The 57,671-nt window shown below is 50.2% G+C and carries 41 protein-coding genes and 1 pseudogene (1 of these 42 cut by a window edge); 24 read left to right on the top strand and 18 right to left on the bottom strand.

Translation table 11 applies throughout. The features are described 5' to 3' along the window. Both HMPREF6485_RS02535 and HMPREF6485_RS02530 read left to right on the top strand, forming a co-directional pair. Nucleotides 1–1,756, top strand: the 3' portion of a protein-coding gene (locus HMPREF6485_RS02535) for a TonB-dependent receptor (RefSeq protein WP_004344443.1). Its footprint begins 317 nt before the window's first position; 1,756 of the gene's 2,073 nt are visible here — the last part of the coding sequence; its start codon lies beyond the left edge, outside the window; its stop codon occupies nt 1,754–1,756. Nucleotides 1,757–2,086: 330 nt separating this feature from the next. Then, nucleotides 2,087–4,597: a zinc-dependent metalloprotease gene (locus HMPREF6485_RS02530; protein WP_004344442.1), complete on the top strand. Its 2,511-nt coding sequence runs from the start codon at nt 2,087–2,089 to the stop codon at nt 4,595–4,597. Between the two features lie 242 nt (nt 4,598–4,839). On the opposite strand, the gene HMPREF6485_RS02525 is transcribed toward HMPREF6485_RS02530, so the two are convergent. Continuing rightward, a complete protein-coding gene (locus tag HMPREF6485_RS02525) occupies nt 4,840–5,217 on the bottom strand; it encodes a hypothetical protein (protein ID WP_004344441.1) in 378 nt (125 codons plus the stop codon). 342 nt (nt 5,218–5,559) lie between these two features. On the opposite strand from HMPREF6485_RS02525, the gene HMPREF6485_RS02520 reads away from it, so the two are divergent. From HMPREF6485_RS02520 to HMPREF6485_RS02505, 4 genes are all read left to right on the top strand, one after another. After that, nucleotides 5,560–8,337 carry a TonB-dependent receptor gene (locus tag HMPREF6485_RS02520; protein WP_004344440.1) on the top strand — a complete coding sequence of 926 codons (2,778 nt, stop codon included), beginning with the start codon at nt 5,560–5,562 and terminating at the stop codon, nt 8,335–8,337. Nucleotides 8,338–8,361: 24 nt separating this feature from the next. After that, a complete protein-coding gene (locus HMPREF6485_RS02515; protein WP_044126219.1) occupies nt 8,362–9,600 on the top strand; it encodes a DUF4876 domain-containing protein in 1,239 nt (412 codons plus the stop codon). Beyond that, complete coding sequence (locus HMPREF6485_RS02510; protein ID WP_004344438.1) at nt 9,590–11,146, top strand: DUF6850 family outer membrane beta-barrel protein; 1,557 nt, start codon at nt 9,590–9,592, stop codon at nt 11,144–11,146. The genes HMPREF6485_RS02515 and HMPREF6485_RS02510 overlap by 11 nt, the downstream gene beginning before the upstream one ends. Before the next feature lie 66 nt (nt 11,147–11,212). Then, complete coding sequence (locus tag HMPREF6485_RS02505) at nt 11,213–12,658, top strand: PepSY domain-containing protein (RefSeq protein WP_004344437.1); 1,446 nt, start codon at nt 11,213–11,215, stop codon at nt 12,656–12,658. A 16-nt stretch (nt 12,659–12,674) separates the two neighbouring features. On the opposite strand, the gene HMPREF6485_RS02500 is transcribed toward HMPREF6485_RS02505, so the two are convergent. Then, nucleotides 12,675–13,604 carry a carbohydrate kinase family protein gene (locus HMPREF6485_RS02500; protein WP_004344436.1) on the bottom strand — a complete coding sequence of 310 codons (930 nt, stop codon included), beginning with the start codon at nt 13,602–13,604 and terminating at the stop codon, nt 12,675–12,677. A 164-nt stretch (nt 13,605–13,768) separates the two neighbouring features. Here HMPREF6485_RS02500 and HMPREF6485_RS02495 point away from each other — a divergent pair, with 164 nt between their 5' ends. Then, on the top strand, nt 13,769–14,998 hold the full coding sequence (locus HMPREF6485_RS02495; protein WP_004344435.1) for a M16 family metallopeptidase: 1,230 nt from the start codon (nt 13,769–13,771) through the stop codon (nt 14,996–14,998). Between the two features lie 147 nt (nt 14,999–15,145). Here HMPREF6485_RS02495 and HMPREF6485_RS02490 read toward each other — a convergent pair whose 3' ends face one another. From HMPREF6485_RS02490 to HMPREF6485_RS02430, 12 genes are all read right to left on the bottom strand, one after another. After that, nucleotides 15,146–17,611, bottom strand: a complete 2,466-nt coding sequence (locus HMPREF6485_RS02490; RefSeq protein ID WP_004344434.1) for a glycoside hydrolase family 9 protein — start codon at nt 17,609–17,611, stop codon at nt 15,146–15,148. Nucleotides 17,612–18,425: 814 nt separating this feature from the next. Further along, nucleotides 18,426–20,357, bottom strand: coding sequence for a RagB/SusD family nutrient uptake outer membrane protein (locus tag HMPREF6485_RS02485; protein WP_004344431.1), 1,932 nt, complete (start codon nt 20,355–20,357; stop codon nt 18,426–18,428). 25 nt (nt 20,358–20,382) lie between these two features. After that, nucleotides 20,383–23,508, bottom strand: coding sequence for a SusC/RagA family TonB-linked outer membrane protein (locus HMPREF6485_RS02480; RefSeq protein ID WP_044125752.1), 3,126 nt, complete (start codon nt 23,506–23,508; stop codon nt 20,383–20,385). A 392-nt stretch (nt 23,509–23,900) separates the two neighbouring features. After that, on the bottom strand, nt 23,901–24,776 hold the full coding sequence (gene ccsA / locus HMPREF6485_RS02475; protein ID WP_004344425.1) for a cytochrome c biogenesis protein CcsA: 876 nt from the start codon (nt 24,774–24,776) through the stop codon (nt 23,901–23,903). Then, entirely contained in the window at nt 24,773–25,744 is a 972-nt protein-coding gene (locus HMPREF6485_RS02470; protein ID WP_004341367.1) for a cytochrome c biogenesis protein ResB, read from the bottom strand. Before HMPREF6485_RS02470 ends, ccsA begins: the two co-directional genes overlap by 4 nt. A 202-nt stretch (nt 25,745–25,946) precedes the next feature. After that, nucleotides 25,947–27,443 (bottom strand): ammonia-forming cytochrome c nitrite reductase, encoded by a 1,497-nt coding sequence (gene nrfA, locus HMPREF6485_RS02465; protein WP_004344424.1) that lies wholly within the window; start codon nt 27,441–27,443, stop codon nt 25,947–25,949. Between the two features lie 123 nt (nt 27,444–27,566). Further along, nucleotides 27,567–28,169, bottom strand: coding sequence for a cytochrome c nitrite reductase small subunit (gene nrfH / locus HMPREF6485_RS02460; protein ID WP_004341360.1), 603 nt, complete (start codon nt 28,167–28,169; stop codon nt 27,567–27,569). A gap of 232 nt (nt 28,170–28,401) precedes the next feature. Continuing rightward, nucleotides 28,402–29,055, bottom strand: a complete 654-nt coding sequence (locus HMPREF6485_RS02455) for a WbqC family protein (protein ID WP_004344423.1) — start codon at nt 29,053–29,055, stop codon at nt 28,402–28,404. After that, nucleotides 29,049–29,462, bottom strand: coding sequence for a S26 family signal peptidase (locus tag HMPREF6485_RS02450; protein ID WP_004344422.1), 414 nt, complete (start codon nt 29,460–29,462; stop codon nt 29,049–29,051). The genes HMPREF6485_RS02455 and HMPREF6485_RS02450 overlap by 7 nt, the downstream gene beginning before the upstream one ends. Nucleotides 29,463–29,505: 43 nt before the next feature. Next, entirely contained in the window at nt 29,506–30,957 is a 1,452-nt protein-coding gene (lepB, locus tag HMPREF6485_RS02445) for a signal peptidase I (RefSeq protein WP_004344420.1), read from the bottom strand. Between the two features lie 6 nt (nt 30,958–30,963). After that, nucleotides 30,964–31,722: a 4-hydroxy-tetrahydrodipicolinate reductase gene (dapB, locus tag HMPREF6485_RS02440; protein WP_004341348.1), complete on the bottom strand. Its 759-nt coding sequence runs from the start codon at nt 31,720–31,722 to the stop codon at nt 30,964–30,966. Between the two features lie 635 nt (nt 31,723–32,357). Further along, on the bottom strand, nt 32,358–32,894 hold the full coding sequence (locus HMPREF6485_RS02430; RefSeq protein ID WP_004344417.1) for an LOG family protein: 537 nt from the start codon (nt 32,892–32,894) through the stop codon (nt 32,358–32,360). A 569-nt stretch (nt 32,895–33,463) separates the two neighbouring features. On the opposite strand from HMPREF6485_RS02430, the gene HMPREF6485_RS02425 reads away from it, so the two are divergent. Beyond that, complete coding sequence (locus HMPREF6485_RS02425) at nt 33,464–35,305, top strand: DEAD/DEAH box helicase (RefSeq protein ID WP_004341343.1); 1,842 nt, start codon at nt 33,464–33,466, stop codon at nt 35,303–35,305. Nucleotides 35,306–35,433: 128 nt separating this feature from the next. Here HMPREF6485_RS02425 and HMPREF6485_RS02420 read toward each other — a convergent pair whose 3' ends face one another. The 3 genes from HMPREF6485_RS02420 to HMPREF6485_RS02410 form a co-directional block, all read right to left on the bottom strand. Further along, a complete protein-coding gene (locus HMPREF6485_RS02420) occupies nt 35,434–37,560 on the bottom strand; it encodes a S46 family peptidase (protein WP_004344415.1) in 2,127 nt (708 codons plus the stop codon). Between the two features lie 28 nt (nt 37,561–37,588). Beyond that, nucleotides 37,589–39,082 carry an oligosaccharide flippase family protein gene (locus tag HMPREF6485_RS02415; RefSeq protein ID WP_004344414.1) on the bottom strand — a complete coding sequence of 498 codons (1,494 nt, stop codon included), beginning with the start codon at nt 39,080–39,082 and terminating at the stop codon, nt 37,589–37,591. 194 nt (nt 39,083–39,276) lie between these two features. Then, on the bottom strand, nt 39,277–40,512 hold the full coding sequence (locus HMPREF6485_RS02410; protein ID WP_044125749.1) for a nucleoside recognition domain-containing protein: 1,236 nt from the start codon (nt 40,510–40,512) through the stop codon (nt 39,277–39,279). Between the two features lie 464 nt (nt 40,513–40,976). On the opposite strand from HMPREF6485_RS02410, the gene HMPREF6485_RS02405 reads away from it, so the two are divergent. The 8 genes from HMPREF6485_RS02405 to HMPREF6485_RS02375 all read left to right on the top strand — a co-directional run bounded on the left by HMPREF6485_RS02405 (nt 40,977) and on the right by HMPREF6485_RS02375 (nt 49,762). Beyond that, nucleotides 40,977–42,098, top strand: a complete 1,122-nt coding sequence (locus HMPREF6485_RS02405; RefSeq protein ID WP_004344412.1) for a hypothetical protein — start codon at nt 40,977–40,979, stop codon at nt 42,096–42,098. 255 nt (nt 42,099–42,353) lie between these two features. Beyond that, nucleotides 42,354–42,536: a hypothetical protein gene (locus HMPREF6485_RS14315; protein WP_004344411.1), complete on the top strand. Its 183-nt coding sequence runs from the start codon at nt 42,354–42,356 to the stop codon at nt 42,534–42,536. A 22-nt stretch (nt 42,537–42,558) separates the two neighbouring features. After that, complete coding sequence (locus HMPREF6485_RS14310; RefSeq protein ID WP_004344410.1) at nt 42,559–43,848, top strand: hypothetical protein; 1,290 nt, start codon at nt 42,559–42,561, stop codon at nt 43,846–43,848. Between the two features lie 154 nt (nt 43,849–44,002). Then, entirely contained in the window at nt 44,003–45,250 is a 1,248-nt protein-coding gene (locus HMPREF6485_RS02395; RefSeq protein WP_004344409.1) for an ATP-binding protein, read from the top strand. Between the two features lie 48 nt (nt 45,251–45,298). Beyond that, nucleotides 45,299–46,228, top strand: coding sequence for an AbiTii domain-containing protein (locus HMPREF6485_RS02390; RefSeq protein ID WP_004344408.1), 930 nt, complete (start codon nt 45,299–45,301; stop codon nt 46,226–46,228). Between the two features lie 44 nt (nt 46,229–46,272). Further along, nucleotides 46,273–48,477 (top strand): CHAT domain-containing protein, encoded by a 2,205-nt coding sequence (locus HMPREF6485_RS02385; protein ID WP_004344407.1) that lies wholly within the window; start codon nt 46,273–46,275, stop codon nt 48,475–48,477. Between the two features lie 2 nt (nt 48,478–48,479). Next, nucleotides 48,480–49,334 (top strand): hypothetical protein, encoded by an 855-nt coding sequence (locus tag HMPREF6485_RS02380; protein WP_004344406.1) that lies wholly within the window; start codon nt 48,480–48,482, stop codon nt 49,332–49,334. A gap of 65 nt (nt 49,335–49,399) precedes the next feature. Further along, complete coding sequence (locus HMPREF6485_RS02375; RefSeq protein ID WP_248622202.1) at nt 49,400–49,762, top strand: hypothetical protein; 363 nt, start codon at nt 49,400–49,402, stop codon at nt 49,760–49,762. A 410-nt stretch (nt 49,763–50,172) separates the two neighbouring features. Here HMPREF6485_RS02375 and HMPREF6485_RS02370 read toward each other — a convergent pair whose 3' ends face one another. After that, on the bottom strand, nt 50,173–50,565 hold the full coding sequence (locus HMPREF6485_RS02370; RefSeq protein WP_044125743.1) for a hypothetical protein: 393 nt from the start codon (nt 50,563–50,565) through the stop codon (nt 50,173–50,175). 297 nt (nt 50,566–50,862) lie between these two features. Between HMPREF6485_RS02370 and HMPREF6485_RS14305 the strand changes: the two genes are divergently transcribed. From HMPREF6485_RS14305 to HMPREF6485_RS14090, 8 genes and pseudogenes are all read left to right on the top strand, one after another. Then, nucleotides 50,863–51,078: a helix-turn-helix domain-containing protein gene (locus HMPREF6485_RS14305; protein WP_004344402.1), complete on the top strand. Its 216-nt coding sequence runs from the start codon at nt 50,863–50,865 to the stop codon at nt 51,076–51,078. A 16-nt stretch (nt 51,079–51,094) separates the two neighbouring features. Continuing rightward, nucleotides 51,095–52,156, top strand: coding sequence for a RelA/SpoT domain-containing protein (locus tag HMPREF6485_RS02360; protein WP_004344401.1), 1,062 nt, complete (start codon nt 51,095–51,097; stop codon nt 52,154–52,156). A gap of 2 nt (nt 52,157–52,158) precedes the next feature. Next, nucleotides 52,159–53,229 carry an HNH endonuclease domain-containing protein gene (locus HMPREF6485_RS02355; protein WP_044126216.1) on the top strand — a complete coding sequence of 357 codons (1,071 nt, stop codon included), beginning with the start codon at nt 52,159–52,161 and terminating at the stop codon, nt 53,227–53,229. Nucleotides 53,230–53,234: 5 nt separating this feature from the next. Continuing rightward, entirely contained in the window at nt 53,235–54,131 is an 897-nt protein-coding gene (locus tag HMPREF6485_RS02350; protein WP_004344399.1) for an HIT family protein, read from the top strand. 197 nt (nt 54,132–54,328) lie between these two features. Then, on the top strand, nt 54,329–54,850 hold the full coding sequence (locus HMPREF6485_RS02345) for a helix-turn-helix domain-containing protein (RefSeq protein WP_004344398.1): 522 nt from the start codon (nt 54,329–54,331) through the stop codon (nt 54,848–54,850). Between the two features lie 67 nt (nt 54,851–54,917). Next, nucleotides 54,918–56,726 (top strand): FRG domain-containing protein, encoded by a 1,809-nt coding sequence (locus tag HMPREF6485_RS02340; RefSeq protein WP_004344397.1) that lies wholly within the window; start codon nt 54,918–54,920, stop codon nt 56,724–56,726. Further along, the gene (locus tag HMPREF6485_RS02335) at nt 56,723–57,403 is read left to right on the top strand and encodes an FRG domain-containing protein (RefSeq protein ID WP_044125741.1); all 681 of its coding nucleotides are present in this window, start codon (nt 56,723–56,725) and stop codon (nt 57,401–57,403) included. The genes HMPREF6485_RS02340 and HMPREF6485_RS02335 overlap by 4 nt, the downstream gene beginning before the upstream one ends. Before the next feature lie 5 nt (nt 57,404–57,408). Further along, nucleotides 57,409–57,671, top strand: a pseudogene (locus HMPREF6485_RS14090) (hypothetical protein); the annotation flags it as partial.

The following is a 57,671-nucleotide window of genomic DNA, read 5'->3' as shown; positions in this document are numbered from 1 at the left end:
AAACGATTTGTTGAAGTATGCCGTGGGCGTCGATGTGCGCCAGCGAGGGCCGATAGGCGCGCAGACCGACGTAAGCGTACGCGGAGGCAACCATGAACAAATCACCGTGCTGCTCAACGGCATCAACCTTTGTGATCCGCAGACAGGCCACAACGCTTTCGATTATCCTGTAGACATCAGCGACATCGAACGCATCGAAGTTCTGGAAGGGCCTGCCGCGCGTGTATATGGAACTTCATCTCTCCTCGGAGCTATCAACATTGTCACCAAAACACCACAGCGCACGGGCTTGAATGCCCATGTCGAGGGCGGCAGCTTCGGCTATCTTTCGGTCGGGGCAGGCAGCAGCTATGTCTGCGGCCCGTGGAGCAGCAGGCTCTCGGGCAGCTATACCCGCAGCGACGGCTACACGCGCAACAAGGCCGGCCGGCTGAACACCGACTACAGCGGCGGCAAGGCCTTCTATGAAGGCCGCTACGCCGACGAGGCCGTCGCCCTGCGCTGGCATGCCGGGCTCTCGGTGAAAGACTTCGGGTCGAGCACATTCTACGGTCCCAAGTGGGACGACCAGTTCGAACACACCTTCAAGACCTACACGGCCTTGCAGGCAGAGACCCGGAAAGGGGCCGTCCACTTCCGCCCCGCCATCTACTGGAACCACAACTACGACCGCTTCGAACTCTTCCGCGACCGGCCCGACAAGTATCCCTTCAACTATCACCGCACCGATGTCTTCGGCGTGAACCTCAACGCCTACTTCGACTGGGCTCTCGGGCGCACAGCCTTCGGGGCCGAACTGCGCAACGAAGACCTCGTGAGCACCAATCTCGGCGAAACGCTCCCCACACCGCGGCACATCAGCGGCACCGACCTGTATTACAAGAAGGGTGTCAACCGCACCAATGTGCAGTTTGTCGCCGAGCACAACATTCTGCTCCGGCGCTTCACCCTCTCGGCCGGCATCGTGGCCGTGAAGAACAGTTGGGCGGCGATGAACATGCGCGTCTATCCCGGCATCGATGCGAGCTATCTTCTCGGAGGCGGTTGGAAGGTCTATGCCTCCTACAACTCGTCGCTCCGTATGCCTTCGGTCACGGAGTTGTATTACAGCAAGGGCGGTCACAAGGCCGACCCCAACCTCAAGCCCGAAGAACTTTCGGCCGTGGAAGGCGGATTGAAATACAACGCCGGGCGGGGCATCAGCGGCAGTGCGAGCGTGTTTCACAACCACCACAAGAATCTCATCGACTGGATCAGTGACGGCACCACCGATGCCGACGGCAGTCTGCTGTGGAAGTCGGTCAACTTCGGAGCCATCAACGCCACGGGCTTCGAGGCCGCTCTCCGTCTTGATTTCGACAGACTGTTGCCGGCCCAGCGGGTGCTGAAGAGTCTCGGCATGAGCTATTGCTACATCAACCAGAGCGAGGAGGAACATGCCGGCATCCGCAGTCTCTACGCGCTGGAATACCTCAAAAACAAGTTTGTGGCCGATGCGCGCTTCCATTTGTGGAGCCATTTAGACCTCGCTGCCAACTATCGTTTTCAGCATCGCATGGGCAGTTACACCGACCTTTCCGGAGCTGTCCACCGCTACGGATCCTACGGCGTGCTTGATGCCAAGCTCACTTGGACGCAAGCTGCATGGACAGCCTACGTGGAGGGCAACAACCTGTTCCACCGCAACTATGTAGATGTGGGCAATGTGCCACAGCCCGGTACGTGGATTGTGGCAGGACTCGCTGTGAAGTTGTGAGGGAATAATTAGGAGTTAAAGGGAGATGTTTTAGGAGTTAAAGGGAGTTAAGGAGTTAAAGGGAGTTAAGACAACAGCCTTATTCCTTGAGTCTGTTGATGGATAAGAGGAAGCAGCCTCCTGATTTCCCTTTGACTCCTCCTTTCTCCTTTTCACTGTTGTCTTAACTCCCTTTGACTCCTTAACTCCCTTTAACTCCTAAAACATCTCCCTTTAACTCCTAAAACATCTCCCTTTAACTCCTAATTATTCCCATTAATAAATCAGTTTCCTGCACAGATTACATCCTTTTTTCCTATCTTTGCATTTTTAATCAGCGAATACAACACAATGATAATCAACAGAAAACTGACCGCCGGCATCTTGATGCTGGCATTGAGTGCAAGCACGGCCGGGGCTGTCGGCTATCTTCCACAAGACAACGACACCACACGGCAGGAGCAAAAAGACCACCCGCACGGCCCCAAAGACAAAAAAGGCAGCCTGAAAGACGAGAAGAAAAAGAAATTGCCGGCCTACGAAGAGCTCATCAAGAAGGGCGGTTCGGTGCAGAAAGGTCTGTTCACCGTGCGCCACATCGAGGACAAATGGTATTTTGAAGTGCCCGATACGTTGCTCGACCGTATGATGCTGGCCGTGACGCGCTTCAATTCCGTGCCCCAAGACTTCGGTAAGTTTGCCGGCGAAGAGGTCAACGAGGAAGCACTCTACTGGGAACTGCGCGATGAGAAAACCCTGCTGCTGCGTGCATACGTGCTCACACAGACAGCCTCCGACAAAGACCGGATAGCCCAAACACTGAAAGCTTCGACCACCGACCCCATTGTGGCCGCATTCAAGGTGATAGGCCGCAATAAGAAGAAAGATGCCCGGCTCATCGAAGTGACACCCCTCTTCATCAAAGACAACAATGTGACGAGCATTGGTTCCTCGCAACAGAAAAACCTCAAACTTGGCGGACTGCAGGCCGACCGCACCTTCATCGACACGATGAAGGTCTATCCTCTCAATATCGAGATAGCCACTACCCGCACCTACGCCACCTCCACATCTAAGACCCGTGCGTCGATGACGGGGCAGGTGACGCTGGGGCTGAACACCTCCATCGTGCTTCTGCCCAAGGAGCCCATGCGAAAACGCCTTTGGGACGAGCGCATAGGCTACTTCACCAACCGCTTTACGCTCTTCAGCGACGACCAGCATAAGACCGACCGCGAGCAGTTTGTCTCCCGCTACCGTCTTGTGCCTAAAGACCTCAAGAGGTATCGGCGCGGTGAACTTGTGGAGCCGGTGAAGCCCATCGTCTACTACATCGACCCTGCCACACCGCGAAAATGGGTGAAATACCTCATGGCCGGCATCAACGACTGGAACGTGGCTTTCGAGGCTGCGGGGTTCAAAAATGCCATCATTGCCAAGGAGTGGCCCGACGACCCCGACATGAGTGTGGACGACGCGCGCTACTGTGTGCTGCGCTATCTGCCATCCGAGACCGAAAATGCCTACGGCCCGCGTGTCGTGGATCCGCGTAGCGGTGAAATCATCGAGAGCCACATCTGCTGGTATCATAATGTGATGAACCTGCTCACCAAGTGGTATATGACCCAGTGCGGGCCTCTCGACAAGCGCGCCCGCACCATGAAGTTCGATGACGAACTCATGGGACAGCTCATCCGCTTCGTCTCTTCCCACGAGGTGGGACACACGCTCGGCTTGCGCCACAACATGGGGGCCAGCCACGCCACGCCCGTGGAGAAGTTGCGTGACAAGGCTTGGGTGGAAGCCCACGGCCACACGGCCTCTATCATGGACTATGCCCGGTTCAACTATGTGGCCCAGCCCGAAGATGGTATCGGCGAACGGGGCCTTTTCCCCCGCATCGGCGACTACGACAAGTGGGCCATCAAGTGGGGCTACCAATACCGTCCGGAGTTCAAGGACGAGTTTGAGGAGAAGGAGCAGCTCATGACCGAAACCACCAAGGTGCTTGCCGCCAATCCCCGCCTGTGGTTTGGAGGCGAGGGCAGGAATGAAGACCCGCGCGCCCAGACTGAAGACTTGGGAGACGACAATGTGAAGGCAAGCGACTATGGCATCAAAAACCTGAAGCGTGTGGTGGCCGGTCTGCCCAAGTGGACACGCCAGACCAACGACCGCCACGATGACCTTCAGGAGATGTGGAAGAGTGCAAAAGGCCAGTTCAACCGCTACAACAACCACGTGATGAAGAATATTGGTGGCCGCTACCTCAACAACATGCCCGGGCGCAAGCCCTACGAGGTGGCACCGGCCTCTCGTCAGCGTGAGGCCGTGGCCTATTTCGGTCGTCAGCTGTTCGACGCTCCACTCTGGCTCTACCCGCAAAACATCGTTGACATCACGGGCACCGATGTGGCCGGGGACATCTCTTCCCAGCAGACGAGAGTGCTGAAAGTGATGATGACACCGGCCATGCTGGGCACTATCTATGACGACTCGTTCTCGTCGCAACAGGCTTACCGGTTGCCCGACTACCTCGCTGATGTGTTCGCCACCGTTTGGCGGCCTCTCACGGGAGCCTCGCCCGTCAAAGACAAGACCCGCCGCACACTCGAACGTGCCTATCTTGAAAACATCAATAGTCTGCTCAATCCCACCGAGAAAGACAAGGCCGGCATCAACGCCCGGGCCAACAATTCCGACGTACAACTCTATGTGGAGCAACACCTCGACCGTGTGGAACGCTTCTGCAAGGCGCAGGCTGCCACAGCTTCCGGCATCGACAAGTTGCACTATGCCGACCTGCTGCGCCAAATCAAACTCATCAAGGAAGAGAGAGTGACGGTGAAAGGGGGCAAGTAATCTACGCCCAGCCTCCTAAGCCCCCTAAGTTAGGGGGTTGGGGGGCTGAACAAGTGGCAGGTGATAGGTGTCAGATGGTGGGTGTTAATGAAAACTTAGTGCTGTTTTGAAGGTGAAAGAGTGAAAAGTGAAAGGTGGGGGCAGGACTTTATGCCTGTCCGAAGCGTGTATTTTAAATTCTAAGGTAAAAAGAAGAGGGTGTGTCAAAACAAACATACCCTCTTCTTTTTTTACAGAAACAATCAGTCTTTGTCGACAGATGTTAATTCTTTGGGAAATGGGATGAAAGAACTAAGGAGCACGAACCACCAAAAAATGGCCGGCTTAAATAGGTCTAATGAATAATCAACCAGCAGTCCGGCTATCGATATGAGTGCGAAGTCCACTCTCGCATCCGGGTAATTCCAAATATGTACAAAGGTCTTTTTTCTATCTTTACTGTGGCTTAACATGGTAACGATTATAGCTACGTACAGCAAGAAAGCAACTATGCTAGAGATGGCACAGGTGTAATATAACTCGTCTTTACTTTCTGCAACGGGCATAACAGCCCCTAATAATAAGATTAGTTTCGGAAGAAAAGCGACCGATTTGTCAGAGAGATTTTTCTTGTTAATCATTTTGTTTGATTTGAAAAAGTTATATTCCAATATACCACTGATGCGATAAAAAACGCATCAGTGGTATTGCAAAAGTAATAAAAAAACAATCAATGCTGCTGTTTTTTCCTTTTTTTATATTTTTCTTTTGTTAGCTATTCAGGTCGATAATGGAGTGATTTGAACTTATTTTAAAGATTTCTTATCTGAAAAAACAAAAAAATCACTAAATGTTGGTATTGTTTTAATCGGGAAAACTTCATATCTTTGCGCTCTAATAGGTTAAGTGTTGTCGCAACTTGTTTTTTAGACGGCTTCCGATTCAGGTAACATTTATACGAAAGAAATCAGAATACAACAAGCATGGAAAAAGTCATCAGACTCATAGTCCTTACGTTGTTCTTGGTGCTTGCTGATGCCATCACGGCTCCGGCACAGACGAAGGCAGGCAAGTATGCCGTGAGGCTCACTGTCACGGAGAAAGGAACGCACGAACCGGTGGTTATGGCCACGTGCAGTCTTGACCCGTTGGGTGCAGTCACCGTGACCGATGCCGATGGCAAGGCCTCGGTTGGCAATGTGCCGGCCGGTGTTTACCGGCTCAAGGTGAGCTATGTGGGCTACGAGGAGTATGTCTCCAACGTGAAGGTGGGGAGCGATCTCGCCCTCGCCGTGCAACTCACACCCACTTCACTGGCTTTGCAGGAAGTAGTGGTGACGGCCCGGCAGAACGCTTCGGGCACATCGACCAGTTCAAAGATAGGCCGGCAGGCCATCGACCACTTGCAGGCTGCAAGCTTGGCCGACATCATGCAGCTCATCCCCGGACAGGTGATACAGAACACCGACCTCACCGCACAACGGAACCTGCAACTGCGCTCGCTCACCAACAATGTGACGAGTGCATTCGGTTCGAGCATCGTGGTGGATGGTGTGCCCATGTCCAACAACGGCGTGCTCTCGGCAGGCCAGTTCTCGCCAACTGCCTTTACGGGCACCGACCTGCGGCAGATAGGGGCCGACGACATTGACAACGTGGAGGTGGTGCGCGGCATTCCGTCGGCTGAATACGGCGACTTGACGAGCGGACTCGTGGTGGTACACTCCAAGGCCGGTATCACCCCGTGGCAGGTGAAAGGGAAAATCAATCCCGAATTGCAGAACTATTCGCTCGGCAAGGGATTCAGACTGCCCCGGGCGGGGGTGTTCAACTTCAACTTCGACTATGCTAAGGCATGGGGCGACCCACGCCAGAAGACTCGCAGCTATGGCCGCTACAACATGAGTCTGGGGTGGGGATATGATTTTACCCGACACTGGCACGCCGAGACCAAACTGCGTATGCTCTATGCCCGCGACTGGAGCGGCAACGACCCCGACGCTGTGGACGACGGAAGCTACTGGAAGAACAAGAACCTCAGTTTCAGTCTGACACACAACGGGCGGGTGAGTGTGGGCAAGCCGCTCATGCGGACACTCTCCTACACGCTCGGCCTGACACTCTCGCAGGCCGACAGCCACAACTCTTCCTACGTGTCGGTGAGCAGTGGACTGTTGCCCATCATCACCGCCCTCAAGACGGGCTACTACTCCGTGAACTGGGCCACCCAATCTTATCTGGCCACAGGCATCACCGAGAGTCGGCCGGGTCACTTCTTCGCCAAGGCGACCGATGCCTTCTTCCTCAAGGCTGGCAATACGCGTCAGCAGTTCAAGGTGGGTATGGACTACCAGTATACTTGGAACAGCGGCCGTGGATTCTACAATGCCGACGACACCCGTCCCTACCGGGCCAACAACAACGGTCGTCCGCGCGCTTTCTCCGACGTGCCGGGCATCCACCAGTTTGCAGCCTACGCGGAGGATAATTTCACCTGGCATCTCAACGAAGTCAATGTGCTGCGCAGCCAGTTGGGTATGCGTTTCACCACCCTTCAGCCTTTCGGCGACTTGGCCACCTACGCCCTCAGTCCGCGACTGAACCTCTCCTTCGCCGTCACCAAGTGGCTCGACCTTCGCGGCGGCATCGGTCTGAACAGCAAGACACCGGGACTGGACTACCTCTATCCCGACAAGAAATATGACGATCGGGTGGCCGCCAACTACATGCCGCAGGACAATCCTGCCGGCCGGTTGCTCGTCTACCACACGCAGGTGTATGAAGTGGAGAAGAACAAAGACCTCCGCAACGCCACCACCACGAAGGTGGAACTGGGCATCGATGTCAAACTGCCCGGCAACCGCCGGCTCAGCATCCTCGCCTACCGCGACCGCACGCCCAATGGATTCGGTGCCGACACGGAGTATTTCACCTATCAGAGCAATGTCTACACCACCGCATCGGGCCTCATTGCCACCCCCGGTGGAGCGACAGTCATTGACTATGACAACCCGGCCCGCAGCGACCTTGTGTTTATGACTACCGGAAAAATAGGCAACACCAACACAACGGTGAACCGAGGCGTAGAGTTTGACTTCGACCTTGGGGAAATCAGGCCCCTCCGCACGTCGGTTTATTTCAGCGGTGCCTATTCCGAAACCAAGACATGGAACACCCTCTACAAGTCGAAGAGTGTGCCATCTGCCTATCTGCCTGCCGACTATTCGGCCAACAACGTGACGCCTTTCAAGTTGGTTTACAACAACTACGACTACGACAAATACCGCCGTTTTGTCAACACCTTGCGCTTGGTGACCAATATTCCGAGTCTGCGCATGGTGGCATCTTTCACGGGGCAGGTGATTTGGCAGGACTATCGGTTCAATTATATCGCCAATGTGCCCCCCGTCGGTTTCATTGATACCAACATAAACTATAAGTCCATCACCGACAATATGCTCAACGGTTATCTCGATCTCAACGGCAACTACTATGCCCAAAAGCCGACGGGCATACACAGCATCCCCATCAAGGAACTGGCCATCAAAGCCAGTGATGCCGTTCCGGAAAGGCAGAAGCCCACATGGAACCTTTCCGGACGACTCACCAAAGAGTTGGGCAAGGTGGGCGGTTTGTCGCTCTATGTGAACAACATGCTCTTCTATGAACCTTATCTGCGTGCCAACAACAATACCACAACGCTCACCCAGCGCAACACAGGTAACTTCAGCTACGGCGTGGAACTTTACTTCAACTTGTAAAACCCCATTTCAGAACAAATGACAATGAATCAGACGATAAGCCTTTTGGCTGCCTTCCTGTTCGCCTCGGTGCTGACGGTGGGCTGCGTGGACTATGACGATGCGACACGGGCCGTGTCGGTCGATGTGCAGCTTGTGGCCCCCGAGGAGTTCACGGCTGCCAATGCCGGTCTTGAAGGCCGCACGGTGGTCATCACCAAGCAAGACGGCACGCGCCTCGCAGCCACCACCGATGCCTCCGGACAGGCTCATTTTGCAGGCATCGTGCCCGATGTCTATGCCGTCTCCACGTCGTGGGATCTGACCGCGGGAGAATATGCCGGACTCACGGGTGACAACGTGGTGAACGAGGGAGCAGTGGTGTCGGGCAACATCAATTCGCAGTTGCTGGCTGAAGACCGGGTTACTGCACCCCTGCAACTCGCTACCCAGCTGTCCATCAACCGCTCCATCGTGATAGGCAAGGTGTACTATGCCGGTACGAAAGACAACAACAAGAAGAACTATCTGGCCGGCCGCTACATCGAACTCTACAACCAGAGCGACCACAGCGTGGATGTTGCCGGGCTCTATGTCGGACTGGTGGAGACCAATTCCAGTCCGGCATACACGCTTGCCCAGCTCAAGAGCGAGTATGCCGACTCGGTGGTGATGCTCAAACAGGTGTTCCGCATACCGGTCGACAAGCCGGTTGAGGTGGTTCCCGGCGGTACGGTGGTCATCACCAACAGTGCCATCGATCACACCGTCAACGCCTCTACCGACCCCAATCTGCTCACGGCCGACTTCGAGGCCAAGGACGAGCGGGGACGCACAGTCAATAATCCGACTGTGAGGGCACTCGAACTGAAATACACCACCTATGCAGCCATCACCAATATGAATCTCAGTCAGGGTGGTCCGGGGGCCGTGGTGATTTTCCGCACCGATGCCGATGTGACTTCGTGGCCGCTGGCCTACGACTACGGCAAAACCAAAGGCAACCAGTGGCTGGTGGCTCCGAAACGCTACATGCTTGATGCCGTGGAGATATTGAAGTATAAGGCCACCGGCACCGACATAGCCACCAAGCGCTTCTATGACGATCTCGACGCAGGATATATCACCATCCGGTCGGCAGGCGGCTACACGGGAGAGGTGGTCTATCGCAAGACCTCCTCTCGAAAGGGCAAGGACGGCCACCGTATCTTGCTTGATACCAACAACAGCAGCAACGACTTCCAAGTATCAACAACCATAGGAATACGCGAATATGATGAGTAGAAAGAAGACGATAATGACATATCTGGCATTCGCCTTGTTGTTGCTTGCCACGCCGGCCGGTGCTCAGAATGCATCCGGAGGAGAGGGAGAATACCGCTATGACGATGCCACGCAGTTGTGGCGTAACACCGCCAACATGGCCGGACTCACCATCGACTCTACCCGCAACCGCGGTTACGCCGCCTTCGACTACCGTCACGGGGCGGGCAATCTGCACCGGATGCAGGAAGGTGTGGAGGCAAACGGATTCGCTTTCAGCACGGAGCGTTACCAGCAGTTGGGCACGTGGCTCTACGGTTATGGGCGTTTCAGCTTCGGCATGGGGCGCACCAAAGACCGTGCATGGAGCGACGTGATGCGCACATACAACAGCAATCCTTACTTCTCCGGCAGCAGCATCGCTGGCAGATACGACCGGCAGGACATCGACCTCACGGCAGCCGTTGGCACGAAGGCTTTCGGCCACTGGCGCGGAGGTCTGAAACTGGACTATCGGGTGGGCGACCTGAGCAGGCTGCGCGACCCCCGTTCGCGCTCAGAGCTGCTCGACTACAGGCTCACTCCGTCGGTAGCCTTCACCATGGGCCGCCACACCGTGGGACTGGCCGGCCACTACCGCCGCTACAAGGAGAAGATACCCAACATCACCACCGTGCAGACCGATGCCACGGTGAAATATTACCTGATGAGCGGCATGGAACATGCCGACGGTACGGCAGGCGGTGCAGGCGGCTTTCAGCGTGAATGGGTGAACCACAACTTAGGTGCCGAACTCTCTTACGGCTATCGGACAGGTGGCGTGGAGAGCCTCACGGGACTTACGATAGAGCGGGGGAGTGAGGGTGTCTACGGGCAGTATAAGTATCAGCCCGGACACTATTATCAATACCGTTATGGATTCCGGACGCAGAACAGCATCATCACTGACAGGCTCATCCACCGTATCGACCTCGCAGCTACCTACGAGCAGAGTTATGCCGACGAGTATCGCCAACAACTGAAAATCACTTCCGATTCGGCAACGGGAATCAACTCCTATCAGTATATCAGCCTGATGACTTTCAAGAAACGTTTTCAGGTGAATCTTTTCAACCTCGATTTCGTTTATCGTCTGAACTTTCACGAGGCCCGTACCGTCACCGGCTACGTGGGGGTAAAGGCTAATATGAAGACTGTTCGCAATAAGTATCTGCTCAATACATCGGAGATGAAATACAGTTTTGTCGACTATGCCCTTGAAGGTGGAAAAGCTTTGATGGGCGGTCGGTTGTGGATTGATGTCTCGGCCGGCTTGCACAACAGTTTGAAACACGACCTGATTTTAGCCGACGAGAGTGGAGACTACGCGCAGCAGGTGCTGTTGCCCGATCGGAGATACTATGCCGCCAACTACTTTAAGGGCCATGCGCAGGTGATGTATCAATTTCCCCTCACCGTCAAGAAAGTGCGGAGTCTTTGGTATGTCAAGGCATACGGTGACTATGCCCATGCCAACAACCATCTCCATGCCTCCACGGTGGGCATTGCTGTGGGGCTCTTCAATTAGCTGATGGAGCGTGGAACATCCCAAAGAGGGAAGATACGATAGAAAAAGATTACTTAAAAAGAAGGAATGAAGAAATCTACTTGGAAAAAACAACACAAGTGGTGGGGACTGGTATTGACTTTTTTCCTGCTCATGTTCTGTGTGTCCGGGCTGGTGCTTAATCACCCGGCACTGTTTTCGTCTGTCAATGTCAGCAGAGGGATGCTGCCCGGAAGCTATGAATACCGGCAGTGGAACAACGGTTTGATGCGTGGCACGGTGAAATGGCAGGGACAGGTGCTGATGTACGGCAATGGCGGTGTGTGGATCACCGACGACACCGGGGCCGCCTTTGCCGACTTCAACACGGGATTGCCCGAGGGCAACGATGCCCGCAACATCCGGCGCATGGTGGTGATGCCGTCGGGCCTTCTCTTTGCCCTGGGGCCCTACGGGGTCTACCGGTTCCGCATGGGGACGGGCTGGGAAGAACTGCCGTTGGAACGCGCCGGTGGTGAACGGCTCAGCGACATGGCTTCACAAGGTGACACACTCGTGGTCACAGGCCGCTCTCGCGTCTATCTCTCGCAGCCGCCATACGACCGTTTCACAGCCTTGGAACTACAGAGTCCCGATGATTTCGACGGCAAGGTGTCGCTCTTTCGCACGGTCTGGCTGCTGCATAGCGGCGAACTCTTCGGATTGGTGGGCCAACTCATCGTCGATGGCATAGCCTTGGTGCTTATTTTCCTTTGTCTTTCGGGACTGCTCTATTGGTTTATGCCCCGCGCGAGCAAGCAGGTCCACACCCTGCTGATGCGCAAGCTCTTTGCATGGCATAATTCCGTGGGGCGGATCACCATCCTGTTCACACTCTTTGTCTGCATCACGGGTTGGTTCCTCCGTCCGCCGGCTCTCATTGCCATTGCCCGCGCCAAGGTGCCGCCATTGCCCTTCAGCGCGATGGACAGTCCCAATCCTTGGAACGACAAACTGCGCACCTTGCGCTACGATGAGGCCTGCCAAGACTGGCTGCTCTACACCTCAGAGGGCTTCTACTCGCTCCATCGGCTCGACAGCCGCCCCCGAAAGGTGTCGGTGCAACCGCCCGTGAGTGTGATGGGACTCAATGTAGAGGAAAAAGATTTGTCTGGAAACTGGCTGTTGGGCTCGTTCAGTGGTATGTATGTATGGAATAGGCAGACGGGCATGGTGGCTGACTATTTCACCTCTCTGCCGCCTGTGCAGACGCGCGGAATACCTATCGGCGCACATGCCGTGTCGGGCTACAGTGCCGATTTTGCCGTTCCCGGCTTTGTGGTAGACTACTACGCAGGCACTGATGCCGTCAAGATGCCCGAATGGATGGCCTCGCTGCCCATGTCGCTGCGTGCCTTGTGCCTCGAAATACACACCGGCCGCATCTACACCTTCTTAGGTATGGGCACGGTGTTCTATATTTTCGTCATCGGTCTGGCCATCCTCTGGTGCCTTTGGAGCGGTTGGAAAATCAGCATGAGGAGGAAGAAATGAACCCCTCCTCACCCTTTTATTTGCTCATTTTCGTCCCAAACTCCTTGCTCACATAGTTATAGATGTCTTTACAGCATTCGCCCGAGAAAAGCTGTCCGTAGCCGATGAGCTTGTCCCACTGCGTCTCTTCCAGTCCCCGGTCGATGTCTTCACGGGTGATGTTTTCCCGGATGAGGCCATAGATGAATCCGGCGTTGAAGGTGTCGCCGGCCCCGATGGTGCTCACACAGTCTATCGGTCGGGTAGCATACTCTTTGCGGAAACCGCCGTCAGACCGCACGATGATGGGGCCGGCTCCCTGTGTGCAGATAAACTTCTTGCAGTAGAAGGAGATTTCGGCCTGATAGACGCGGTCGGGGTCGGGCATCTTGTAGAGCACATCGAAGTCTTCATGCGAACCGCGCACGAAGTCGGCAAACTCCAGATTTTCCAACAGGTTGGGTGTAATTTTCATGATTTCGTCGCGATGGGAGGCGCGGTAGTTCACGTCGTAGTAGAGAATGGCCCCGTGGTCGCGGGCATATTCCAAGAAGCCGGCCACCTGCGGGCGAACCACCGGATTGATGCTGAAGAAGGAACCGAACACCACCACATCGCCGGCATGGATGTCGGGATTCACAAATTCAAGTCGGTCGTGCTCGTGGTCTTTATAAAAGATATATTCGGCATTGTTCCTGTCGTCGAGGAAGGCCAGCGAAATGGGAGAGTGGGAATTGGAAAAAACGTTCACATTGTCGGCATTCACTCCGTTTTCGCGCAAGAAGTCGATGATGTATTCGCCCACCCGGTCGTTGCCTGCCTCGGAAATGAAGGTGCTGTCAATGCCCGACCTGCCGAGCGAAATCAGGGCATTGAAAGCCGAACCTCCCGGCACAGCCTCGATGGGTTTGCCGTCTTTGAAGATGATGTCGAGCACCGTTTCGCCTATTCCTATTACTTTTCGCATATTCGTTTGATGTTTTCTGTTGTTTCATTTCTGTTTGTAAAGGCTTGCTCTCAAATGGCCGAGTGCAGCCTATCTTATGCAAAGATAGGGCTTTTCGGTTGAAACGAGCAAAAAGATGCCGTTTTTTCACGGAAAAGCAGTAACTTCGCGCCAAAGAGAAATGGATGGATTACAACACACTTACTTTAGATAACGGCCTGCGAGTCATTCACTTGCAAGGCGATTCGCAAGTGGTCTACTGCGGCTATGAAATCAATGCGGGCACGCGCAACGAACTTCCGGGTGAGGAGGGACTGGCCCACTTTTGCGAGCATGTCACTTTCAAAGGCACCTCCCGGCGGCGGGCCTGGCACGTGCTCAACTGTCTGGAGAGCGTGGGGGGCGACCTGAATGCCTTCACCAACAAGGAAGACACCGTCTACTACACCGCCATTCTGAAAGACCATCTGGCGCGGGCCGTAGACTTGCTCACCGACATCGTGTTCCACAGCACCTATCCGCAAACCGAGATAGACAAGGAAGTGGAGGTGATTTGCGACGAGATAGAGAGCTACAACGACTCGCCTGCAGAACTCATCTACGACGAGTTTGACAATCTCATCTTCGCCAACCATGCCCTGGGGCACAGCATCTTGGGCTCTGCCGAACGTGTCCGCTCGTTCACCACGGCCGATGCCCTGCGCTTCACGCAGCGTTACTACCGACCCGAAAACAGCGTGTTCTTCATCTATGGTGATGTGGATTTCAACCGTGTGGTGCGCCTGTTGCGCAAAGCCACAGCCGATTTCCCGCCTTGCCGGCCACTGTTGTCACCCGCTCTCGGACAGCCCTTGCCGCCTTACGCCCCCCGGATGGTGGTAAGCGACAAGCACACCCATCAGGCTCACGTGATGATGGGCAGCCGGGGATACAGTGCGCACGATGATCGGCGCATGGCACTCTATCTGCTCAACAACATGCTCGGTGGGCCGGGCATGAACGCACGCTTCAATCTTTCGCTGCGCGAACGCCACGGACTGGTCTACACGGTGGAGAGTTCGATGGTAAACTATGGCGACACAGGCCTTTGGGTCGTCTATTTCGGTTGCGACCCTCATGATGTGGGGCGCTGCCGTAGGCTTGTGCGCCGCGAACTCGATCGCGTGATGGCCGCCCCGCTCTCCGAGGCTCAACTGCGTGCGGCCAAGAAGCAACTCAAGGGCCAGATAGGCGTGGCATGCGACAATCGTGAGAACTTTGCCATCGATTTCGGCAAGAGTTTCCTCCACTATGGTTGGGAGAAAGACATCGCCTCGCTCTACCGCCGCATCGATGCCGTCACCGCCGGACAGATACAAAACGTGGCCAACGATCTCTTTACCGAAGAAGCGTTGACCACACTGATTATCAAATGAATAAAGGAGGGAGAAGAATATCTTTTCAGGGGCCAAAGGATTCAGGGGGCGAAAGGGAGTCAAGACACATGTTCTGTGAACGGGTTTTCAGAACAAGCTGTTGTCTTGATTCCCTTTTGCCTTTTGTCCCTTTTGTCTCCTGATGCGTTATTGCACTTCCTCAAACAGTTTGCCCAGCGCGTTTCCGAGAAAGACATACTGCGAAGTCAGTCCGATGGTGCATTCGTTTTGTCCCCAATAGAAGGGCCAGTCGTCCTTGTTTTCGAAATAGTCGGGCTTGAGTGCAAGCAATCCCGGGGCCACGCCGCCTGCAATGAAGGTGAAGTCGGCACGGGTGTTGCCGTAGGTCATGGCTTTGGTGCGCACCCCCACGCCCGCCACAAACGACTTGTTGTGGTCGGGATGACAACCGAAAAGGAAGTGGGCCGGTCGCAAGACGGCTTCCCGATCAATGATGTCGGGGAAATATTTGTGAGCATAGTAGGCCGTGACGCCTTGCGAGACGACGGCCCCGTTGCCGCCCCAGTTTTCTCCTACAGGATCTACGCCGTATGGATTTTCCTTGCCTTTGTCATCGAGTGTCTTCTTGAAGGTTTCCACGTATGGGCGCAACTTCTTCATGTAGCCTTTGTCCATGACATTGCAAGCCTGCAAGGCTGTGGTGAGAAGCCCGCCTATCCGCTCTTTTCCGCCCAATCGGAGAGCCTTGAAAATGGAATCATTGAAGGCCTTCAAATAACCTCTTTCGCCCGTACTCTTGTAGAGTTCGAGTGCCGCGGGAGCCGTGACGGCTGCTGCGGCGGGCGTGGCCTTGCTGTCTTCCCAGACCTTTCGGGCTGCACGGAGACAACGGTCGGCCAACGGCGTATTGAAATCTTTGAGCGGACGGTAGACGGCGGCAAGGGCGGCAGCGGTGTAATAGTCGATAAACGAATCGTGGGACGTGAAGCACCAACGCTCATCGCCCGTGCCCACGAGATTGTCGGTCTCCGTAGAGGCGTCGCCGAGATGGTGGTAGGAGTAGAGTGTGGGGAGCGTGATGCCCCTGCAGGGGTGCCCGATCTGCTCCACCTGAGCGACGATGGGCAGCACGCCATGCGCTATCTGTTGCAGCAAGTCGGCCTTGCCGTCGGGGCGATGTATCTCGGCATAATGCTTCTCAGGGTCGATGAAGGTTTGGTCGCGATCCGGGCGGAACTCCTCCCAAGTGCCAACCATGCTTAGCAGGGTGGCATCGTGGGATGGGGTCTCGATGTCGAAGTCGCCGGCATCAAACCATCCACCGGCCGTGAAGCCCGGTATGTGCTCGAGCGACCGGTAAGGCGACTCGGTGGTGGGGCCTTGGCGGTAGTTGTCGAAGTGGACGGTGTTGACGGGAGCCTGCACGCAGTCGTCTTTGAAAGGCTCGCCATGCCAAATGCGGTAGGCTTCGCGCACGGTTGTGTGATCCATCTGTACGGGAAACCATACATCCATCGAGGGATGCCACACGTCGCGATAGACACCTCGCCTGATGGGGAACGTGTTGGTGGTCTGGTCGCCATAGCGCAGGCAGTAGATGCCTTCCTCCCGTGCGGAGGAGAAGTCGGCCGTGACATATTGGTAGCGGCGGAATCGTCCCCACGGTTTGGCGGGCAGTTCGGCCACGGCTGTGGAATGCCCTTCAGCGTCGATTCGCAGCAGTGTGACGGTGGGCAACGGTGTGTCAGCCTTGTCGAGTTCGATGATGGTCTGTTTGTTTTGCGAGGGTTCGTAGCCCACTTGTGAGAAACCGATGTTGGGCTTGCGCGTCCAGCCCTCCGCCACTTTGGGTTCTACATACCATTCGAGCACCTTGCCCGTGGCTCCTGCCGGGAGCAGACTGCGCACCACATACCAGCCGTTCTGGGCCACTTGTCGGCCGTCGAAGAGCAGCAATGTGCTGTCTGACTCGATTTTCACACAGCGGTCGGCATCCTCGGGGGCCAGAACGAGCCGGTGACCTTGGGCAAAAGGGCGGGGCACGGGAAACTCCCCATGCCCCCGGTCGTCGTAGGTGGTATAGCCCAGCACCTGTTTCACCTTTTCACTCGTGGGGCGCATCACCATGTTGCCGCCCGGATAGCGGGGGAAGTAGTCGGGTCGGCCATCAATGAGAAAAGAGCGTTGCCAGTAGGCCGAGGGTAGAAATTCAAGGTTGAATCCCGCTTTGCCTTCCAGAAATTTGGGTACAGGTTGGGAGAGCCACACCTCTACGGCGAATCCTTTGCCGCGTGGCGACACCCTCATTTCGGGTTGGAAACCATAGTCGGGATAGTCTACCACCACACTGACCGTCTGCCGGTCGACATCCACTTTATGGCTCACGGTTTCGGGCACGAGATCCCATTGTTCCGGTGTGTTTTGCAGGCGCACGCATCCGTTGCTCGCCGTCAGCACTCCCCGGTGGATGATGTCGATGCCCGACCGCTTCTCGTCATAGAAGAAAGAGTGGTAGGGATTGTTGAAGACCATGACATTTACGCCCCCACCGTCGAAATATCCGCTTTCGTTGAGCTTGAGCGACTGGGCCGGGAGCGGCTGCATGGAGAGCCATGCAAGGCCAAGGAAAAGGAAGTTGAGTGTTTTGTTCATGACTTTTATTGTGTTCGTATGGTTTTGACTGATGGCACAAAGATAGCATTTACCCTATTCATTCGGCAAAAAAACGTTTCAAATACATTTCATTTTCTATCTCCGGATCGTTTTTCAGAGGAAGTGTATGCTATCAAGCTTTTTCTTACCGTCCCCTGTTCTGTTTGTCAGTATATTTCGTTGTATGTTTGGTTTTCGCCCGTTTATGTAGTATCTTTGCATAAGCAAGGGAAGCACGCAAGTGTTTCCCTTTTTTTGATTTCTAATCCACCTACGAACCCCCACCCCCCTAAAAGAGGCTTTTCGGCTCAAATTGGCTTTGCAAAACGGGCTCTTTGAGATTGTCGTTCGGCCCGAGTGAGCTTCCAAGTGTGGCCCTTTTGCAATATCGTTTTGGCCGAATGAGAAAATCGATGGGGCAGATAGGGTGGATAAGGCGGATGGGATTGGAGGGAGAAATGGGTGTGGGGAAAATATGTGTAAGGCTTTTTCGAAACTTTTAATAGTTCGTGCTATACTACCAAAGCATCCTTCGCCCCATTCGCTGAATTCGCCGAAGAGTGAGTGTCGGCGAATTCAGCGAATTGGGCGAATGAGGGCATGAGGAGAAAATTCGTTTAATTTGTCTCATTCGCCGACCCTTCTTTGTCGGCGAATTCAGCGAATCGAGCGAATGAGGGCGTGAAGAGAGAATCGTTTCATTCCCGTTCTATTCGCTGAAGAAAAAGGGGAATCGAGTCTCACGACCCAATTCCCCGAAACTGATGTACAAAATGGTTTTCTAATAGAAAACACAGCTTTATATGAACCTAAATCAGTAGCCCGGATTTTGCTTGATGAGTTTGTTGCGCAACAGTTCGTCGGTAGGTATCGGCATGATGAGCCGTTGGGTGTCGAAATCCCATGTGCGGTAGTAGTGCCAGTTGCCTTTCTTCCCCGAGTCAGTGTTGGGCAGGCCCACCCCCTTGGGGTAGTTGCACTCGATGGACGGTATCAGGAAGTCGGAACGCTGGAGATCGGCCTTCAGGTTCCACTCCGAACTGAATTCCTTGCGGCGTTCCTGTCCGAGAGCCACCTCCCAAACCTTGCATTTATGAGCCGTGAACGACCGGTGAATATCGTTGCTTTCGGAAGCATAGCGCGTGTAGTAGGTCTTGGCATCGGGCACTTCGACAGTCTTGGTGTTGAAGGGAATGGGATATTCCTTGAGAGCCTTGTAGTCGTTCCAAGGCTTGTTGGGGTCGTTGCCATAGCCCCCTTGCCCGACGAGCGAATTGTAATAGGCTACAAACTGCTTGTTCAGCGCGTCGGCCTTGCCCACTTCCAGATTGCCGAAAGCACGGTTGCGGATGCGGTCGATGATGCTCCATGCCGTGGCATCGTCATCACCGTTGAGGCGGAAGAGGCATTCGGCATAGTCGAGAAGCACGCCGGCATATCTCTTGTAGTAGAAATGACAGGGCGAATGAGGATTAGACCACTGGCAGCGTTGCGAGCGCCAGAGCTTGAGCGTCCAAATGGCCGGGGCGAAGTCGCCGCCGTTATTGAACATGTAGCCGTTGTTGTCGGACAGCACCACCCGGCCCTCTTTCTTGGACCGTTCTTCGTCCACGCCCAGCATTTCCTGTGTGAAGGGATTGCGCCCGTAGGTGTACCTGGAGCGTTGCGCCTCCGGCAGCTCGGCCACGGGACTGGTACACATGGAGGCGTCGCGCCGCTTGTCGCCGTTCTCGTAGGCAAAGTAGAGTTCCCACGAGAGATATTCGGAGCCCCAGCCGCCTCCGCCGTTGGTGGAGCCGGCGAAGAAGTTGTTGAAGATGTGGGCGTCGGAGTCCCACTTGCCGTAGTTGCCGGCTCCCATGTCGTTGACCACCTGCCACACGGCCTCTTTGGGCCAGGCTTCGCCTACATCCCACAGGGTGGAAAAGGAGGGAGCCAAGTCGTAGGTTCCACTGTTGACTACCTGCTCAAGGGATTCCTTGGCCAACTTCACATTTTCGGTGCTCTTGGCCTCGTCCTTGCTGTTGAGGCGGGCCTTGTAGGCCTTCCACAGATAGGCCTCCCCAAGATAGGAGAGTGCCATGCCTTTGGTGCAACGGCCATATTCCCCGTTGTAAGGTTTCCAGTCGAGCTGCCGGACGGCCGTTTTGAGGTCGTCGATGATGAAGTCCCACATCTCGTCGTCGGTTTCGGCAGCCGCCTTGTTGGGCGTGTTGAGGAACGACTCTCCTGTGGCGAGCATCGGCACCCGGCCCCAGTTTTGGGCCAAGAACATATAGAAGTAGGCCCGCAGCGCATGGGCTTCTCCATCCATCGTGTTATAGGCCGGAAACTTTTTCACCTCGGTGTTGTGTTCGTCTTCCAGTCCGCTGAGGAAGTCGTTGGCCCGGCCGATGGCCCGATAGGAATAGTTGTATCCCCGTCCGAGGTCGGAGTCGTCGGCGGTCCACGACTGCTGGCCCCACTGCACGTCCCAGCCTGTGGCTTGGGTGTCCAGTGTGGGATGGCAGCCGAAGAAGAGTTGCGGTTTGTAGTTCCATCCGTCGGCGTAGGTGTTGTCGGCAAACAGGCAGTCGTAGATGCCGTTGAGGCCGCTCAAGGCATCATTCTGCGTTTTGAACATCTGGTCGGCCGGGAGTATGTCGTAGTGTTCCACCGAAAGGAACTTGTCGTTGTCGCAGGCTGTGAAGCACAGTGCGGCTATTCCTGTTGCGGCTATAAGGAATGATTGATGTAGCTTTTTCATTGTTTTCTGTATTAAGATTGAACCGTTAGAATTGTACGTTCAGGCCGAACGAAAAGGTGCGGGGCGTGGGATAGCGGCCGGAGTCGAGACCGGTATAGATCACACTGCCCTGTCCGCACTCGGGGTCGCCGTATTTGTTGTAGCCCGAAATGCAAGCGAGATTGCTGACGGCCAGATAGGCGCGGGCATTGGTCAGTTTCAGTGGGGCAAGCCAAGTCTTGGGGAAGGTGTAGCCCACTTGGATGTTGCTGATTTTGAGGAAGTCGCCGCTCTTGATCCAGAAGTCAGACACGCGGCTGTTGTTGTTCTCGCTGTCGAGAAGGCTCAGGCGTGGCAGGCTGCCATTGGGATTGTTGGTGAACGACTCGTTGTAAGCTTCCCGCAGAATGTTGGCGACACTCGGGTCGTCGCCCTGCTTCATCACAGAGAGCCGCATGGCCGAATAGGAGAGAATGTCCTGCCCCATCACACCGTAGGTGTAGAGCGAGAAGTCCCAGTTCTTATAGGAGGCATTCAAGGTCAGACCGTAGTTGAGTTTGGGAAAGCCGTTGCCAATCACGGTCATGTCGTTGGCATCGATGGTGCCGTTGTGGTCAAGGTCGGCATAGTAGATGTCGCCCACCTTGAGGCCGGGCTGGTTCACCTTGGACTTGATTTCAGCCAGCTGCTCTTCCGAACGTACGATGCCAAGTGCCCTGTAGCCGTAGAAGGAGCCTACGGCATAGCCTTCGCGGCAGATGGAATGGTTTTTCCAACCGAGCCACTCGGAGGCGATGCCCTGCACGTTGGAACCGTCGATATTGGTACCGTCGTTGCCGCCGGAACAGGTGTTCATGATGTCGAGTCCGCTTGAGATGATCTTGTTTTTCAGCGTAGAGCCGGTGAGCGTGGCACCGAAAGCCCAGTCCTTATTGAAGCGGTGGTTGTAGCCCACGCTGAACTCAAAACCGCGGTTGCGGATTTTCCCGTAGTTGGTGTAATAGGTCTTGTAGCCGGAAGAGGGTCTCACGGACACGTCAAGGAGCAGGTCTTTGGAGTTGCGCACGAAGTAGTCGAGCGACACGTTCAGGTCGCCTTTGAGCAGAGAGAAGTCGAGACCTACATTAGTCTGCTCGTTGGTCTCCCACTTCAGATTTGGGTTGGCGATGATGAGTTTGGCCACACCGTTGGCTTTGATGAAGTCTTGGGAAGAGGCTCCCAAGCTGTAGAAATGATATTGGGTGTTGGTGGAGCCCAACTGTTCGACGGCGCTGCTGGTGGCAATGCCCGCATTGCCCGTGCGGCCCCAGCCCAGACGGAGTTTTATGTTGCTGACGAAGTCGACGGCTTTCATGAAGGGTTCTTCGGAAATGCGCCACGAGGCGGCTGCCGACGGAAAGGTGCCCCAACGGTTGCCTGACCCGAAGTTGGAGCTGCCGTCGCGGCGGAGAGTTGCCGTAAGGTTGTAACGGTTCAGCAGGCTGTACATCAACCGGCCGTAATAGGAGATGAAACGGGTCTCGAGATTGAAACCACCGCCACCGTCCTTGGTCGAACTGTCAAGGGTTTGGGCTATAGAACGGATGTTCTCTGCCGGGAAGTCTTTGGCACTGGCATTCACCCAATAGCCTTTGTTCTGGCTCACGGAGTTGCCCACCATGCCTGTGATGTCGTGCGTGTCGTTGGTCCAGTGATAGGTGAGATAGGTTTCAAGACTTCTGTCATAACTGCTGCTTTGGGTGAGCCCGAACGTGCGACGGATGTCTACGCCCTGCATGTGCACTTCCTTGCCGTCGTTGTAGCGGCGCACGGGAGTGCCCCAGTTGTAGCTGTCGGTCGATGTGTGATTATAAGAGAAGATAGATTTCAGGTGCATGCCTTTGACCAGACTCAGGTCGATGTGCATGTTGGCAAGGAAACGGTTGCCCCGTGTGGGGTTGTCGAGTTCCATTTGTTTGGCGTAATAGCTGTCAGTCGAGGTCAGTTCGTAGCCCTTTGAGGCCGTCTGCCAGAAAGTGCCGTAAGTACCGTCGGGGTTCACGATGTTGGGAGACACGATGTTGCCGCCCGCATCCGTATAGTCCATGGTGGGCATGAGGGTGGCGTAGTCGCGGATGGAAGAAAGGTTTCCGTTGTTGCCGAAGCCGGTATTGCTTCCTCGGTTCACGTCATGGGTGAAGTTGAGGTCTCCCCCAATTTCGAGATATTGGTTTACCTGCGCTTTCATGTTGCCGCGGAGATTCATGCGGCGGTAGTTGGTATTGACCACGACACCCTCGTTGTCCATGTAGCCGGCAGAGAAAGTGCCTTGAAACTTCTCCGTTCCACCGCTGAGACTGACGGTGTAGTTCTGGCGCAGGGCGGTGCGTGTCATTTCCTTTTGCCAGTCTATGTAGTGTCGCTTGCCGTCATATTGTTCGCTGAAAATGGGCATACCCACGTTTTGTCCGTCGTTGGCCCGAGCCTGACGGATGGCCTTGGCGTAGGTGTCTACATCAAGTGTGCGAAGCGTGTGGGCCACGGTTTGGAGGCCCCAACCGGCACTCACGTCTACATGCACATTGCCTTTGGAACCGTGTTTGGTGGTGATGAGTACCACACCGTTGGCACCACGCGACCCGTAGATGGCTGTGGCGGAGGCATCTTTCAATATCTCAATGGCATCGATGTCCTGAGGATTCAGGAAGTTGGCATTGGTTCCCACCTGCACACCGTCTACCACATAGAGCGGTTCGGAGTTGCCGTTGATGGTGCCTACACCACGGATGCGTACTTGTGCCATGGCATTGGGTGCGCCGTCTTGCGCCGTCACGAGTACGCCGGGAGCCGAACCTTGCAGCCCCTGAGCCAGATTGACGGGCGCACGCTTCATCATCTCGGAGGTGTTGACGGAAGTCACGGAACCGGAGATGTCGCTCCGCTTGGCCGTACCGTAGCCGATGACCACTACATCGCTCAGGGTGCGGTCGTCTGTTTTGAGCGTGATAATGAGGTTTTGCCGGCCACCCACATTCACGGTTTGCGGTTCGTAGCCTACGTAGGTGATGGAAAGTTTGGCATTGGGGGCGGCATTCACGTTGAACTTTCCGTCCAAATCGGTGATGCAGCCTTCCTGCGAACCGACCACCCGGATGGTAGCCCCGATAATAGGTTCGCCCGATTCGTCATTCACTAATCCTTTTACAAGGTTCTGCGCCGTTATCCCAAGTGGGATTAAACAGAACAGGAATAGCAATACTAACGGCCTTTCGATAGATTTAAAGTGTTTCATGTGAAAATCCGATTGATTGATAATGTTGCTCGAAGTTGGTAATAACAGTGCTGCAAATATACGATTTTACCAACCTACAACTCAAATTTTTGTTTCAAAAGGATTTTCTTTTGTTTCCTCAAAAGAAATATGTGGCATTGCGGAGAGAAATCGGCTCTGGGCATAAAAAACATTCGCCGAAAAAGAAGTTATCGGCGAATGGAATGAATGAAAGCTGTGAAAAAGAACTGCTGTATAGCAGGGGCAGATGTATTTGTACGCATGATGCCCATATCTGCTACTGCTGACGGTCGCTAACTGTTGTAGGTGTGGATGCTGGTTCCTTGTGCCGAAGGCAGATAGTTGATGCCCCACCAGCACATCTGCAAGAGAAGGAAAGAACCGATAAGTATCCAGAGCGACAACTTGCGACTGTGGCCCGGCGAGAGGCGATAGTGCATATAGACCAAATAGGCAAACCACGTGACGGCTGCCCAAGTCTCTTTAGGATCCCAAGCCCAATAATGTCCCCAGGCATCTTTGGCCCACAATGCTCCGAAAAGCATACCGATAGTGAGAAAAGCCCAGCCTACATAGACCATATTGTCGATGATATCGAACTCTTTGGATTTGGAGATTGGGGGCGCGGTGGGAGAAAGGGTGACTTCAGAAGAAGGAGACACACTTTCTTTATCGTCTTCACCATTTGCAAGCAATGCCGTGGTTGCCCTATGAGCCTTGACCAGCAGATAGGCAGCCATGAGTGCAGCGGCACCAAAAAGAGCGTATGCAAACATGTAGACGATGACATGTGGGGCAAACCACGGACTTTGCAGGGCCGGCATCATGGCCTTGGTGTGAATCTCAGGCTTGAAGACATTGATGCCTATAAAGACCGTAGCAAGAATGGTGGAGAATGAGAGAATCCACTGATAACGCCAACGAGCATAGACGATGATGCCGGCCAACGGCAGGAAGAACGAATACCAAAGGCGCGTTTCACCCATGGTGCGCATGGGAGGGCGTTCTAATGTGACCCACATCACAAGGATGTAAGCCAAGAAGACACACAGACCTATGCTCGTGGCAGCGAGGGCCGGAACCATGCGGCTTTTCCAAGCGGCCAGTGCTCCGGCTAACCAAAGTACGACGGATGCAATGGCAAAATAGATGAAATAATCCCAAATCATGAGTTCTCCTCCTCTTTTCTATGTACGTCTTTTCCTTTTCCAAGTGTGAAAAACATCAATACGGCCCCGAGAAGTAGCAGTCCGATGCCGATATAGACAACAGGCAGCCACGGGTCGGTGACCAGTTCGAAGATGCTTAAAGTGCTTTTGGCCCCCATACTCTCGTCGTAGCTGTACTGATAGATTTTCCATCCCTCCACGCTGATGGGCTTGTTCACCTCGATGGTAGCCTGTATGTTGTCACCCCGCTTGGTGAAGATATCCACTTCGCTGGCATACCTTTTGGGCGTAGGCATTTTCATGATCGTAGGTTTCCCATCGGCTCCTCTCACTTTCTGCACCTCTGCGGGATATTCTTCCAAGATAAACCGATTGAGTTGAATGGCCAATGGCAGTTCCGTTACGGCCCCCTCGTCGTCAAGGGCGCGCCATTCCGGTTGTCCGGAGATACAGTACATTTTCAACCGTTGCATGTCGGCGGACCCCAATGTGCCGCAAACCACGATGAGAAAGAGTCCTATGTGGCATACGATGGCCGGAATCTTGCGCAGCCGGAAGGTGGCAAACTGTTGCAGGGTGGTGAGGGCGATGGTAGTGGTCAGCCACAGATAGACAAGTACGAAAGGCCAATAGGACAGCATTTTGGTGATGCCTATCGGGTCGGCGGCAGGTTGTGTCCCTGCCACTTGGCGGGTGATGCCCATGAGGGCTGTCAGCACCGTAGCAAAAAGGATGGATGCCGTGGCAGCTTTGGGCGTTGTGAAATAGCTGACGACATAGATCTTTCGGCGTAGGAGGAAGGCCGCGGCTATCAGCGTCAAGTAAAGAGCCAAAGCCACAACATTGACCGGAAAGGCAAAGAGCTGCCAGTCGATGCTGCCCATAGAGAGTTGGAGCATTTCTCCGGTGATGAGAAGGCCGGCCCCGATGGCCAGCCCCTCGCGTAATTTCCATGGCTTATGCCACATAGTAGTTGGATTGTTGTTAAATGTTCGGGTAAATGTAAATAGGTGTTGACAGTCGCGCAGAGTGTTGTCGCCACTGTTGCTGTGTATGCAAATAAACGGCTGACAGCCTGCCATTTCAAGAACGGAGCAATCACTTGATTATTGTCACTCCGTCTTGAAATGTCAGGCTATCAGCCGTCATAGTCCTCTTTCCAAGCGTTCATTACATGGGTTGGGTGATGAATCTCTTTTTCTGTTTGGCCACTTTCACCCATTCCGGTACGATGGTGTCAAGGAACTGCTGCTTCTTTTGGTTCAGTGCCTTCATGTCAAGACCGATATAGGCCTGCGCCTTGGCTTTGGTAGAAACATCGGGAATGGGGATAGTACCCACGAAGCCATGCTTGGCCACCACGTGGGATATCTCCAGACGGGCATCCTTGGCATAGGTCATGGCATTGGCAAGCAGTCGCATCACCTCTTGGGGAGCGTGGAATGCAGCTCCGTGGCTAGCCAGTGAGTAGTCCCAGCGCCATTGGCTCTTGCGGATGTCGTCAAGTGCCTTGGTCATTTCTGCCTCCGTGGCCCCCTTCTTCCATGCAAACTCTGCTTCGAGGTGGGCTAAAGCCAATTCATGGTTCACCTTGACCGCGAAGTCGTACACTTTCTTTTGTCTCTCATACACGTTCTGGCGGAGTGTCTCTGCGTCCTGCCGGTGGCAGGTCTGGCAGGTGCGATCGATCTTGGCCAACGGACTTTGCACATGGTGGTCGGTGTACTTGATGCCACCCTCTTGCATGTAAGGCATGTGGCAGTCGGCGCAACTTAACCCACGCTGTCCGTGGATACCCTGTTTGAACATTTCGTAACCGGGATGCTGGGCCTTGAGAATCTTGGCCTTGGAAAGCGGGTGAATGTAGTCGTAGAAGCCGAGACTGTCGTAATAGGCTTCAGCGTCCTCGCATGTGAGACCTCTGTCTTGCGGGAACTTGAGATACTGATTGTTGTCTTTCTCGAAGTAATATTCCGTGTGGCATTGAGCGCAAACGAGCGAGCGCATTTCCTGATGGCTGGCCTTCTTGACATCCTTGCCGGCACGGTGCCATGCCTCGTAGAGTGCCGGACGGGCGGGCTTGAGATCCATCGTCCGGGCATCGTGGCAGTCGGAGCAGCCCACGGTGTTCATCACTTCCGAACCCCATTGGCTCCATTTGGCTCCGTAGAAGGCTCCGATGCCCTTCTCGCGCATCAACCGGGGAACGTCCGGTCCCTTACAGGTCCAGCAGGTGCCCGGCTGTATGTCGCCATCACCGCCGATGCCGGGGTTGCCCGTGCGCAGAATCTTGCGCATGTCTTCAATGGCATGACGGTGCCCTCGGGGCGTATTATAGTTTTTGGAGAAGGCATAGCCTGCCCAAATGATCACAATATCGGGGAAAGACTCGAGAATGTCCCTTTCTTGAGAGCCGTTGTACATGCTCTTGAATGTGGTGTCCTCGGTCATTGCCCACGTTTCGTATTCGCGGGGGAAGTCTTCTTTAAACTTCTCATTCTGTGACACAATGGAGTCGGTCATAGGTGTGCGGCGGTTGTTGAACACGCTGGCCACTTCGGCCCTGCGCTCAAGAAGCGAAGAACAGATGAGTCCCAACACAAACACAATCAGCATGGAGCCGCCGAAGAGCAGCCATCCTTGCCATTTCTTTAATTGTTTTGCCATATTTTTAGATTTTTAATTTTCAGACGATTTAATAGTTATAGATTCTCTTTTTCTTGTTTGTTGTGAGGAAAATGCAATGCCCCTTAGGTTGCGGTCTCTCGTCGATGAAGACCGCATGGCCGGTTACCTGCCCAAGGCCTTTTGCAGCCACTCGGGCACAGGGCTTGGCGGGATGGGCACCTGACTCTCGGCATTGGGTGTCTTGGCCAGTCCGTTCATGCCTCCATGGGGCACATTGCGGTGGCAGTCCCAGCAAGCCAGTCCCTCGCCACGCTTGGCCATCATGTAGTTGATGCGTCCGGTCTTGACAAACTCTTGGTTGAGCTGGGCGTGGCAGCGGATGCAGTTGTCCATGATGACACCTGCCGAAGCATCTTCGGCCATGATAGCTTGCCGCTCGGAATGGGTCACGAAGTAGGCCACGTGCTTCATGCCGTCCATCCCCTTGAAGAGATACTTCATGGCAATGTTCTGGTGGGGCACATGGCAATCGTTGCATGTCGCGTCGCGGCCATGCGAGGAGTGAGACCAAGTGGCATAGTAGGGGGCCATGATGTGGCAGTTGACGCAAGCTCCGGGGTCGTCACCTATTATATAAGTATGCAGGCGCAGGAGATAGGCAAACAGCAAGCCAAGGCCTACGATAAGACCGCATAGCACAAGTCCTACAACCTTTTGCCGGTAGGTGAGTGCGTCTTTCCATGATATCAGCTTACGTAAATTCATAGGCTATTTTTGTATTTATGTCGCAAATATAACCTTTTTTTAATATACTCGTGTAAATAAAATGAAAAAAAATCCTCATTTATTGGGATAAATTTGTTATCAGATATTTTGTCCGAAGAAGAGGAAGACAGTCGCGTTGCTTGGCAGTCTTTGAAAAGGTATATTCAGATGCCAACACAAGCCTCTCTTGTCCGCTTGTCGATGAAGAGTCTGTCCTTTGCAAAGGGGCAGATTAAAGATAACAAATGGCCTCGTTTCCCTCGTTGAAAAGCAGATCAAGGATACTGAGATTGGGCAGAAAACCATTTTTCTCCCGATAGACCTGATAATAGACAGGAGGCTCAAAACCGTCATCAGTGCCGGGATGTTTGGGCCGGATGACCTCACGGAAGTCCTCAATATCGTCTGTTGTCTTGCCCTGATGAGGGAATGTTAGAGGGGAGGTAACTGCCGAAACGGGCGTAAATTCGTCAGATAAACGGATGTTGGGACGCACATCAAGCAACTCGCACACTTTCCGGGTGATTTCCATATTAAAGTCAAGAAGATATTCCCATCGCTTCTCGAAAAAAGGTCGGATATCATCTTGGTAGTAGTCGAAAAACGGACTTTCGCCGTATGCCGAACAAAGGGCATTCCAGTGGAGATGCCGCCAGTTGCCGTGGTCGCTGATGCGGATGTCCTTCATCAGTGCAGACGGGCCCGTGGTGCGCTCTGTGGGCACAGTGAGTATCTGCCTGCCTTGTGTGGCGGCTATGATGCAGCGGTTGCGGTAGGTCTGTTTGATGAAGCTGTCATAACGCTCCACCACGCACTCATCGTAGCGATGGAGTTTCTGATACCACTGTATGGGACCGAAATAAGTAGAGGAAAGCAATGCTACCATGGCAGGTGGAAGAGTTTATGGGCCCGGCCCACGATGTCGTGTTGGCGGATGGTTTGCCGCTGCGTGCCCACCTTGATGATATAGGTTTGGCAGTCCTTGCACCGGCAACGCCGGCAGCACTGTGTGGGCACGAGATAGTGTGTGGTTCCGATGACGACAGTGTCGCCCGGTAATGCCACGATTTCGCCGGCCAGTTTGTCGTTTTCTCCATAGACGACAACATCGCCCGGCACGAAGTGTTCACGTGACAAACGGTTCACTATCAGTCGGTCTCCCTTGTCGAACAATGGCCGAAGGCCGTCGTCGGGCACGGTGAAGATAGTGAATGCGTAGGCGCGTATTGCCAACATCGTTAATGTTGCGACCAATAGCGCCAATGTAAACTTGACGCCATCTTTGATATACATGTCTGTGCATGGCCCCTTCCACTCGGGGAGGGGCCGCTTGTTTTTACTTGATATCGTCTACCATTGTGAAGAGCCGGTGCCAGCGAATGCCGGAGAAGCCGGGATGGTCGGGGTCGTGGCTCCACCAGATGAAGATAGGTTTGCCCACGATGTGGTCTTCGGGCACGAATCCCCAATAGCGGGAGTCGGCCGAGTTGTGGCGGTTGTCGCCCATCATCCAGTAGTAGTCCATCTTGAAAGTATAGCTCTTGGCCAGTTTGCCGTTGATGTAGATTTGTCCGTTTTTCACTTCCAGATCGTTGCCTTCATACACCTTGATGGGTCGCTCGTAGACGGCTATGTTTTGCATGTTGAGTGCGATGGTGGCCCCCTTCTTCGGAATCCAGATGGGGCCGTAGTTGTCGCGTGTCCAGCCCGTCACTGCATTGACAGGGTAGAGGTCTCCCACCGTGGCGTCGGTGTTGAGTGTCACGCTTTCCACCAAGTCTTTGCGGGCTCTGAGGGCTTTGGCTGCACGGGCCGTGAGGGGCATGTAGCCCCGCTGGTTGAGGGTTGTCAAGTCTTCGTTGGTGATGCCCAAATCCTTCAGCAGTTCACTGTCGAGCTGCCCTTTCAGCTTCACGTAGTAGGTGTACTGCACGTTGTCGGGCTCCTTGTTGGGTTTGCCGTCAAGGTAGACGATGCGGTTTTTGATCTGCAGCGTCTGTCCCGGCAGTCCCACGCAGCGTTTCACATAGTTTTCGCGGCGGTCGGTGGGGCGGTAGATGATGTCGCCAAACTCATTGGGATTGGCCAGAATGTATCTGCGCCCGAGGTTGTATATCGTCTGGAAATAGTCGTATTGCTGCTGCGGATTGAGCGTGGACAAATCCACAGGCCCGCCGTTCTGTTTCTCGAACACCTGTTGTCCGAGCGGATACACGAGGTCATGGTAGTAGTCGGCCGACTGGTATTGCGGTTCGTTGACCAGCGTGTCACCGGCCGGGAAGTTGAACACTACGATGTCGTTGAGCTTCACGTGTCCCAAGCCCTTCACCCGGCGATAGTCCCAGTGGGGCCAGTCGAGGTAAGACTTCACGTTGACCAGTGGCATGGTGTGCTGCGTGAGCGGCATGGTGAGCGGTGTCTGCGGTATGCGCGGGCCATAGCTCAGTTTTGACACGCAGAGATAGTCGCCCGTGAGCAGAGACTTCTCAAGCGACGAGGAGGGTATCACATAGTTCTGGAAAAAGAACTGGTTGATGAAGTAGACCGCCACAAGGGCAAATACGAGGGCGTCCACCCACGACATGATGAAGCGCACGGGCCCTTCCGAGTCGCGCCACCATTGCCAGCGTATTTTCTTGGTGATATACACATCATAGATGAAAGGCAGCACCAGCAGTCCCCACCAGCTTTCCACCCAGTAGAGGAAGAGGAGATAAAGAATAGTGGCAACAGAAAATTTGGCCCACTGCACCTTCATATTGAGGTTTTTTCTTGATTTGTCTATCATGGCTCGTTAGAATTTAAAGAGGTCGGAAGTAGTCAGCAGTCCATTGTGTTTTTGGGTGTATTCGGCAGCCAGCACGGCCCCCAATGCAAACCCTTTGCGCGAGTGGGCATCGTGTTCGATGGTGATCATGTCGGCCTCCGAGTCATACATCACGGTGTGTATGCCCGGCACCTCTCCGTCTCTCACGGAGTTGATGATCAGATCGTCGGCCGTGGTGGGGTCTCCCTCGTCCTCGTGTCCGTCGTTGGTCCACACGGTCACGCCGCGCTTCCAGTCTTTCTTGCGGTCGATGTTGTCCACGATTTCTTCAGCCAGTGTGATAGCCGTGCCCGACGGCGCGTCGAGTTTGTGGATGTGATGCGTTTCCTGCATGCACACGTCATACTGCGGAAAACCGTTCATGATTTTCGCCAGATAGCGGTTTACTGCCTGAAAAATGGCCACCCCCACCGAGAAGTTGCTGGCCCAGAAGAGTGTCTGTCCGCCCTCGGTACAACGGGCTTTCACCTCGTCACCATGCTCCTTCATCCAGCCCGTGGAACCACTTACCACCTTCACGCCGTGTTCCCAGGCCTTGAGGTAGTTGCCGTAAGCCGCCTGCGGAGCCGTAAATTCGATGGCCACATCGGCCGAGGCGAAAGCCGGACTGTCGAAATCCTGCTGATTATTGATGTCGATAATACTCACAATCTCGTGGCCGCGGTCTTTGGCAATCTGCTCTATCATCTTGCCCATTTTTCCGTAGCCGATCAATGCAATCTTCATTTTTCCTAATTCGAATTAAAAATCTCGGGGGCAAAAGTAAGCATTTTTATCCACATTCGCCCCCATCGGCCACTTAAATAAGGTGAAAAAGTGAATATGCGCTTCATATTCCTCTCAGCCACTATTTGCCCGTGAAGCCGTGAAAGAGTGTAATAGTGGCAATCGGAGCAGACGGTGTAGGCTGTCATGATAACGCTTTGAAAGAGTTTAAGTGGCATGGGAGGGTATTCATGCTCCGTCTGTCACTGCCAAGTGGAGGCATGGTATGGCCGGCATGGGGCGGAACAATGTTGACAAAAACGCTGCTGCGGAAACGCTTCAAATAGGTGGCGTGGGCGGTGTCGGGATGTCGAAAAAGGCACTCGACTTTCTCGTTTTGGCCCTTTGAGCTTGCAGAAGGGCCACAGTCAGAATGCCAAAAGGCCACAATCACGATGCGATTGTGGCCTTTTGGCAAGCCTTACCGGCCTCTTTTAGGGCCGTTTTTGGGCTTGGTGACATGTCAATAAAATTCAAGCGGTTGGTAGTCAGTGGTTTGGAGATATCGTCAAAACTCGCGTATTTTCGCCCAATCATCCGTCCGACGAAAATATCGCAAACTCAGCGGGCGAAATGACATAAATAGTTTGACAGAATCAATGGTTGGAAATGATTTTCTTCACGTCGTCGAGCGTGTCGGCCACCGCGATGTGTTCCCGCCAGCTGCCGCGCATCATGCCGCGGCCTTGCAGGTCGTCGAGCATGGCTATGAGTGAGTTGAAGAAGCCGCCGATGTTGTAGAGCACGACGGGCTTGGAGTGGTAGCCGATGGTGTGGGCGGCGGCCACGGTGAACACCTCGTCGAGTGTGCCGATGCCGCCCGGCAGGGCGATGAGCACGTCGCTGTGGAGCAGGATCAGGTCTTTGCGGTCGCTGAGGTTGTCGCAGGCGATGTGTACATCCACATAGTCGCTCACCCGGCCTGACTTCTCGATGATGGTGGGCACCACGCCTATGGTCGTGCCTCCCCCCTGATGCACGGCACGGGCGATGCATTCCATGAGTCCGAGGTTGCAACCGCCGAAGACTATCGCGTGCCCTTCGCCGGCTATCCATGTGCCGAGGGCCTCGGTCTTTTCAAAATACTCCGGAGCGATGGCGCTGTTGGCGGAGCAGAAGATTCCTATTTTCATTGGTGTGGGTTTTAGAAATGTTCTTTCCTTCCGGCTTCTGAGTGGACTTTTCCAAGTCCGGTTCCCCCGTATGGTAATGGTGGAACGATCATGCCCGTTTGCCGGGATGGGCGAAGCCGGGTGCAAAGTTAGTCATTTCTTTTGACTGCCACAAGGCCCGCGCACGCCTTTTTCAACTACGGGAAATGCAATCTTTTTGAAAATAAATGCACATTGCTTGCCGAATGTCGAAACTTTGTCGTACCTTTGCACCCCGATTACGGTCGCCTCCATTCAGGATAGGGACGGCCATTCTATTCACTTCGGAAAGTATTTGCGCCCAATTTATGGCTGGAAGGGCGTAGCGTCTTTCCAATTTAGTGATATTACTGAACTTTTGCAAGTTCAGATAGGAGTTAAAGGAGTTAAGGAGTGAAAGGGAGTTAAGACAATAGTTTTCCTCTTCCTGCACGCTCGGGCCATCAAGCTATGGACTGATGTCTTAACTCCTAACGAACGAAGTGAGTGCTAACTCCCTTTCACTCCTTTAACTCCTAAAGTTGAGCTTGCGAAACTAAAAAAGTTATAAATTGAAGACATTTGAAGAATTGGGCGTGAGCGAGGACATTCGTCGCGCCATTGAAGAGCTGGGGTTTGAAAATCCCATGCCCGTACAGGAAGAAGTAATCCCTTACTTGCTCGGTAACAAAAACGACGTCATCGCACTGGCACAGACCGGTACGGGAAAAACGGCCGCCTACGGACTGCCCGTGGTGCAGAAGACCGATGCGACGGACAAGACCACGCAGGCCGTGATATTGAGTCCCACGCGCGAACTGTGCTTACAGATAGCCGACGACCTCAACGCGTTTTCCAAATACATCGACGGCCTGCATGTGGCTGCCGTGTATGGCGGAGCCGACATCGGCCCGCAGATACGCACGCTGAAACACGGTGCGCAGATCATCGTGGCCACACCGGGACGACTCATCGACCTCATCAACCGTGGGGTGGCCAAGCTCGACCAGGTGAACAACATCGTGCTCGACGAGGCCGACGAAATGCTCAACATGGGCTTCTCGGAGAGTATCAACGCCATCTTCGAGACGCTGCCCGACGACCACAACACGCTGCTCTTCTCGGCCACGATGAGCCGGGAGGTGGAGCGCATCGCCAAGAACTATCTGCACGACCACAAGGAAATCGTGGTGGGTTCGCGCAACGAAGGGGCCGAGCACGTGAATCATATCTACTATCTCGTCAACGCCAAAGACAAGTATCTGGCCTTGAAGCGTGTCGTGGATTTCTACCCGCACATCTTCGCCATCATCTTCTGCCGCACGAAGATAGAAACGCAGGAGATAGCCGACAAGCTCATCAAAGACGGCTACAACGCAGAGGCCCTGCACGGCGACTTGAGCCAGCAGCAGCGCGACCTGACGATGCAGAAATTCCGCCGGCACACGGTGCAGTTTCTCGTGGCAACCGATGTGGCTGCCCGCGGACTCGACGTGGACGACCTCACCCATGTGATCAACTACGGACTGCCCGACGACATCGAGAGCTACACCCACCGCTCCGGCCGAACGGGCCGTGCAGGCAAGAAGGGAACGAGCATCTCCATCATCCACACGCGCGAGAAGTTCAAGGTGCGCCAGATTGAGAAGCAGATTGGTAAGGAATTTGTCGACGGCACGCTGCCTTCGCCCGAGGAGATATGCAAGAAGCAGCTCTACAAGGTGATGAACGACATCATGAAAACCGATGTGGACGAGGAGCAGATTGAGCAATACATGCCCGAAATCATCCGCCAGTTTGAGTATATCGACAAGGAGGACATCATCAAGAAGATGGTGACCATCACCTTCGGCCGGTTCCTCAACTACTATAAGAATGCGCCCGAGATAGAGAAACCCTCTTCATCGAAGGGCAAGAAGGAGCGCGGCGAGATGCGTGGCGGTGGTGCCCGTGGCGGTCGCGGCGACCGTCAGCGCGGTCCCCGCAAGGCAGAAGACGGCTTCACCCGCTTGTTCATCAACTTGGGTAAGGCCGATGGTTTCTATCCCGGCGAGGTGATGCAGTTCCTCAACAAGAACGTGCGCGGACGGCAGGAGGTGGGCCACATCGACCTCATGTCCAAGTTTTCCTATATCGAGGTGCCCGAGGAAGATGCAGGCCGCGTGATGAAAGCCATCAACGGTTCGCAGTATAAGGGCCGTGAAGTGCGCTGCAACGAAGCCGATGAGGGTGGACACGGACGCGGGGCCCGTGGTGGCAACGACCGCCGTGGCCGCAGCGGAGGAGACCGCCGGGAGCGCATGGGGCGCGACTTTGGTCGGGACTTCGGCCGCCGGGGCCGTGACAAGTTCAATGATGAGGAGCCCGATTTCAGTGAGGAAGGCTGGGCAAGACGCCGCCCGAGGAAGAAATAAGACAAGTGGCAAATAATGAAAATAGCGAAAGGAACAAATCTATCGGTGAGATAATTTGATCCTTCATCTCCCGGGAGGGAAAACGAATGAATCCGGAAAGTGCGGCATACTTTCCGGATTCGTTTGGTTTATTGTGCGTTGATTTCCTGTAAAAGGCGGTCGGCATGTCCCCACTTGTCCATCATGTAGAGCACATAGCGTATGTCCACGCCGATGCAGCGGGCCAGCCGCTTGTCGAAGTTGATGTCGCTTGAGAGGCTGTCCCAGTTGCCGTCGAAAGCCAGACCAATGAGTTCCCCCTTGCCATTGAACATCGGCGAACCGGAATTGCCGCCCGTGATGTCGTTGTTGGTGAGGAAGCAGAGCTGCATCTTGCCGGTGGTCTTGTCGGCATAGCGGCCGAAATCACTCTCGCCCATCAACCGATGCATGACAGGTTCGGCAAAATAGTCGACCACCTTGTCGCCCCGTTTCATTTTCTCCACAAGGCTCTCGGCTGTGGTGTAGTAGCCCGATGGCTTCCCGTCGAGTTCAAAACCGCCCACCTGCCCATAAGAGAGACGCATGGTGAAGTTGGCATCAGAGTAGTGGGGCATGTCTTCCTCCATGCGCAGTTTGGCCGCACAGAGATAACGCTCCTGCTCATCGATGCTGTCTTTCACTTCGCTCATGGCCGCACGCAGGTCACCCGTCACTTCGAGCAGGTCGAGTCCGAAGTTCACGCCCGGATCTTTCCGGTAGGCCTTGCTGTTGATGAAGAGCTTCCGACCGCTCTTCATGATGGCCGACTCTTTGTAGAGATAGTCCACGTAGCGCGTATAGTCGCCGCCAAACCGCTTGTCGATCGTTTGGGTGTAGAAAGCCGGCAGATACTTGGCATCCACATGCTCGCGATAGTTCTTGAGCATGGCGGCCAGCACCTCTTTGTCAAGAGCCTCATCCCAAGTGTCGCTGTTGTCCTTGAACATCACGTATTGTTTCTTCTCGTTGTTCTCCGGGCCGTGTATCTCCATGCCCTCATTGAGTTTGCGGGCGCGTGTGGCAAACTCGCTCGTCCGCCCGAAGGCCTCCCAAAGGTTCATGAAGGTGTAGCGGCTTTTGAAGCGTTTGCCGTAGAGGTGCTTCAATAAGGCGAAGTCGAGCTTGTCTTTCAGATAGCCTGTGGAGTCCTGATAGGCTTGTATGCGGTCTTCGTAGCGTTGCTTCTGAGCTATGATGCCGATGGAATCGATGCATTTGTTCATGCCGATGGAGTTTTTCCAGTAGTTGGAGCTCTGTGCATACTTGGAGTCATACTTGATGCGCACAGCCTCGTCGGCCCTCATGTGGCGTATCATCACCTCCTGCTTCACGCCCCGCACCTGTGCCCTGACGGCATTCTCGGCATCGCGCATCTCCTTGATGCCGTAGCTCGAGAGGTAGCGGGAGGTGCTGCCGGGATAGCCCATTGTCATGGCGTAGTCGCCGTCCTTGTAGCCTTGCAGGCTCACCCGGGCCCAACGCTTGGGCTTGTAGGGCACGTTGTCTTTGGAGTAGGGTGCGGGACGATTGGTCTTGGGGTCGGCATACACGCGGAACACGGAGAAGTCACAGGTCTGCCGGGGCCACATCCAGTTGTCGGTCTCGCCGCCATACTTCCCCATCGACTTGGGAACGGTGAACACCAGACGCAAGTCGGGGAAATTCTGATAGGTGGTGGCATACCATTTGTTGCCTTCATAGAAAGCGTCTATCTCTACATGGAGCGTGGAGTCCTGCTTTTTCACCTCACGGGTCATGGCCGTCTGGAGCGAGTCGATGACAGCCTCGCGACGGTCGCTGGTCATGTAGTCGTAGCCAAGCGCCATCACGCTGTCGGTGATGTCTTTCTGCTCCACCATGAAACCAACGAACATATCCTTGTTGGGCAGCTCTTCGGCGTAGCTCTTGGCGTAAAAGCCGTTGAGCATATAGTCATGTTCCACGGTGGAATGGCTGCGTATGGCTTCAAACCCGCAATGGTGGTTGGTGAACACGAGCCCGTCGGGTGAAACCACCACGCCCGAGCAGTGCCCGGAGAAGTTGACCACGGTGTTCTTCAAAGCGTTTTCGCCGTTGTAGAGTTGGTCGTAGGTGAGTTGGAATCCCTCTGCCTGCATCTGCTCAAAGGCTGCCTGCGGCAGGTTGTAGATGGTCCACATGCCCTCGTCGGCCTTGGAAGGCAGGAAGGCGAGGAGATGGAAAAGCAGAAAGGTGATAAGGCTCTTGATTTTCATTTGTGTGTGTTGCTATAAATGTTTATTGTTATGTTGTTTTGCTGAAATATTTTCCCACGACCGGAAGTGAGGCCAACGGAAAGTCTTTCTTTACCAAATAGGCGATGAAAACGCCTATCAACAAGGTGTTAACAGCTACCGAACCCCACATTGGCAGGGAGTCGTTGGCCAGCGTCATACCGCCACAGAGCACCGCCGCCAGCACTACATAGATCATGATTTCCTTCATGGGATAGTCGATGGGGTATTTCTTCTGCCCCACGAAATAGCTCAGGAGCATGGCCGTGCCGTAGCCTGCGAAACCGCCCCAGGCGCAGGCCACATAGCTGTAGCGGGGCACGAATATGACATTGACGGCTACAAGGACAAAACACCCGATACCGGAAAACCAGGCCCCGTAGATGGTCTTGTCGATGAGCTTGTACCAGAATGAGAGGTTGAAGTAGACGCCCATCATGATTTCTGCGGCCATCACGATGGGTACGATGCGCAGGCCTGGCCAGTAGCTTGGCGCGATGATGTAGCGCAGAATGTCGAGATAGGCTATCACGGCGAGGTAGGCCAAGAGGGTGAAGATGATGAAATATTTCATGGCCTTGGCATAGGTGGCACGGTTGTCCTTCTCCTTGGCTTTGCCGAATACGAATGGTTCGTAAGCATAGCGGAAGGCTTGGGTGATCATAGCCATGATCATGGCCACCTTGGCGGCGGCCCCATAGATGCCCAACTGCGCCTTTTCATCGCTCCCTTCATAGAGATAAGGAAAGGTGATCTTGTCAAATGTCTGGTTGAGAATGCCTGCAATGCCGAGAATGAGAAGCGGCCAGGCATAGTGGAGCATCCGTTTGAGCAACGCCCGGTCAAATCGGTAGCTGAAGCCTGTGAGTTCGGTCTTGAAGCAGAGGAGCACCACTGCCGTGCATACCAGATTGATATAGAACACCATACCCACGTCAAGGGTGAAGTCGGCATCGTAGAGGCCGAAGGGATTGAGGTGGAAATAGGGTAGCACGATGAGATAAAGCACATTGAGAATGATGTTCAACACGATGTTGAGCAGCTGCAAGGCGGCAAACTTCAACGGGCGTTTCTGATAGCGCAGGTAGGCAAAGGGAATGCACTTGAAGGCGTCGATGGCCACACAGACAAACATCACCGCTACCCACGACGGGTGGTCGGGATATTTCATGAAAGTCGCTATCTGCGGCAGGAAGGCCAACACAACGACGATGAAAAGCAGCGACGTGGTGCCCACGGTGATGAGCGTGGTGGGGTAGACTTTCCCCGCGTCTTCCCCGGTCTTGTTGACATAACGGAAAAACGTGGTTTCCATGCCGTAGGTGAGGAGCACCAACAGCAGCGCCGTATAGGCATAGATGTTGGTCACCACCCCGTATTCTCCCCCTGAGGCTGCAAAAGCTGCAGTCTGGATGGGAACCAGCAGATAGTTGATAAACCTGCCGGCAATGCTGCTGATGCCGTAGATAGCAGTGTCTTTGACGAGTGATTTTAAGTTTGCCATAACTTATAAAGGTAGAAAGATAAAGGAGTAAAAAGGTAAACTTCCTACTTTGACAGGCTTTGGGTGACCTTGTCTACTCATTCTTATCTTTTATTTTCTTAATAATGTTGCCTAATGTCCCTATTATGATGTTTATATCTTGTTTGATAGAGTGATATTTCTCCGCTCTCATATCTCTTTACTTTTTTGCCTCTTTACCTCCACCCAAAGAAGACATACGCAACCAATATGGCAGCGATGACTCCGGCCAAGTCTGCCAACAAGCCGGCTGCCACAGCGTGCCGGGTATTCCTGATGCCCACACTGCCAAAATAGACGGCGAGAATGTAGAAAGTAGTGTCGGTGCTGCCTTGGAAAATGCAACTCAAACGACCCACAAACGAATCGGCACCATAGTTCTTCATCGCCTCCAGCATGAGGCCTCGGGCTCCGCTCCCGCTCAAGGGCTTCATCAGGGCCGTGGGCAATGCACCCACAAAATCGGTGTTTAGTCCGCATTTTTCCACTCCCCATGCAATGCCGTTGATAAGCATATCCATCGCCCCTGAAGCCCGGAATACACCCACAGCCACCAAGATGGCCACCAGGTAGGGAATGATGCGCACGGCGGTGGTGAAGCCCTCTTTGGCCCCTTCGATGAAAGCGTCGTAGACATTGATGCGTTTCCAAAACCCGGAAACAATGAAGATGAGAATGATAGAAAGCAATATCAGATTGGAAGCAACACCGGTCACTGTCGCCATCGTGTCTTTGTCCATTTGCCCGAAGCCCCAGATGATCAGTCCCACGAAAGCCATCAGCCCCCCAAGTACAGCCATCAACACCGGCTGCAACAGGTTGATGCGCTGCCAAACCGACGTGATGATAATGCCGGCTAGCGTGGCCACGGTGGTGGCAAGGAGGATGGGGATAAATACATCGGTAGGTGCAGCGGCTCCGTTGGCAGCCCGAAATGCCAGAATCGTTGTCGGAATGATGGTCAGGCCGCTTGTGTTGAGCACTAGAAACATGATCATCGGGTTGGTGGCTGTCTCTTTCCTCGTGTTCAGCTCTTGCATCTGCTGCATGGCCTTCAGTCCTGTGGGTGTGGCAGCATTGTCAAGTCCGAGCATGTTGGAGGCGATGTTCATGAAGATGGACCCCATCACAGGATGGTTGCGGGGAATGTCGGGAAACAGTTTGGTGAACAGCGGACTCAACGCCCGGGCCAGCACATTCACCACACCGGCCCGCTCGCCAATCTTCATGATGCCCAGCCACAAGGCCAGCACGCCCGTCAAGCCCAATGAAACCTCAAAGGCATTCTTGGAAGAGTCGAAGGTGGAGTCTACCATCTTCTGAAACACGGTGGTGTCTCCCATGCCCAGCTGCACCAGTCCGAACAGGAACGCTATCACGAAAAACGCTATCCAAATGTAGTTCAATACCATATCAAGATGCAAAAATACTCTTTTTTCCGTTTATCTCAAAAGATATCAACAAAAAAGCCGCCCTATTGAGCGGCTTTTTCTGTTTTTAAAGAGTCAACCAGCAAGTGCAATATTATGCGTAATATTGCACTTGCTGGTTGACTCTTTAGGCAGTCAAACGGATATGGATAAAAAACGAAAAATCGCTGTAAAACCTTGATTTTATAGCGATTATCCTTGTTTTGAAGGCTAAAATGACGTGTTGTTTGACATCCTTTTGAAACCTATTTGTGGACCAGCCTGGGCTTGAACCAGGGACCTCCAGATTATGAGTAAAACAGATTGATGTTTTGTGATTTTTTAATATATACTTTATTGCTGATTCGCAAATAGTTACTATCTTGTGCCAGTTTATGATACTCTGTAAAACTCCGTATCAAAACGTCTCTGTTTTCCCATTGTTTTCCCGATAATCATCGGAAAATATGGGATTTTGGAAGAAAATGAGGGTACTTGTTTTCCCATTGTTTTCCCAAAATAGAGAAAAATGTGAAGTTGAAACCTCCAGACTATTGGCAGAAATGGCAAAGAAATTAGAAACAACTTATAAGAGCGCAAGATTCGGAATTTGCACCTATGCGCTCATCCTTGACAAGCGTCATCCGAAGAAAGACAGAAACACGTTTCCTGTCGCAATGCGCTACACCATAGACAGAAAGTCATGGTACAACTTTGTGGCTGGCGAGTTTACGAAAGAGGATTTTTCAAAGATATGTACGCTCAGTGCCAAGGCGGTTCGTTCAGAACTCTATGACAAGAAGGTGGAATTTGATGCCATCTTTGAGAGGCAAGTAGAGCTTAATGAGCGTCTGGGAAATAGTCTGACGCTCGATAGAATTAAGACTGCCATAACGGGTGTAGACACATCCAAGGAAGCTTCCTTCTTTAGCGTATGGCAGGATAGGATTAATTTCTTTAGGACCAACAACAATGGGGAGCAATACACCACTGCTGAGTCATACGAGTGTGCCATGAAGTCATTTCAAAAGATTCTCTGGGACAGACCGATTACTGGTTTTAAGGTAGGAAAAGAAGATATTGAATACTGGAGTAACGGAATGCAAAATGGTGTGCTGAACGAGAATGGTGAGTTAATAGGTCAAATACGCGAGGCAACAAGAGGCCTTTATCTCCGAAACTGTCGTGCCGTCTGGAATGAATGCGTATCGCTGGGCTATCTTACCAATCAAGAATATCCATTTTCTAATGTCAAGAAAAAGAAGCTCGTAGCGATACCTGTCGGCGACACAAGGAAGAACCACTACCTAAATGTCCAGCAGATGACAGAACTGTATCGGGTGTTTATAGATAAACGCTATCCTGACACATGGAAGAAAGGTTATGTTGAAAATGCCCATTATTCATTGGGATTGTTCCTTGCCCAATACCTGTGTAACGGTTTCAATATGGCCGATGCAGCCGAACTTAAGTATTCGCAATTCTATTTCGACTCGGGCAGGAAAGCATTCAAGTTCAAACGGGTGAAGACCAGAAATCGCACAGAAGGGGGCGGTGAAATAATAATCCCCATCATAGAACCATTATAGAAAATTCTTGATGAGATTGCCGCAGAACCAGTTCTAAATGGCTTCGTATTCCCTGACATTCTTCAGGGTGCTACGCATAAGGCTATTAAGCGCAAGCGAATCTCTCAGGAGAACTCAAATGTGCAAGACCGCGTCATCAAAATCTCTCAGGATGTATTAAATTGGGAGGTTCGCCCATCGGGAACATGGTGCAGGCATTCTTACGGAACAAATCTAACCCATGCCCAAGTAGAGGACAGGTATATTTCACAGAGTATGGGACATTCGACAGACAAGACCATTACAGAAAGATACATTGCTCAATATCCGTTGGAAACAATGTTCGAGTTTAATAGCAAATTGTTGGATATGGAGCCAAAAGTAACAGTGGAGGACATCAAGAACATGACGGAGGAGCAGAAAACAGAGATGCTTCTTAAACTCTTGGAAAAGAAGTAGAACATAGCAAAGGAGAACGGATATGAGACCTTTTGAGGATTCCCAGAAGAATGCCATGAGAGAAGCCATGGAACGTGTGTTTTCGTGGAAGCAGGAGCATACAGAAGAATACTCGCGCTTCTCCCCGGATATGATGAAGGTGGAGCGCAACGACTTCAGTTGTCTTGAACGTATTTTCAAGATGGCTGTTGGCTTTGTGCCAGCCTCCGTGCTTATCGAATGCCAGAAGTTGTTCGCTTCCAATTCGGAAGTTGTCTTGTCTGCCGACGAAAAAGCAGCTGCCGCCACTCGTGTTGTCGATGAACTGATGGAGCTGAAAGGCTATTTGCGCTTCGGGGTATATACGGAAACCATAGGTAAAAAGAGTGATGCCAACCTTGCGCAAACTACAGAGCGAGGAGAGCAGTTCTTAATTAGGGAATTCAGTCTAGCAGACGAAGACCAGAGCGAGAAAGACGACGAGCATATTTACATCCCCTTCGTGACCGCTCAGGAGTTTTGGGATTCATCGCCTTCCTTTATTCAGATGGCGGTATTCACTCTAGGCAAAGGACATTCTGCCGATGAAATGGCTACTCTATCAAAGAGAATCATGCTCTCTGCCATCCAAGCGTTGCCAGAGATGTTCATTAAAGTTCGCAATCAGATAATGGCAGGTAGCAATTCCCTATTGATGTGTACGTTGTACTATGTCTGCTATGACCACGGACTGTCCAAAAGTGCGATGGCACTTAGCAAGGTTAGCCTTGGCACCAAACAGATTTCGTATATTCGTGAAAGCGTCAAAGCCATCGTTGAAAGCCTTGTTGAGACCAGTATCACGAAGGGACTCGACAAAAAAACAGAGTGGACCAGGCAGTCCAAGGGTGTTGAAGATTCAGAGTTGCGCCAAGCGATAAAGACCACCCTTGCCAATACGCAAGGCAAGCATGGCCGCAGAACTATCCTGCAAGAAGAACGGAGCCTTGATGACATTCTCATTGCCGATGACAAACATGCATTGAAGGAGGCTATAATGGCTGCACTAAATGATATGGAACACGAATATGAAACAGCCTACATCAAGGCGGCACTCATCCGCTCCAATCATCTTAGTTCTGACATATCCTTTGCGGTATTCCTACGTGCCATTTGTTCTTTCGCTGACAAGGAATACAAGTACGATTCAGCCCAAAGGGTTGACTCTTTCATTTTGTATGAGAAGAAGAATTTTGAGGCTTCCAAGAGTTCAAAGTGGCAACGTGGAAGAAGGATTGTATCGTATTTGACAGAAGTGTTTAGGGCAATGCCAAATACAATAGACAAACCCTAGCACAAGTATAGGTTATGGAAAATAATGATTCGTGATAAAAAAAGTGTAAAAATATCATAAAAAACAGAGGTTATTAATTTTGTTTTATAGGAAATACCTAATTTTGTAAACCAAACTTTATAAGATTGCGCAATTCTTATTAAATATAATTTATATGAGTATTAGTAAAGATGTCATCAAACAGTGCCTGATTAGTAAGCAGCGCGAAGTGGATGAGGCGGTGATTGTGAACCGTCCCATAGACTTTGAAGAGAATGGCAATTATGTGATAGTTGGCGTGAGACATGCGGGTAAGTCGTATCTGCTGTATCAGCGCGTGCGTCAGCTGCAGGCGGAAGGAAAGGGATGGGACGAGATTCTGTTTGTGGACTTTGAGGATGAGCGTTTGGCGGAATTCCAGACGGAAGACTTTAACAGTCTGCTGGAAGCCCATCTGGAACTGTATGGTAAGAAGCCGGTGGTGTTTTTGGACGAGGTGCAGAACATTCCGCATTGGGATAAGTTCGTGCGTAGGTTGACTGATGCGAAATACAGGGTGTATGTGACAGGTAGCAATGCGAAGATGCTGAGCAAGGAGGTGGCAACTACGTTGGGCGGACGGTTCTTTATCTACGATGCGTACCCATATTCATTCAAAGAGTATCTAGCAGCGCAGCAGGTGGAACTGAGGGAGCATTGGGAGTATGACACGATTCAGAGAAGCGAAGTGAAGCGACATCTGAATGAGTATTTCTATTACGGCGGTCTGCCAGAGATCCTTTCGTTTAAGAACAAGCGGGCTATGCTTTCGAGCTTGTACCAGAAGATCTACCTGGGTGACATTTGTGCCCGAAACAACATTAAGAACGACAGGGTGCTGAACATCCTGATCAAGAAGATGGCAGAAAGCGTGAAGCAACCGCTGTCGTATAACAGACTGAAGAACGTGATAATGGCAACGGGGTCGCCCATCAGTGTGCCTACTACGATAGACTATGCGGATTATGCCGCTGACAGTTGGCTAATATTGCCCATGGAGAATGAGATTGGGAAGCTGACAGAAAAAGAAATGCAGAAGAAATACTACTTCGTTGATAACGGTTTACTGAACCTGTTCCTGATGAACTCAGAGACATCGCTACTGGAGAACATGGTGGCGGTAGAACTGTGCAGGCGGTGTGGCAAAAAGAATGTGTTTTTCCTAAATGCGGAGAAGGAGATAGACTTCATTGTGCCTGACGAGAAGCTTGCTATACAAGTGTCCTACAGCATCAAGGATGAGACCACTTACAACAGGGAGGTACCACCACTGGTCAAGTATGCCAAAGCGCACGAAGACTGGAAATGCCTGCTGATTACGTATGATGAGGAGGACACAGAAAAGGAAATATCTGTGGTGCCGGTGTGGAAGTGGCTGATGTAGACTATAGAGAGCATGAATCTTTTTAATGGACACAAATACATTTAAGATATGGATACAAAGAAACTCATTGAAGAGGTACTATTAGACCTTGGCAATAACAAGAGCCTGACGGATGTTTCCAGTAAAATACAGATTATTGTTAGGTTATTAGGAGATGAGAAGTTGAAATCTTGGTATACCTGTGAGTTCGTAACTGGTTATAAGGATCAAGAACTTCCAGAGTATCGTATAACGCATGCCGTAGAAATAAAGGCAAACTATATAGTATCACGAGGGTTTGGTGCATGGAAGTTGAGTGGTCAGAGCGTGCCAGTAGCTAACTTGGGGCTTGAAAAGTATAAGGAAATAATGACTGTCCGTTTTTGCGATACTATTTCAGCCATCATAGAGTACTCAAAGCATCCTAAAGATGTGGCCATGTCATTAACCCCTTATGAGCAGGTGCTTGTTCAGAAAGTATTAGGCGAGGCCCATATCCAAAATGTCCATAAAGTACTTTCGCCTTCAACATTCCAAACTATCATTGATAATGTACAAGGCCGTATCATAGACATGTTTATGGATTTGAATGAGCGGGTCTTCAATGGAGAGTTGGATTTGAAGTCAAATTCTGCAAAAAAAGAAATACATCAGGTAATAACCAATAACATCACAGCAGGCATTGTCCAGACGGGACCTGGCACAATTGAGGCAAACAATGCTACAATTGCGGCCAAAATTGAACAGTCACCTTCAGCTGATGTGATTGCAAAACTGAATTCGTTAGCTGATGAAATAGAAAGGATGGCTAAGGATGCAGATGACGAATTTAACGACATTGCTAGAGAGCTGATCGATATTCGGATGGAACTATCAAAACCTCAGCCTAATAGTTCTTTCTTGAAGAAATCATTCAAGGCGTTAACATGGGGTGCGACTGTTTCCTGTAAAACCACCATTGAAGAATTGGTTAAGAAAGCGATAGATTATTTGTCGTAAAATCGAGAGTTATGTTCGAACCTTGTTGATTATTGTTACGCTACATGATGAAACAGAAAACTTATCCACAGATATGCTATATAGCTTTGCTGGACCCACGTGACAATACTATGTTCACGAATGTCCCTCCTATGTCTGTGGTGAACTCTATGCTTTTTTATCTTGGAAATTTGCCACAAAGTATGTTTCAGTTTGTTTATGGAGTTGAGTACTATGAAAAAATGAAACACTATGGACTGCAACTAGGCTATGACCTGCAAATGATTTATCCAGATACACCTCAATTTTCCATAGAAAGACTGTTGGAACTAACTAAAGACCAACCTCGAGTTATATTACTTTGTACGGATAATGAACAATCGATACAAACATATAATGCTCTTTTTGCTGGTAAAATAGACATTGACACACTTTGCATCTTATATGAAGAAGTAGAGACCCTTTGGACAGTTCAATGTGCAAAGGCATTTAATAAAGAGAAGGTGTGGAAATGGTTTTATGAGTTTGCTATTAATCATTACGAAATAGATAAAGAACGTCTACCTTTCTCTGTTCCTATTTTACAGAAAGAAGTGCATGACAAAGGGTATGTATTCTCACCAAGCAGAGTAAATACACAGATACTTAATTCTATTTTAGGGAATTGGGGGTACTCAAAAGAATTGTCCGACGAGGAATCAATAAAGGTAAAGGTGGAAGCTTCGAAAAATGCTTTAGCTGATAAAGATGGGACAGCCCGGCAAGATTTGCTCATTGAACAAATAAAACGTATACGAGCTATTGAAACAATGGTTGCGTATAATGATCCTGACAAGAAAACCATTGAAGACCAGTCTCGTGCTCCACTTGTGCTGGCTATGCCATACACTAGCATAGATATGCGCAAAGTGGAAAGATCATCTGAGATGACACAAGAGGAGAGTAGGATGGCAGACTTCGCCGAGACAATCCTAGGTTATTATTATACCAAAAATTATACGGTATGGAATAGTAAACGTTTTGTTAAAACCCCAGAAGAATTTTTACTTTTCCAGAGTCTTCAGAGTGCTTTTCTAGAACCACGGATGCGTCTATTTGACCTTGCCGGATTATTGCATTGCTCAATGCGATTCTCGCCCTATTTGAGGTTACCAATTATGGGGAAGAATATCAATTCGGAATTATCTTTTGTCGGTATCAAGAATATTGAGAAGTTAGCTTCAGCACCGAGCAAAAATAAATCGATACGCAAAGCGATGGAAACAATAGGGAAAAAGATAACTTCAGAGTCTTTAGTTCCTAGTACAGTTGAATTGCTGAAAAAGAGTGTAACGCAAATAGTGGCAATGACAGATCTTCCTATAGAATGGATGATGATAGACGGTATACCTCTGGGCTTTTCTCATGATGTGTGCCGAATACCTGAAACTCCTGCGGCTGGTATGCTAAGCCAATATGTGGAGTGTAAGTTTATTCCATTCAACATACCAAAGGATATTTTAAAACATACGCTTGTAATATTTGGCAATGAAGAGGATTCTTTTGTAAAAGCTCAGGAACCTGTAGTCGCTCTGTCAAAAGTGTTAGGATTCCAAATATGCAAATGCCTAACTAAAGAGGCGTTCTTTAATACTATTAAGGAAATAGATCCTTTACTGCTGATTGTTGATACTCATGGAGGCGTGGATGAAGATAACCATCAGTCATATCTTAAAATGGGCGGCGAGGTGATTTCTGGAGACGATGTTGTAAAGAGTGATATTCATCCAAGACTCGTTTTTCTTTCTGCCTGTAATACTTTTACAACTTATAATACTGTATCGACAATAGCCAATGCTTTCTTTCAATTAGGGGCTGCCGCAGTAACTACATCTTATATGCCGGTTCTGATAGAGCCCGCAACCACCTTGTACACCCGTTTGCTGAACAACCTGAACATTGCTGCATCTCAAAATGTTCATCATAATTGGCTCGCTTTTATGTCTCACTTGATGAGGACATCCTATATACAAGCACCGATATACAGAACTGTAAATAGGGACGTTAAAATAGATATTGATACCCTTATCCGTCTTACGACGGAGAGCATGTTCTTCCGCAAACGTAGAGAGATATACAAAAACCTTAATACAAACGCATTTACAAAGGGATTAGGAGCAGACTATCAAAATATAATCCCGCATTATTTAATGTACTCTACATTAGGAAGGGCGGACTTGATTCGTTTTGAAACGAGTTTGAAATTTCCAGATGAAGAGGAGAATTGGTAGTTATGAATGATGCAGTAACAATTATTGTGGGGGCCGGTGCTGTTTTGGACTTTGACCACAAGGGCATTTTTCCTTCTGTAAAGAATATCACGGATGAGGTGCTTAAACTGAGCATCCAGAAAGTGGATGGAGGTGAAAGACCGCTTCTGCATGAAATTAATGATTATATTGTTGGGAAACAGAATCAAGTAGGACGACCAGAAGTTAATCGCTTTATTCCACCACAATTAAATTTTGAGAACTTATTGCATGTCATAGAGATGTGCATTTCATATAGTAGCTGCTGGCATAAGGAATATATATCATGGCTTGCGCTTCCAGAGTTCGGAACCTTAATTCAACCTAACGATTTCCTAAAAGATCTTCAGACGTATGATTATATCAGGGCGGCAGATGAGTTGCAAAAGACAGTAATGGATATTGTTGACCAATACGATACAGCTTTCAATGAGGATAAATTAGCGGAACAATGGTATCGAGACTTTTGGAAATCCATGTCAGGAAGATCGAACATATTCAATCTGAATTATGACAATACAATAGAGAATAGCCTTGACGAATATGAGGATGGATTTCCTTCAATCAAAGATGGAGAGGATTATAGCCGCTTTTCGGCAAAGCGCTATTATGAGAACAGAAGAGGAGTTTCAACAATAGCACATCTTCATGGTCAAATATTGTTCAGCGAGGCAAGGGAATCCCCGTTTGATTATAGCATTCGGGATATGGTAAAGAACAGAGATTATCAGACTGCATGCAAAAACAGGATTGGAGGACAGCTTCCCCTTCTAATCAGGCGAAAGAAGAGAATTTACAGCCAGTCATTGTATCAGGTTCGAGGAAAACAGAGAAGATGACATTCGCTCCCAATAACGTCTATCTGTCGGATTTGGCAAGAAAGGTTATTGAGAACAACCGATTGATGATTATAGGTTATTCATTTGGGGACTTATATCTGAATGAGATTTTGGGATTGGGTATGGATGCACATGGAGATGATTTCAGAGTGGTGATTATCGACAAGTTCCCTTCATATATAAACTCATACACCTCGTGGTTTCAGCATTTAACTCATGAATGCAATCCGCAAAAATACACTTTTGTATCAAAAATCACAAAGGATAGGTTGTTTATTGAAATTGGACAGAAGGAGTTTCCGCTTATTGTTGGAGAATTTGGTGTACCTGTGGTTTCAACAAATGGGAAATTGATGATGTGTATTAACGGATTCAAGGATGCGGTTTTGAACCATAAAGAAACGATGTTGGAGTTTCTTGGTGTTTAAATTCTTAGCACATATTATCTCTATTTCTATATTGATACTGCAGCAATGCCCCTCTCTCGTGGATAGGAGAACATGGAGCTATGGCAATAGATGTTTCTCCCCAAATTCCTTCCGTGACCGCTCAGGAGTTTGGGGAGTCATTGCCTTCATTCAGATGGCAGAATTCATTTTTGGAGAAGGTCATTCCATTGACGAACTTACAACTCTGCCAAAGAGAATAATGCTATCTTCCATGCAAGCATTGCCTGAGATATTCTTTAAACTTTGTAATCAGATCTTTGCTGGCAGCAATTCCTTGCTGATGTGCACATTGTATTACGTTTGCTTTGTTCACGGACTTCCAAAGAATTCAACGGCATTGAGCAAGATAAGTCTGGAGGTCAAACAGGTATCCTACATACGTAAAAGTGTCAAGGGCAGTAGTCGAAAAGTTTGTGGAGACAAGTGTTACGAAGGGACTCGACAAGAAAGCAGAGTGGACGAAGCAGACCAAGGATGTCGTCGATACAGAACTGCGCCAGACCATAAAGACCGCCCTTGCCACTACATAAGGCAAGCATGGCCGCAGAACCATCCTGCAAGAAGAACGGAGCCTTGCTGACACTCTCATTGCCGATGACAAATGGGCGCTGAAAGACGCTATCCAAACTGCTCTCAACGACATGGAACATGATTACGAAATCGCCTACATCAAGACGGCACTCATTCGCTCTAATCACCTTGACCCAGACATACCAGTTGCTGTCTTTCTCCGTGCTATCTGTAAATTCGCTAACAAGGAATACAAGTACGACCCAGCCCAAAGGGTCGACTCTTTCATTTTGTATGAGAAGAAGAAATTTGAAGCCTCCAAGAGTTCAAAGTGGCAACGTGGAAGAAGAATAGTTTCTTATCTGACAAAGATATTTGATGCTATACCATAGTTATTGTCCTTAACTGAGTTTATAATGCGCAATTTATGAGTGGTTTTACCATGATTATCGCCCCTTAAAGTGAACGAAATTCATTAAATTTACTCTTTTTGATAACTTTCAAGGCTAATCAGACTCTAGTCTGAGATAAAATGTGTAATTTTACACTGAATAGCACATTGTATCATAATGTCAAATAACAAAGACCTCAATCGCTTGAAGGTAATCCTGGCAGAGAAGAAGTCCAATCTCTGGCTATCCAAACAGTTAGGATGTGCGCCAACGACTGTATCAAAGTGGTGTACCAACTCATCACAGCCTCCGTTGGAGATGCATTTGCGGATAACAAAGTTACTGAAAGTGGAATTGTATGATTTAATAAACAAGAAGTACATTTACTTTTAAGAAATTTTATACGATTGTGAAATACGGAAGTAAACAAATTAGTAAAGCTGGGAATATCGCACTTACATCAACAGATGAAAATGAAGTTGAGCGTGCAATCAATATCATCGATGATTGGAGGACGTTGCATCTTATTGCTCTTGATGAGTTGCAAAATAGTATTGTCCCGCTTTTAAAAAAGAATAATATTCGCATATTTGCGGCTTCACGCAGATTAAAACGTATTTCATCAATTTTGAACAAGTTAGACAGAAACCCTCAGTCTGGACTTGGCACAATGCAAGATATAGGAGGATTACGAATCATTGTACCAACTATGGGAAATCTTAATAAAGCATATTCAATTATAACAAATAATGTGCCTGAATATTTTGAGTTCACTAAAGCTCCGATGAACTATATTGAAAAACCGAAAAACATAAGTGGTTATCGGAGTATTCATTTTATATATAAATTCCATTCTACAAATAGTGATGTTGATGGAATGAGGATAGAATTACAATTAAGAACAAAATTACAACATTCATGGGCAATGGCTGTAGAAACAGCAGAACTTGTAACTGGCACGGCATTGAAATCGAGTTTAGGCGATGAAAGTTGGATTACTTTTTTTAAAATTGTTAGCTCACTCTTTGCTATTAAGGAGAGTTCACCAATTCTCGATGAGCATAAGAATCTAAACTATAACATGAAAGAGTTAATGGTGAAATTATATTCATTGAATGCAAATAACCATTTTAATGATACACTAAAAGCTTTGAGAGTATCAAATACGATAGCCAAACAAAAAAACTACAAGGATGGCTATTATATCTTAAACATCAACTTTTCCACCCAAAGAGTGAACATTAAAGCATTCCCAAAAGAAAACGAAGAACAAGTTTCTGCTTTATATTATAGATTAGAAAGAACTGCAGATGAAAGAAGAAATGCTGTTGTACTTGTTTCTGTGCCCCAAATGCAACAATTGCAAGAAGCTTACCCTAGTTATTTCCTTGACACCAGTGAGTTTTTTAATGCTATTGATACTATGATGCGGAATTGCGAAAAATGGGGTTGGGCAAAACAAAAAACATGATAATGCAGATACCAAAATCAGATATATTGACCACTAACTGCCTAGGGAAGGTTTTCTCAAACACGGTAGCGACGTACAAATTCTTTTGGTTTGTATCAATTATGCAGATACATGCCAAGACGGATAATCCACAAATCAGTGTGTGGGATATTGTTATCAGAATGGTGGCAAATGCATGGTATCCTATTCACTATTTCCGTTTGTCTTTTGGCAAGAGTGATTCGCTGTTTGATATTGTGATGGAACTACAGCACATCACTCAGATTCCCATTGATACCAGTTCTCAGACGATTATTGACGGTTTGCAAAGCAGATTGGAAGACAAGCAGATAAAACGACTATTAAACACGCTTACGTTGAATGTTCCCTATCGTTTTCTGCGGCCTTGGATAGACTCATCCGATGACAAAGAAATGGTTAGACGTTCCCAGACATTAGAAAATGGAAGCCTATACGCTCTATACAAAGATAGCTCGGATTTCTATATCGTTCTGAATCAGGCGTGGGACGCATATCTGCATACGCACTATAACATTCTAGTGGATTTTGCTTACTGGAACCTGACTTTGTTTCTGCAAACGAGAAATCCCAATGTGCCAGCCATCCCCAATAAATTGATTCGCCCTGAGGCCAGAAACTCACTGACCAAGCAGCACAACTATTGGGATATGGTGATGACGATTGGCGGCCCTATCCATTGTATCTATACAGACAAACTTCTGCATCCAAAAGATTATGACCTTGACCACTTCATTCCGTGGAGTTTTGTGTGTTATGATCTGCTGTGGAACTTGATACCGTCGAACGGCAGCATCAATTCATCGAAGAGTGATAAGTTGCCAGACTTGGACTATTATCTGCCAAAACTCGCAGCATTGCAGCATCATTCCTTGCAGGTCTTAATAAATGCCGATAAGGAGCCGAAAGTGATGGAGGACTTTTTATCTCTTGGCTATTCGGCAAAAGATTTGGCTGCAATGAGTGAAGAAAAGTTTCGTAAAATCTACGAAAGGACGTTTAACCCCATCAATCAAATTGCCCTCAACATGGGCTTTGAGACGTGGAAATACTAAAGACAATGGAACCAGAGAAAATCAATCATCCGTATCTGACGGCTATTAAGCGAACGGAATTATCCATACCGACACGCAATCTTTTGCAGCACAATTTGCTAAAAGGAAAAATACTGGATTTCGGCTTTGGTTTCGATACGGATGAGTTGAAGCGTCAAGGATATAACATCACGGGCTATGACTATTATTATCGCCCCGACTATCCCGAAGGTAAGTTTGATACTATTATCTGCAACTATGTGCTGAATGTGCTGGAGCCATACGCTCAGACTGAGGTACTGATGAATGTTACAAATCTGCTGTCACCAAAGGGCGTTGCTTACTTTGCTGTGCGTAGAGACCTGGCGGAAGAAGGTTTCCGGTTGCATGTCATTCACAAGCAATACACCTATCAGTGCAATGTGAAGTTGCCCTATAAGAGTCTGGTAGCCAACAAGAGTTATGAACTTTATCAGTATCAGCACTTCAATAAACTGCCTCGTAAGGAAGGTGAGATTTGCCCCTTCTGCCGTTTGTCTCGACGCGTTGAGATAATTTGCGAGACGGCTACCTGTGTCGCATTCTATGATGGTTATCCTGTCTCACCTGGGCACGCTCTGATTATTCCCAAACGCCATGTTGCTAACTTCTTCGACCTTACTAATCACGAGCGAGAAGCAATGAACGTCGTGCTGCAATATGTGAAGCAAAAGGTTGACGAGCGTTTTCACCCCGACGGCTACAACGTCGGCATCAACATTGGCGAGGCGGCGGGCCAGTCGGTTTTCCACTGCCACATGCACGTCATTCCAAGATACAAAGGCGACGTGCCCACCCCCAAGGGAGGTGTCCGCGGCGTGATTCCAAGCAAGCAAAGCTATTCGACAAAAGGCTCAAAATCCGCAAAGGACAGCAATAAATAGGAAGAAATATGACTAACGAGCATAGAGACATGGTAATGAGAGGCGTGGTCGTTAATCAATCCGCAATACGGTTAACCTTGTGTATAAACGACGTTAACCATATTGCTACATGGATAACCTCGCACCCATACGACGTTTACCATGTCGCGAGCTGGTTAACAAACTATGCATAAGTTAGGATTAAAACGAGAAGAGGCATGGCATACGACAAGCAAGGAAAGGCTTCGAAGGTTAAAGACCGCTGGTATGGCGACCACAAGTACAGGCACGGACTTGATTTGAAGCCGTGTGTGTTAGTAGGCAAGCCGCAGTTCACTATCAACGACCTCTATATATCTCCGTTCATCCACCGCCGTCGCTATAGCGAGGACGGCCACATGACGTATGTGCCATTGGAGCGAAACCTGCAACCGATGGGCATCAACGTCATGGATGAGTTTCTGCGCTACCTGTCTCAGGGCCAGTCTGACATTGCAGCCTTCTGTAAGCGCAACGGTACCCGCGTCGGTGACATTGATTCGCTCATATTCCTGCTCACAGATATGCGTGGCGTCGATTTCCGACAGGCCTATCAGATGCGCATGGTCGATGACCTGTTGCGCTACATCTCCTTGCCCGTCGCCGATGTCGCCCACCGCAGTGGCCTCGGCTCGCGCACCAATCTCTATTTCGCCTACAAGCGCGACTTCAAGTGCTCTCCAACAGATAGGCGTGAATAATTGCAGAAGCAAGGGGATGAGGATTTGTATAAAGTGGAATAAACCTTAAAAAGAATTATTGCAAAGCATGATCACGACAATAGCAGATAAGGTAGTCCGAGGATATGTCAAAGAGGCATGTGACATCCTTGACTTTGATATGTCGAATGTACGAATTCTTTACGTTCCTCAAATTACGGCCAATGCAGGCATCCCACAACATACAGAGATTACACCCGACGGATGTCTGGTTCTTGATGAGTCTTGGGTTAATCTGGAAATAAAGAACGAGACTCCAACGAGAACACGTTGCGAAGTATATTGCAAGGTGAGGATGCTGTATCAGCAGGCTAAAAATCCCAATGGATTCAATCAATATGCTGGTGAGACAATACATGACGCTTTAGCATTTAATTACGCTCTACAAACTCTAAAAGGACTAACTCTTCCCATGCCTCCATTCCCCCAAATGGTGAAACCGATGCTCATACGTACTCAGAAATTGCTGAAAGATGAATTGGGGATGAATACTGAGTACTACTTGATGTCTAAAGAATTTGTGAAAGCTGACAATGTGTGGAAATTCAGACTAACTCAGAACGATGAAAGGCAATATGCAGACCGATATTATACGAAACCACACAAAACGACAATAAGGGTTATTGACCAATCGGAGAAAGGTACTGAGGAAAATCCGTTCGATGATGTAAATGAGGCTTTTGATTATATTCGGAAACTTGAAGATGAGGCATACGCAAATGATACATTGCTGAAAGATATTGCTTCACAGCAGTATTTTTATGATCTAAACTTTCGACAATTCCGTGTACCATGGGCCAGCGCTTACGTCTCCTTTTATCATAATGCAAGCATTCCTGCAGATGGATTTATTGTCAATCAGAACCAAATCCATTCGGATGGTAAGTTTCATTTTACGTTAAAGCCTAACTTATACGGCAAGAAGTTCCTGTATCGTGGACAGAGTAAGGATTACCCCCAACCTTGTGCCCCAAATTTGTTCCGCGATGCAAAAAAAACATATTTCCTAGATGATTTGATTTGGTCGCAAGAAATGGAACTGCTATTGAAAACTCATCCTTTGGTGAAACTACTGGAAAATGGTGTAGAAATCATGCATGACCATTTCAGTATCCTAATGAATCTTGCAGGTTTAGCCCAGCACTATTATCATAAGACACGTTTCTTAGACTTGACATCTGATGTAGATGCTGCGAAATTCTTTGCAACGACCAATTATGATGGAAAGACTGATGAATATAAACCTGTACATGATACAGATAAGTTAGGCATGATATATTGCTATGAACTGCAGATGCCATTTGCATTTGCCCCCAAGAAAGGTTATGAATTATCTGTAATAGGAAAGCAAGTGTTTATGCGTAGTGGGGCACAACATGGATTCCTTTTGGGAATGAACAAGGGAGTGGACTTGAAAACTATGCCTCAAGTCAAGAAGTTCTACTTTCGCCATTGTCCTACTATTTCAGATGCAATATTCAAACAATCGGACGATGGAAAGAAGTATTTTACAATGGATATACTGGAGGAAATATGGAAAACAGAATACAAACAAAGGTTAGAGAATGGCATCGTTTCTGCAGATACAGTAAGACTGAATGTTTCGAGAAATCCGGGAGAGACATTTGATAGTATATGCCAGAAATTGAAAGACAGAAATATTACAATTGACGATTCTTATCATCCATCGTTTACGCCAGAATTACTTGATAAATACTATCAATCAATAAAAGATGGATGGTGGGAAGAATTTTGTAGCGATATCTATTTCTATGGTGGAGATGCAGCACTATATAAAAATTGTTTAATGCGTATACCGCAGAGAAATGAGTATAAATGGGCATTTGAGAAGCAATGAAAGAGGTTGTTATTGATAGTTTAGAAGAATTTATGTCCTGTCAATATGGATTTCCTGAGACGGACTTCTTTAGAGGACAATCTTCTTTGGACTATAAACTGATTCCATCTATTGGCAGGTTGTTCAAAGAAGGACAGGAGAGTGTGTTGAAACAGTATGAACGCGAAATCTTTGATGACTTTAAGCGTAAGTATTCTATGTATACGGACGCTCGACCAAAAAATGATAAAGAATTCTTGTTCCTTGCACAGCATTATGGACTTCCCACAAGATTACTTGATTGGACGTACAATCCATTAATAGCTTTGTACTTTGCATGTTGTTCAAACTTTGACAAAGATGGTGTGGTGTTTCAAAGTTATGAGTTTTCACGTGAAATCTATAACGAAGGGAGTGATATATTTGCTTTTCCTTATATCACATTGTTATATCCTAATATGACAGATGTAAGATACAAGAATCAAAATGGTTTATTTATTTTGTATCCAGAACCATGGAAAGAGGATTTTGAGCATATTTCTGCCAAATATGTAATCCCCGCAAAATGCAAACGGAATATTCTAAACAAACTTGAAAAGATTGGAATAACTCGGTCCTTCATAATGCCATCATTGGATTGTTTGTGTATAGATATTGTCGATATTCATAGTTTAAGATATCCGTACGCACTAAAATAATAATTATGGATAATAGAGAACGGCTGAATGTATATTTTGAGATGGAAGGAAACTTCTATATGTTGTTTCAAGTAGTAAATATTGGAACAAAAAACATTCCTGACTTTAAATTCTCAGGTTTCTCGAATTTATATATAAACCATAAAACGGATAATAACAAAGAAGATGATAAAGGCTATCTAACGGAAGAAGAGATAGAAAAGTCAACAATTCATTCATATATTGAATTTACATATCATAAGGATGGTAGCTTCTTAACTGGAAAGGT

The organism is Segatella buccae ATCC 33574, assembly GCF_000184945.1.
Lineage (GTDB): Bacteria > Bacteroidota > Bacteroidia > Bacteroidales > Bacteroidaceae > Prevotella > Prevotella buccae.
This window is presented reverse-complemented; position numbering and strand designations above follow the sequence as displayed.

What these genes read in the sequence shown, in the direction of transcription:
- HMPREF6485_RS02500 (WP_004344436.1), bottom strand. Translation starts at nt 13,604, where the DNA reads ATGCGAAAAGTAATAGGAATAGGCGAAACGGTGCTCGACATCATCTTC.
- HMPREF6485_RS02385 (WP_004344407.1), top strand. Translation starts at nt 46,273, where the DNA reads ATGATGAAACAGAAAACTTATCCACAGATATGCTATATAGCTTTGCTG.
- HMPREF6485_RS02515 (WP_044126219.1), top strand. Translation starts at nt 8,362, where the DNA reads ATGAATCAGACGATAAGCCTTTTGGCTGCCTTCCTGTTCGCCTCGGTG.
- HMPREF6485_RS02505 (WP_004344437.1), top strand. Translation starts at nt 11,213, where the DNA reads ATGAAGAAATCTACTTGGAAAAAACAACACAAGTGGTGGGGACTGGTA.
- HMPREF6485_RS02490 (WP_004344434.1), bottom strand. Translation starts at nt 17,611, where the DNA reads ATGAACAAAACACTCAACTTCCTTTTCCTTGGCCTTGCATGGCTCTCC.
- HMPREF6485_RS02335 (WP_044125741.1), top strand. Translation starts at nt 56,723, where the DNA reads ATGAAAGAGGTTGTTATTGATAGTTTAGAAGAATTTATGTCCTGTCAA.
- HMPREF6485_RS02390 (WP_004344408.1), top strand. Translation starts at nt 45,299, where the DNA reads ATGGATACAAAGAAACTCATTGAAGAGGTACTATTAGACCTTGGCAAT.
- HMPREF6485_RS02455 (WP_004344423.1), bottom strand. Translation starts at nt 29,055, where the DNA reads ATGGTAGCATTGCTTTCCTCTACTTATTTCGGTCCCATACAGTGGTAT.
- HMPREF6485_RS02380 (WP_004344406.1), top strand. Translation starts at nt 48,480, where the DNA reads ATGAATGATGCAGTAACAATTATTGTGGGGGCCGGTGCTGTTTTGGAC.
- HMPREF6485_RS02470 (WP_004341367.1), bottom strand. Translation starts at nt 25,744, where the DNA reads ATGTGGCATAAGCCATGGAAATTACGCGAGGGGCTGGCCATCGGGGCC.
- HMPREF6485_RS02410 (WP_044125749.1), bottom strand. Translation starts at nt 40,512, where the DNA reads ATGGTATTGAACTACATTTGGATAGCGTTTTTCGTGATAGCGTTCCTG.
- HMPREF6485_RS02530 (WP_004344442.1), top strand. Translation starts at nt 2,087, where the DNA reads ATGATAATCAACAGAAAACTGACCGCCGGCATCTTGATGCTGGCATTG.
- HMPREF6485_RS02355 (WP_044126216.1), top strand. Translation starts at nt 52,159, where the DNA reads ATGCAGATACCAAAATCAGATATATTGACCACTAACTGCCTAGGGAAG.
- HMPREF6485_RS02375 (WP_248622202.1), top strand. Translation starts at nt 49,400, where the DNA reads ATGATTATAGGTTATTCATTTGGGGACTTATATCTGAATGAGATTTTG.
- HMPREF6485_RS02430 (WP_004344417.1), bottom strand. Translation starts at nt 32,894, where the DNA reads ATGAAAATAGGAATCTTCTGCTCCGCCAACAGCGCCATCGCTCCGGAG.
- nrfH (WP_004341360.1), bottom strand. Translation starts at nt 28,169, where the DNA reads ATGAATTTACGTAAGCTGATATCATGGAAAGACGCACTCACCTACCGG.
- HMPREF6485_RS14315 (WP_004344411.1), top strand. Translation starts at nt 42,354, where the DNA reads ATGGGACATTCGACAGACAAGACCATTACAGAAAGATACATTGCTCAA.
- HMPREF6485_RS02525 (WP_004344441.1), bottom strand. Translation starts at nt 5,217, where the DNA reads ATGATTAACAAGAAAAATCTCTCTGACAAATCGGTCGCTTTTCTTCCG.
- HMPREF6485_RS02485 (WP_004344431.1), bottom strand. Translation starts at nt 20,357, where the DNA reads ATGAAAAAGCTACATCAATCATTCCTTATAGCCGCAACAGGAATAGCC.
- ccsA (WP_004344425.1), bottom strand. Translation starts at nt 24,776, where the DNA reads ATGATTTGGGATTATTTCATCTATTTTGCCATTGCATCCGTCGTACTT.
- dapB (WP_004341348.1), bottom strand. Translation starts at nt 31,722, where the DNA reads ATGAAGATTGCATTGATCGGCTACGGAAAAATGGGCAAGATGATAGAG.
- HMPREF6485_RS02510 (WP_004344438.1), top strand. Translation starts at nt 9,590, where the DNA reads ATGATGAGTAGAAAGAAGACGATAATGACATATCTGGCATTCGCCTTG.
- HMPREF6485_RS14310 (WP_004344410.1), top strand. Translation starts at nt 42,559, where the DNA reads ATGAGACCTTTTGAGGATTCCCAGAAGAATGCCATGAGAGAAGCCATG.
- HMPREF6485_RS02405 (WP_004344412.1), top strand. Translation starts at nt 40,977, where the DNA reads ATGGGATTTTGGAAGAAAATGAGGGTACTTGTTTTCCCATTGTTTTCC.
- HMPREF6485_RS02340 (WP_004344397.1), top strand. Translation starts at nt 54,918, where the DNA reads ATGATCACGACAATAGCAGATAAGGTAGTCCGAGGATATGTCAAAGAG.
- HMPREF6485_RS02520 (WP_004344440.1), top strand. Translation starts at nt 5,560, where the DNA reads ATGGAAAAAGTCATCAGACTCATAGTCCTTACGTTGTTCTTGGTGCTT.
- HMPREF6485_RS02395 (WP_004344409.1), top strand. Translation starts at nt 44,003, where the DNA reads ATGAGTATTAGTAAAGATGTCATCAAACAGTGCCTGATTAGTAAGCAG.
- HMPREF6485_RS02495 (WP_004344435.1), top strand. Translation starts at nt 13,769, where the DNA reads ATGGATTACAACACACTTACTTTAGATAACGGCCTGCGAGTCATTCAC.
- HMPREF6485_RS14305 (WP_004344402.1), top strand. Translation starts at nt 50,863, where the DNA reads ATGTCAAATAACAAAGACCTCAATCGCTTGAAGGTAATCCTGGCAGAG.
- HMPREF6485_RS02350 (WP_004344399.1), top strand. Translation starts at nt 53,235, where the DNA reads ATGGAACCAGAGAAAATCAATCATCCGTATCTGACGGCTATTAAGCGA.
- lepB (WP_004344420.1), bottom strand. Translation starts at nt 30,957, where the DNA reads ATGATAGACAAATCAAGAAAAAACCTCAATATGAAGGTGCAGTGGGCC.
- HMPREF6485_RS02345 (WP_004344398.1), top strand. Translation starts at nt 54,329, where the DNA reads ATGGCATACGACAAGCAAGGAAAGGCTTCGAAGGTTAAAGACCGCTGG.
- HMPREF6485_RS02415 (WP_004344414.1), bottom strand. Translation starts at nt 39,082, where the DNA reads ATGGCAAACTTAAAATCACTCGTCAAAGACACTGCTATCTACGGCATC.
- HMPREF6485_RS02450 (WP_004344422.1), bottom strand. Translation starts at nt 29,462, where the DNA reads ATGTATATCAAAGATGGCGTCAAGTTTACATTGGCGCTATTGGTCGCA.
- nrfA (WP_004344424.1), bottom strand. Translation starts at nt 27,443, where the DNA reads ATGGCAAAACAATTAAAGAAATGGCAAGGATGGCTGCTCTTCGGCGGC.
- HMPREF6485_RS02420 (WP_004344415.1), bottom strand. Translation starts at nt 37,560, where the DNA reads ATGAAAATCAAGAGCCTTATCACCTTTCTGCTTTTCCATCTCCTCGCC.